The sequence below is a fragment of the Halorubrum sp. SD612 genome, from assembly GCF_002135005.1.
The window spans coordinates 1-54,467 of sequence record NZ_NEWI01000003.1; the positions used below are offsets into that span (position 1 = coordinate 1).

The window sequence follows — 54,467 nt, forward strand, 5'->3', positions numbered from 1 at the left end:
GGGACCGGCCCAACGCCGGGAGGCGGCCGGGCCGCCGGCGGCGAGGTGGCGACGACGCCCGCGGCCGTCTCGCGCGTCGTCCCGTCCGCGAGTTCCACGGTCGCACCGCCCGCGTCGGCCGCTCCGGTTCGGAAGGGAATCCGGCCCCCTCCGGCGATCCGGACCGCCTCCACGTCCCCGCCGGTCTCGATCTCGACGCCCGCCTCGCGGGCGCGGTCGGCGAGCGCGGCGGGGAGCGCGGCCATCCCCTCGGCGGGGACGCCGATCGACCCACGGCCCATCGCGCGGAACGTGTACTCGAAGACGTGCTTCGAGGTCGAGAGGCTCCGGTCTAAGGTGATCCCGCCGTAGAACGGCTCGACGAAGTTCTCGACGTAGTCGTCGGCGAACCCCCAGTCGCGGAGGTACTCGCGGATCGGGGCGTCGCGCCCGGCGAAGAACTCGCCCTCGTCGCGGTTTCCGAGGTCGTACCGCAGCGCGAGCGTCCGGAGCTTGTCGGAGAAGGAGACCTCGTCGTTCAAAAGCGAGGGAATCGCGGACAGCGGGTCGCGGAGGGGGTCGCCGAGCGTCGAGCGCGAGCCCGGCCGGCAGATCGTCGCACCGGGCGCGAACGTCCGGAGGTCGAGGTCGTCGAGCCCGTCGGCGCCCAGTTCGCGCTCGACGGCGGGGTAGCTCGAGAAGAGGACTTGGAAGCCGCGGTCGACGGTGAACCCGTCGACCGTCTCCGTCCGCACGCGCCCGCCGACCTCGGGGCGTCGCTCGTACAGCGTCACGTCCGCGCCCGCCTCCGCGAGTCGGGTCGCCGCGACGAGCCCCGCGAGCCCGCCGCCGACGACCGTGGCGTTTCCGTTCATATGTGCTGTATCGGGTCGCGGGTTTATAAGCGGCGGCGGGTCGAGGCGATTCGATTGGCGAAGCCACAGCCGCTCGGCCGCGTTGCTTCTGATAAATCGCTGATCGACACAGTCCACTCCGAAGCCCCGCCCGACGGCGACCGCACAGCGCCTCGCGCCACCGCGGTTCGGGGTCTCGTCGAGACGGTCATCCGCACCCGAGTGCGAAGCGATTAGTCGCCGCCGCCGCAAGGTTCGGTATGGCAGACTTCGAGACCACGCCGGCGTTTCGCGGGCTGGAGAGTCGGGCGTCGGGACGCGTCCACGAGACCGCCGACGCGGCGGCCATCGACGACGACGAGCGGGCGCGCGGACTCGACCCGGTCTACGACTACGACGCCGTCGACCCCGACGACCTCTTCGACCCGGCGGCCCGCGGCGCGAGCGGCGACGCGCGGACCGCGCCCGCGACCGCGCGCGGCCACTGGCGCTTCGACGCCCTGCTCCCGTTCCCGGCCGAGGGCGCGCTCACCGCGGGGGAGGGCGGGACGCCGCTCGTGGCCACCGACCGGCTCGCGGACGAGCTCGACGTCGACGCGGTGTACGTCAAAGACGAGGGGCGCAACCCGACGGGGACCGTCCTCGACCGCGGCCTCTCGCTCGCGACGACCGCGGTGGCGGCCCGGGCCGCCGCCGGCGGCGACGTGGAGCCGCTCGTCTGCGCGAGCCCGGGGAACGCCGGGCAATCGATGGCGGCGTACGCGGGCCGGGCGGACCTGCGGTCGTACGCGTTCGTCCCCTCGCGGTGCGCCTTCTCGAACAAGTCGATGACGAACGTCCACGGCGGCGAGATGCGTGTCGTCGGCGGGCGCTTCCCCGACGCGGCCGACGCGGTCGACGAGCAGCTCGCGACCGACTACACCGACCTCGGCGAGTTCGCCACGCCGTACCGCCACGAGGGCACGAAGACGATCGCGTTCGAGCTCGTCGCCGACCTCGGTGACACCCCCGACGTGGTCGTCGTCCCGACCGGATCCGGCGAGGTCGTTGCCGGCGTCAACAAGGGGTTCGCCGAGCTGGCCCGGATCGGCGCGGTCGATGACACCCCGAAGGTCGTCGCCGCGCAGGCGTCCGGCTGCGCGCCGATCGCGGCCGCCGTCGAGCGCGGCCTCGACGAGCCCGAACCGTGGTCGACGCCCGACACAATCTGCGGCGAACTGGAGATTCCGGACCCCGCGGGCGGCGCCGCGGCAGTCGAGGCGGTCACCGAGAGCGGCGGGACCGCGGCCGGCGTCGACGACGACGACATCCTCGCGAGCGCGGTCGCCGTGGCGCAGAACGAGGTCGTCGAGATGGGCGCGACGGGCGGCGCGGCCCCCGCCGGCGCGTGGGCGCTCGCCGAGGAGGGGTTCTTCGACGGCGACGAGACCGTCGTGCTCCTCAACAGCGACGCCGGGCTGAAGACGCCCGACGTCCTCCGCAGCCACCTGATGGGACAAGGGATTTAGAAACGGAACCGGCGGTCAGCGACCGATTCGATTCAATCGCGCCGCGCGAGCAGGCCAGTGGCGAGCAGCGCGATCGCGGCCGCGACGACACCAAATCCGGGGACTTCCGCGCCTGTGTCGCCGTCGCTGCCGCCCGCGTCCGTCTCGTTTCCGTCCATGCCGTCGGTCGAGGAGTCGCCGCCGTCCGACGTATCATCGCTCCCGGACGAGTCGCCGTCGGAGGAGCCGTCGTCCGACGACTCGCCGCTCTCGGTGCCGTCCGTCGACTCGCTGCCCTCCTCCTGTAGCTCGACCACCGCGTTCGACAGCGTCGTCGTCGACCGGATCACGCTGCGCGGCGCGGGCTGGTTGAGGTAGTCCACGTTCATCACGACGTAGTTCTCCTCGACGCCAGCGGTCGTGCTGGCGTACGGCTCCTCCGCCAAGATCGCGGCCTCGGGGTCGGTGACCAGGATTAGCTCGGGGTCCGTCTGGAGGATCACCTCGTCGGAGAGCTGCGGGTACGCCTCGTACTCCGCGGCGACGTTGTCGGCGCCCCCGACGTTCATGATCGCGTCGATGAAGGTGTTGTTCGCGGCGACGTAGCCGCCGCCGAGCGGGTAGAGCGCGGCCGGACGGTCGACGCCGGCGGTCCGGTTCTCCGCGGCGTCGACCGCGTCGTACATCTCCTCGTTCGTCTCGCTCGCGGCGTCGCACGCGCCGACGAGCCGACCGATCGTCTCCGTCTTCTCGGCGATGTCGTCGATCGAGGTCGCGGCCGGGAAGTGGTACACTTTGAGCCCCTGCTCGCGGAGCGGCCCCACGTCGGCGGCCGAGGAGTTCGGCGCCAGCACGAGGTCGGGCTCGGTGTCGACGACGCGCTCGACGCTCGCGCCGAACTCGGCCGAGACGTTCGCACGCTCCTTGGCGCCGTCGAGGTAGAGCGCGAACCGGCTCACGCCGACGACGCGGTCCTGTTCGCCGAGCTCCCACAGCGTCTGCGCGGCCGACGGGTTGAGCGTCGTGATCCGCTCGGGACGCTCCTCCAGCGTTATCGTGGTCCCGGTCGCGTCGGTCGCGTTGAGCGGGAAGCCGCAGGCGCCGTCGGTCTGTGCGGGGGCGGCCCCCGCCCCGGCCGCGGACCCGACCGCCGGCTGTGTGCCCGCAGCCGATTGCGCGCCCGCAGCCGGTTGCGCGCCCGCAGCCGGTTGCGCGCCCCCGGTCAACTGCGCGCTCGCGCTCGGTCTGTCCGTCGCTATTGTCGGCTGTGCGCCCGCGGCGGTCCCGGCGACGCCGCCGATCAGGGCGGTCGCCACCAACGCGGCCATCGCGATTGCGAAGCTATTTCGCATCGAATTGAGGACCGGACTCGTCCAATAAGTATTTATTTACTACAAGTTGTGTTGGAGAACGCATGCGACCCTGGGCCCGCTCGGCGGCGTGGTCGGCGGCGATAGCCGCGCTGCTGGCGGTCGTCGTCGTCGTCAGCGCCGCGATCGGTCCCGTCCGTATCCCGCCTGAGACGGTGGTGAAGTCGGTGTTGAACGCGCTCGCGGTGCCCTCCGGAATCGAAGCGAGCGCGAGCGGTGTCGGCCCGTTGCCGGTCCCCGGCGTCGGTCCCCTCACGCTCCCCGGCGTCGACCTCGCGTTCGCGTCGCCGTTCGCGTTCCCCGTCGACTCCGTCCACCAGCGGATCGTCGTGGGCGTGCGGCTCCCGCGGATCCTGCTCGCCGCGCTCGTCGGCTTCGCGCTCGCGGCCGCCGGCACGGTGATGCAGGGGTTCTTCCGAAACCCGATGGCCGACCCGTCGATCATCGGCGTCTCGTCGGGCGCGGCGGTCGGCGCGGTGGCGTTCATCGTCTTCCCCGCCGCGCTCTCCGCGACCGTCGCGCTCCCGCTCGTCGGCCCCGTCGAGGTCGCGCTCTCGCGGGGCGCGGGGACGAGCCTCTTCGCGTTCGTCGGCGCGCTGGTCGCCGCCTTCGGCGTGTACGCCATCGCGACCCGGAACGGCCGGACTCCCGTCGCTACCCTCCTGCTCGCCGGCGTCGCGGTCCAGACGTTCCTCGGCGCGGTCGTCTCCTACCTCCAGCTCCAAGCGGGGGAGTCGCTCCGGCAGATCGTCGCGTGGCTGATGGGCCACCTCTCGGGCGCGGCGTGGAGCGAGGTGGCCGTCACCGCCGCCGTCGTGCCGCCGCTGTTCCTCCTGCTGCTCGCGTACGCCCGTGACCTCAACGTCCTCCTGCTCGGCGAGGAGGAGGCACGGGGGCTGGGGATCGCGGTCGAGCGCACGAAGCGGGTGTTGCTCGCCGCCTCGGCGCTCGTCACGGCCGCCGGGGTCGCGTTCGCCGGCGTGATCGGGTTCGTCGGTCTCATCGTCCCCCACATGCTCCGGCTCGTCGTCGGGCCCGACCACCGGACGCTGCTCCCGACCGCGGCACTCGCGGGCGGCACGTTCCTCGTCGCGGCCGACACCGTCGCGCGCTCCGCGGCCGCGGAGTACCCGGTCGGGATCATCACCGCCGCGGTCGGCGCGCCATTCTTCGTCTACCTGCTCGTGACCCGGGAGGTGACGGAGCTGTGAGTGCGGATCCCACCGTCGACGCCGAGACGACGGGCGCGGCCGACGCGGCGGAGTCGGCCGCGGGCGGCGGCGACGGTTCCGAGGCCCTCCCCGACACGGCGCTCTCGTTCGGCGACGCGCCGCTGCTGTCGGCCGCGGACGTGGCCGTCTCGTTCGGCGACCTCGACGTCGTCTCCGGCGTCGACCTCCGGGTCGAGCCCGGCTCGCTCGTCGGCCTCGTCGGGCCCAACGGCGCCGGGAAGACCACCGTGCTGCGCGCGGTGACCGGCGCGGTCGAGCCGGACGCCGGGACCGTGCGCCTCGGCGGCGACCCGGCGTCGTCGCTGTCGGCCCGTGAGGTCGGTCGGCGCGTCGCGAGCGTCCCGCAGACGACGAACCTCTCGTTCGACTTCCGGGTGCGCCACGTCGTCGAGATGGGTCGGACGCCCCACCTCGGGCGCTTCGACGCGCACGGGACCGAGGACGACGCCGCGGTCGACGCCGCGATGGCGGCCGCCGGCGTCGAGCGCTTCGCCGACCGGTCGATCACCGAGGTCTCGGGCGGCGAGCGCCAGCGCGTGCTGCTCGCGCGGGCGCTGGCGCAGGCGGCGCCGCTCCTCCTCCTCGACGAGCCGACCGCCAGCCTCGACGTACACCACGCAGTCGAGACGCTCGAACTGGTCCGCGAGTTCGTCGACGGCGGCGACCGGGGAGCGATCGCCGCGATCCACGACCTCGACGCCGCGGCCCGCGACTGCGACGAGGTGGTCGTCATCGCGAACGGCGGGGTTCAGGCCGCCGGGCCGCCGGAGTCGGTGCTATCGGCGTCCGCCGTCGGCGCGGCCTTCGACGCCGAGGCGTTCGTCGGTCGCAACCCGGCCACCGGGACGCCCGCGGTCACTGCGTTCCCGGAGAGCGACGCCGACCCGCGCAGCGTCCACGTGATCGGCTCGGGGCGGTCGGGCGCGCGCGTCGTCGCCCGGCTGGCCGCCGCGGGCCACGAGCCCTCCGTCGGCGTAGTCCCCGAGGGAGACACGGCCGCCGGCGCCGCCGCGGACGCGGGCGCGACAGCGGTGACGGCGCCCCCATTCGAGGACCCTTCCCCGGAGGCGCTCGCTGCGGCGCGCGACCTCGCGGCCGACGCCGACGCGACGCTCGTGGTCGCGGCGGACGGCGACGTCGCCCCGACAGCGAACGGCCCGAACGCCGAGGTCGCGGCGGCCGCGGACCGCGTCGTCGACGTCGCCGACGACGTCGACGACGCGGAGCTGCTCGACGCCGTCGCGGCCGCGAGCGGTGCCGAGCCGGCGGAGTGACTCCGGCCGCTCGGGTCCCCGCCGTCCGGCCCGCGAAGCGTCACCGTTTATTCGCTTGACCGCGTCCCTCCGACGATGAGCGTCCCCTGCGTCGCCGTCGCCCGCGAGCGCGGCGAGACCGTCCGGAGCCGGCTCGCCGACGCCGACGCCCTCGACGGCGACCACCAGATCGCCGTCGACGGCGAGACGATCTACATCCCCGTCGCGGACCGCGAACTAGTGCCCGCTGCGTTCGCCGATCGGATCGTCGAGCGCGACGCCGAGCGACGGGACCGCCCCACGACGCCCGCCGACATCCTGGGATACGAGCCCTCTATCGAGCGGCTCGGTGACATCGTCATCGTCGACGAGGACGACGACGAGCGCGCCCGCGAGATCGCCGACGCCGTCGCGGCCTCCGACGTGCCTTGCGAGACGGTCCTCAACCGCGCGTCGCCGATCGAGGGCGAGTTGCGGGTCCGCTCTTGGGACGTGCTGGTCGGCGACGACACGGAGACGGTCCACCGCGAGTACGGCCACGAGTTCGCGCTCGACGTCGCCGCGGTGTACTTCTCCCCGCGGCTCGCGACCGAGCGTCACCGCGTGGCCGAGCAGGTCGACCCCGGAGAGTCGGCGATCGATATGTTCGCCGGCGTGGGCCCGTACGCGGTACCTATGGCGTCCCGCGGCGCCGACGTGGTCGCCTGCGATCTCAACGAGCGCGCGGTCGAGTACCTCCGCGAGAACGCCGCACGCAACGGGGTCACCGACCGGGTGACCGCGATCAGCGGCGACGTGCGCGACCTCGCCGACTCCCACGCGGACACCGCCGAACGCCTCGTGATGAACCTCCCCCACTCCGCGGACGAGTTCTTGGACACCGCCGTCGCGCTCGCCGGCGACGACTGCGTGATCCACTACTACGACATCCAACACGAGGACGACCCCTTCGGCCCGGGGCAGCGCGCGATCGAGGCGGCCGCGGGCGACGACTACGCGGTCACCGTCGAGACCGAGCGGGTCGTCCGGTCGTACGCCCCCCACGAGCACAACGTCTGTCTCGACGCTCGCCTGACGCGCGACGCCGACTGATCCGGCCGCTCCGCGCGCCCGACGAACCGAGGCAGACACGTCAGGGAATATACTTATGAGTGTAACTATCTAACATGTCTTCGTATGAGCGACGCCGCAGACCCCGAAGAGCGAATCGACGAGACGACCACGTGGCCGGAGCTGGCGATGGGGCTCTACGACCGCTTGACCGGTCGAAACGCCGAGATACACTACCAGTTCGAGGACATGACCGTCGAGGTGCCGAGCGGGACGGGAGACGACGTCGAACACGCCGAGTGGCGCGTCGACGGCGGCGTCCGCGTCACGACCCGTGAGCGGGACTGAGTCTCACGCCGCCCTCGCAGTCGAGACCGACGACCTGACGCTCTCCGTCGACGGGGTCGATGTGTCGGTCCACGCTACCGAGCGGCGCCTGTTCCTCGAAGTAGAGAGCGTCGGTGACGCCCTCCGCGTCGCCCGCCGCCTCCCGGGCGACGCTGCCTCGGACCTCGCGGTCAGGGAACTGCGACTGGGGGACCTCACCGCTGAGGTCAGGGTCCGCGGACGAACGGTCGCGATCGCGGGCGCCGACGCGCGCCCCGGTCCGGTCTCACACCGCCTCGGCGTCGCGCCCGCCGAGGTGCGCCTCGCGGGGGTCGTCGGCGCCGGATACGGCGGCCTTTCCGCCGCGGTGCGCCGCGCGCGGCGGCTGTTCGCGTAGCGTCGAACGGGACGGAGAGCGGCGGCGCCGCTCGCGATCCGTCGTCGAGACAGCGAAAACGCCGCGCCGCCCCGAGGGGGGTCGGGGCGGAGCGGCCGGGGCCCGTCACATGACAAGCGGCCGCGGCGACGGTCGGCGGACCAGAGGCGATTTTGCGCTTGGCGCGTCGGTGACGCGTTTCACACGGTAGCCGCGGCGGAACGCTACTGGGGATGACGGCCGCGCCGAGTCGCGGTTGGGGAGACGACCGACGAGACCATTGCCGCCCGGTACGGGCTCCGACCGGGCACGCACCGCCGAGGGATTCGATCCCCGCCGTCTCGGCACGCGGACGGTGTCAACACATTCAAATTGAAGTCCGAACGAGTATTTAGTCTTTTTCCTTATACAATTGTATTGTGTTCTGGTTTCCTGTGTGTTTATAGATGTAATATGGGAACGATTGTGACGTTCGTCTTATTCGTATCGGGCGCGCGCGTCGCTTCCAGCGCGCGGCTCGGCTCCCGCCGCGTCCCCGTTGCGTCCCCGTTTCGGAACCCTTATTTTTCCGTCCGGGAATTGTGTGATGAGCGCCGGGGTAGCTCAGCTGGCAGAGCGATTCCTTCGTAAGGAATAGGTCGAGGGTTCAAATCCCTCCTCCGGCTCTTCTACCGAATCGTCTTCCGACCGAGAGCCGCGGCCGTGCGCGCCGTCGTCCTCCGTGATCGGCCTCTTTCTGATCGTTCCGTCACCGCTGTGCGATATCAGATTTATATTATCAAAAGAATATTAGGTGTGGGTCTATGTACCATGGAGCCGTATGCGCAGATATGCGACCAGAATACGAGCATCACGGCGAAGAAGTGTACGAGTGTTTCAAATGCGGTCGGCGAACGGACTCGCCGGGCGAGTGCGAGTGTGGCGGTGAACTGTGTCATATCGGCCGTTCCCGGGATCTGTAGCCAGATCTGTCACCGCCCGGTCTCGGCCCGTCGTCGATCCGATCAGTCGCTCCCGGCGGCGTCGTTCCCGTCGCCTCCGTCGGCGTCGCTTCCCCCGGCGTCGTCGCCAACCTCGCTCTCCGCGTCCTCGTCGCTCGCATCCCCGTCCGGCTCGAACTCCGGCAGCGAGAGGACGTTCTCCCGCCCCAGCCGGAAGCCGTCGAGGTCGCCCTCGTCGCGGAGCCCCGTCACCACCTGACTCGTCTTCGCGGCGGTCCAGTCCAGCTCCTCGGCCACCTGCTTCTGTTTCATCCGACCGCCCTGTGACTCGATGAGGCGAAGCACCTGCTCCTCGTTGCTCAACAGGTCGCTGTCGACGGTCGGCGCCGCGTCCGCCTCGTCGTCGCTCTCACCGGAGGTGTCCGCGTCGCCGTCTCCGCCGAGTCCCGACTCGTCGCTTGCGGCAGTCCCGTCACTCGCGGCAGTCTCGTCACTCGCGGCAGTCTCGCTCCCGGCGGTCTCGCTTCCGACCGCCGTGTCGGTCGCGACGACTCCCTTTCCGCCGTCGTCCCCGGCGTTGCGCCGCCGATAGGCGGTTGTTCCGGCGACGACGAGCACGGCGAAGAGAGCGACGAGCCCGGCGGTCGGCACCCCCGAGAGCGGCCCGGCGGGTGCGACCGCGATCCGCGGTTGGCCGGCCGAGAAGTCGACCGGACCGTTCCAGACGACGGACCCCTCCCGGACCTCGCTCGGCTCCGGCGTCGTCTCTCCGAGGCGATACCCGTCCGGCCACGAGACGATGAGCGGCGAGGAGCCGTCGAGGAACAGCCCGTCGACCGCGTCGCCGACGCGCAGCCGGTCGCCGTCGACGGCGGCGAAGTTCGTCCACTCGAACCGGTAGGTCAACACGCCGTACGCCTGCGGGAGTTCGCGCCGCTCGGCGGTGACGGTCGCGTTCGACACGGTCATGTTGCGCCCTGTCGCCGACTCGGCTGTCGCCGCGGTCGAGGCCATCCGATCGCGGAACCGGGTCGTGTACGCCTCCGTGTCGTTCTCCACGTCGGCGCGAAGCTGCTCGAACGCCCGCTCCTCCTCGTCGGTGCCGAGCCGGATCCGGTACTCGACGGTCCATTGCGCGTCGCCGTCCGGTTGGACGGCGACCGCCATCGACACGTCGTCCGGTTCGACGTCCATCTGTGCGAAGCCGCCCTCGAACGGGACCGCGCCCGCGCCGCCGGCGGCGAGGGCGAGACCGACGGCCCCGAGGAGTGCGACGACGGCGAGGAGGACCGGCGCTCGCTTCACGTCCTACGCCACACGGAGAGCCGGTAAATTCCTTCCCATGCGGAACGGTTACGCGGTGCCGCCGCCAGCGGGGCGGCGGGTGTGTGCGGGTTCACGGCGCCACCGACTTCACGCATCGAGGCGAGACGGACTGCCGACGGTCGTCGGCGGGGCGCCCGCGCCGCCGCTCGAACTGTTTCCGTCGGGGCCGCCGCTCGGACCGTTTCCGTCGGAGGCGCCGCTCGAACTGCCTCCGTCAGAGCTATCGTTGCTCGAACTGTCTCCGTCGGAGGCGTCATCGCTTGAACAGTTTCCGTCGGAGGCGTCATCGCTTGAACCGTTTCCGTCGGAGGCGCCATCGCTTGAACCGTTTCCGTCGGAGGCGTCATCGCTCGGCCCGCTTTCACTCCCGGGTTCGCTCCCCGGGTCAGTCGGACCGCCGGTCGACGCGTTGCCGGCTCCGCCGCCGGTCGCGGTGCCGGATCCCGGGGGGTCGGACCGGTTCGGGCCGTCCGCGGCGACGGCTCCGGTCCCGTTCGCGCTCCCCGACGCCGGCGGTCCGACGGACCCGTTACCGGGCTCACCGCCCGGACCCTTTCCCGAACCGGCCCCGGGCGTTCCCATCGATCCGTTCCCCGAGCTCGCTCCCGGCGGCCCGGCCGATCGATTTCCCGAATCTCTTCCGGGCCGCCCCATCCCGGGTGAGCCGGCGTCGACGGGCGGGCCGCGTGCGGTCCCGTTGCCCGGCGGGCCGCGCCGCCCGGGGGCGACCGGTCCGCCGACGTCTTTGCCCGCCACGCCGCGGGCGATGGCGGCGACCTCGGGGCCGCTGAGTTCGTTCGCGCGCTCGCGCAGCGTCGCCAGCCGCTCGTTGTCGACGCCCGTCTCGTTCCGGACGGCGGCGGGGAGTTCGGCGGCCGCGCTCGCGCTCCGGTTCAGCCCCCGCGAGAGCGTCTCGATCCGAGCGGTCGTCGTCGCCATCCGCGCGGCGTACGCGCCCTGACTCAGCTCCCCGGCCTCGCGGCGCTCGCGGAGCTCGTCCTGTCGCTGTTCCAGCTCCGCGAGGCGCTCCGCGGTCCGGTTCAGCCGCTCCGCGACGACGGCGGCGCGGCTCTCGTTGGTCTCGGACTCCCGGAGCGCGACCTCGAACGCTCGCGATTCGACCTCGCCCTCGATCTCCGCGCCCTGAACGCCGACGACGCCGGCGAGCCGCTCGCCGGGACTGAGGTCGCCCGTCGCGTTCGCGCCGCTCGCGCTCTCGGCGCCCGAGTCCGCACCGCTCCCGTTCCCCGGGTCGGTCTGTGCGGTCACCATGCCCGCCGGCGCGGCGGCGGCGGCTCCGACGATCAGGGCCGCGGCGACGGCCGCGACGACGAGACTCGCAATCCAGCGGTTCATTACCAGCGTCTACGCCCTCCGATCGTATATATCCGGAACTCCGTTAAGCCGGATCAACGCGGATTAATCGCCCGACGAGACCGGGACGGCTCGATTCCTCAAAAACGAGTGACAACTGCGGGTCGCCTCCGCGGAGGACGCGCCGTCGCGACTCAGTACGTCTTCGCGAAGTACGCCGTCCGCTCGGCGGCGTCGTCGCACATCGCGCACGTCTCCTCGTGGTCCCCGTCGGCGAGGGGGTCCTCGTCGTCGAACGGGACCATCACGATCTCCGCGGCCATCGGTTCCTTGATCGGCTCCTCGCAGGCCTCGTCGCCGCACCACGGCGCCTTCACGTAGCCGCCGTGCTGGCCGAGCGTGCCGAGGATCTCGGCGCGGTCGTCGGCCTCGCGCACGCCGTCGTCGAGGGTCTCCTCCGCGGTCGCGTACAGCTTGGCGTATATCTCGTCGAACTGGTCGCGGACGGTCTCGGCGACGGCCTCGCGGTCGACCTCGACGCTCTCGCCGTCGGGCCGGTGGACCAGCGTGAGCTCCTCGTCGTCGACCTCGGGGGGACCGATCTCGATCCGGAGAGGGATCCCGTTGAGCTCGTGTTCGTTGAACTTGAACCCGGGGTTGCGCTCGTCGCGGTCGTCGAGCTCGACCCGGATCCCGGCGTCGTCGAGGTCGTCGGCCACGCCCTCGGCGTAGTCGAGGACGTCTTCTTTCGTGTCCTCCTGCCAGATCGGGACGACGACGACCTGCGTGGGCGCGACGGTGTGGGGCAAGACGAGCCCCTGCTCGTCGGAGTGCGTCATGATCAGCGCGCCCAGCGCGCGCCACGAGAGCCCCCACGAGGTGGTGTGGGCGGCGCGCTCCTCCTCGTCCTCGTCCGAGTAGGTGATGTCGAACGCCTCGGCGAACGACTGCCCGAGGTGGTGGGAGGTGCCCGCCTGGACCGACTTCCCGTCGGGCATCAGCGCCTCGACGGTCGTCGTCGTGTCCGCGCCGGGGAACTTGTCGTGGTCCGGCTTCTGCCCCTTCAGGACGGGCAGCGCGAGCAGGTCCTCGTAGACGGACTCGTACTGGTCGAGCCGCGTCATCGTCTCCGCCCACGCGTCCTCGCTCGTCGCGTGCGCGGTGTGGCCCTCCTGCCAGAGGAACTCCTTCGTGCGGAAGAACGGCTTCGTCTCGGTCGCCTCCCAGCGCACGACCGAACACCACTGGTTCACGCGCAGCGGGAGGTCGCGGTGGCTACGGACCCACTGCGAGATGTACGGCGTGATGATCGACTCGGAGGTGGGCCGGACGGCGAGGCGCTCTTCGAGCTCCTTGTTCCCGGCCTCGTCGACCCACGCGACCTCGGGGTCGAACCCCTCGACGATGTCCTTCTCCCGTTCGAGGTACGACTCGGGGATGAACAGCGGGAAGTAGGCGTTCTGGACGCCCGTCTCCTTGAACTTCGCGTCGAGGAACCCCTGAAGGCGCTCCCAGACCGCGTACGCCCGCGGTCGGGTGACGATGAAGCCGCTCATCCCTTCCGGGCCGTAGTCGGCGAGGCCCGCCTTCCGGACGACCTCGGCGTACCACTCGCCCGTGTTGTGCGTCTTGGACTCGGTGATCCCGAGCTCTTGGTCGTCGTCGCTCATTACTCTCGAAAGCGGGTGTCGCGGGCTTAAAAGGTCCGAACCCGACCGCAGCGCCGCGTCCGCCCCGAACGTGTACCCCGGTCACGTCCCGCACAGATGGAATCCGGGGAAACGTTAACCGCCTCGCGTCGCCTACGTCGCCCATGGACCTGTCGGGGGTGCGCCGCCACGCGCCGCAGTCGCTCGCCGGGCGGCGCGAGGCGGCCGTGTTGGCGCCGGTGATCGCGCGCGACGGCGACGCCCACCTGCTGTTCACCAAGCGCGCCGCGCACCTCGGCGAGCACCCCGGACAGATGAGCTTCCCCGGGGGCGGCCGCGAGCCGATCGACCGGACGCTGACGGACACCGCGCTGCGCGAGGCCGACGAGGAGGTCGGGATGCGGTCGTCGGAGGTCGACGTGATCGGCCGGCTCGACGACACACGCACCTCGTCGCAGTACGCGGTCCGGCCGTTCGTCGGCGTCGCACCCGACCGCGAGTACGTCCCGGATGAGTCGGAGGTCGCGGAGGTGGCGGTCCTCCCGGTCGACGCGCTCACCGACCCCGCGAACTACGAGTCGGAACGCCGCGTCGACCACCCGGAGTACGGCGACCACCGCGTCCACTACTTCCACGTCGGCGGCTACACCGTCTGGGGCGTGACGGGCCGGATGGTCGTCCAGCTGCTGGAGCGGACGACCGACTGGCGCGCACCGTCGGAACCCGATCGCGTGGTGGGGGCGGACGCCGAACTGCCGATCTGACTGTTGATGCTTTCGGTGCCTCGGTCCCAATCGCTCGCTCATTTATACAGCCACAGTGAACTCCTCAGCAGCTGCTAGGGACTACCTGCCGGACACGGACGATGTGGTCAGCACAAGTGCCGTATTATGCTCTCTGTTTAAATTATAAAACCCGTTAGAATGAGTTGTAGGTCCACTTCCTCGGTTAGAAATCAAATCTCCATCCGTGTGTTATCGTCTCAGCGCTGCCTTTATGTTGTAAAGGTTGTAAGGATAGACAACAAGGCTCTGACAACGACCAGTTGCGCGGGTAGGTGGACTGAGCCTCGTAATGCACCGTATTCAGCGTCAGACGGACGTAGGGGGCCTAGGAAACCCCTGTGGGACAGCCCGGAGACTTCGACCATGACGAACGCAACAAAAAGAATACCAGTAACCGAAGAACGATGGAAGGAACTAAACGAGCTAAAGACCGCAGGGAAGACCTACGACGATCTGCTGGAGGAATTAATCCAAGATCACCGGCGGTGTCAGCTTGCCGACAAGGTCCGCGAGGTTCGCGAGGCCGACACGGAGGAACTGACGCCGCTTGATGAGCTATAACGTCCTGCTCGCAGACGACGCACGCGAGTACGTTTCCGCGCTCGACGAGAAGAGTACACGGATCATCAAGGAGAACCTCCGGAAACTGGCCGAGGAGCCGTATCCGCGCCCCGCGGCCAGCTCTGGTGACCGTGAGAAGCTAACTGTCGACGGTGAAGAGATCTACCGGCTCCACATCGGCCGTACTCACACCGCCTTCTACGACGTGCTGGAAGAGCTGGAAGAAGTCCGGGTGGTGGAGGTCGTCGACATCGACGAAGCGCACAAACGCTACGGCTAATCGGTACTCGCAGAACATCTGCGCCCTGTATTCAGCACACACGCGAGAGGGTATCATCACTGGCGAATTTCAACGAAGCCGTTTATCCACAAATCGACGTTAAGAGGAGTGACATCCGAACACACAACGGCGTAATCGTCCATCAATGACATCGCGACGACCCATCCCGTCGCCTCACTCCGCGGGCTCGACTTCGAACCGCAGCGTCAGGTCGGCCCCGTCCGCCAGCGCGGCGACGAGGTCGCGGTCGAGGTCGGCGGCCGCGCCGTCGCCGTCGACGAGGATCGTCCGCTCGTCGTCGGTGTAGTCGCTGGTGCGGCCGACCATCGAACGGTCGTCGAGGAGGGACAGGTCGGGGTCGCCGCGGCCCGCGATCGTCTCCTCGAACGTCTCGTCGCCCGGTTCGACGACGAGCGTCGCCTCGATGGTCGCGTCCGCGTCTCGACACGCCTCGCGGAACTCGGCCGAAAAGTCTCGGGGGGTCCGGTCGGCCTCGAGGCCGACGATACAGTCGCCGGCGGGCGTGAGCCAGTCGTCGGTCGTGAGTTCGAACGTGCTCGCGTGCTCGGCGGAGACGTGCTCGTGGCCCGTCGCGCGGACGACTTCGACGCGGGTGTCGTCGACGTCGCGCTCGCCGTCGTCGAGGGCGTCGCCCGCGGCGGGCTCGCTCGGGGCGTCTGCGTCGCTCATGCTCGCCGGTCGGCCGCGGCGCGACAAGTGGCCGTCGCTTCGGCGGCGAAGGCGGAGCCCGGGACTCCCGCCTCAGACGTCGGCGCCCTCGGCGAGGGCCGGGACGAGCCGGGCGGGGTTCTTCGCCAGCACGCGACGCATCAGGTCCTCGGAGACGTCGAGCGTGAGCACCTCCATCACGCCGACGTTCGGGTGGACGTCGGGCGCCCCGGAGCCGAAGAGGACGCGGTCGGGGTGTTCCAACACGCCGCGCTCGAGCACCTCTCGGTAGCGCACGGCGCTCGTGTCGACGTACACCCGGTCGTACTCGTCGAGCAGGTCCAGCGTCTCGTTCATCAGGTCGGCGTCCAGCGGGTAGCCGCCGAAGCTCCCCAGCACGACCGGCAGGTCGTAGTCCAGCAGCTCCGTCTCGACCGCCTCGGGCGGGAATTTCCGGCCGGCGTGGACGAAGAGTGGGAGGTCGGCGTCCTCCAGCCGCGTCAGCACGTCCTCGTTCGGCAGCCCGTCGACGTGGGGGGCCAGCGTGAAGCCGTGGAAGCGGTCGTCGTAGGAGTACTGCTCGACGTCGTCCGGCCGGGCGTGGTGGTCGCCGCGCTCGGCGCGGAGGTTCCGGACCACCGACACGGGCCCGGTCCCCGGGTCGCGGGGGCCGTTGAGCCGGGCGAACGCGACGAACGGGCGGTCGATCGACAGGCGCGCGACCGCGTTGTTCGCGCGGAGGTAGCTCCGCCCGGCGGCGCGCTGGCCGGGGCTCGCGACCGCGCGGACGATCCCGGCCTGGAGCATTTCCCGTTCCAGTCGCTCCGGCGAGATGTCCCGCCCGTGGGTGGCGACCGACGACTCGTCGGGGTCGAGGGTCGCGCGGGTGTCGACGATCCGGAAGTCGTGTTCGAGCCCGAGCATGGCCGCTCTCTACCCGTCCGTCCCGGGCGATCCGGATGTGCCTGTCGGTCGCACGACGGCGGGCGACGGGGGCCGAGGCACGCGACGCCGTCGCACGCGGAGCCAAGGCTGAAGACTCCTCGCCACGCCGAGCCGACATGGAACTCGTCGAAGCCGACGAGGGTGACCTCGGCGCGCTCGCTGACAGGTGGTACGACCTCGCGACGGCGATGGAGGCGTACTCGTCGCTGAACGAGATACGCCACAAGGACGCCGGGTCGGTCGCGGACGACGGCTTCCGCGCGCACCTCGACGACCCGTCGGTGACCGACTACCTCGTCGCCGTCGACGGCGAGACGGTCGGGTTCACCACCCTCGAAACGGGCACCCGGCCCGCCCGAGAGCGGGGCCGGTACCTCGATATCGTGAACCTCGAAATCGACGCGGAACACCGGAATGAGGGGTACGGCACCGCGGTCGTCGATCGGGTCGAGGAGTTGGCCCGCGAGGCGGACCGCGACTACCTCACCGTCTCCTGCGAGTGGGGCAACGACGGCGCGCGGCGCTTCTACCGGGACGCGGGCTTCGAGCCCAAGCAGGTGACGTACGCGCGGTCGGTGGAGTGAAGCGAGGGGGCGATGCGCCCACCGACGCCCGCCGCGGTCCCGATTAGGGTCCGGCGGTCGAGACGATCTTCACCACGTCGCCCTCGGTCAGCTCGTGGTCCTCGCCGATCCGGCGCGAAGCGCGCGCGTCGACCGCGTGGAGGTACCCTTCGCCGATGTCCGAGTGGACCGCGTACGCGAGGTCCCGCGGAGTCGACCCCGCGGGCAGGAGGAACGCGTCCGGGAGGACGTTGCCCGTGCCGTCCGTCCACTTGCCGGCGTCCTGGACCGGGTAGGCCGTGATCCGGTCGAGCAGGTCGTAGACGGCCGCGTTCAGCGCCGACTGAACGCCCGTTCCGTCGTGGGCCGTCATCGACTCGCGGAGGGCGTCGAGGCCGGCGCGCTGGTCGTCGGAGACGTCGCCGACGATCTCGAACGACTCGTCGCCCGGGTCGTAGTCGACGACGCCGGCGTCGGCGGCGCGGCGCAGTGCCAGTTCTCCGTCGGCGGTCGCCGGGACCACGGGCTTGTCCGTCCCCTCGCGGATCCGCTCGACCGCGTCGTCGGGGGCCGCGTCGACCTTGTTCGCGACGACGACGATGGGCTTGGTGCGCCGGCGGACCGCCCGCGCGAGCGCCTCGCGGTCGTCGTCGGTCCACGCCTTCGGATCGTCGGGGTACTCCAAGCCGCGCAGCACCGCGGTCACGTCCCGCTCGGTCGCGCCGAAGCCGGTGAGCATGTCCGAGAGCGCGGCTTCGAGGTCGAAGTCCGGCGAGCGCGACTTCCGCTCGACGCTCTCCCAGTTGCGGTCGACGATGCCGGCGAGCCACAGGTCCATCTCCTCCTCGACGAAGTCCACGTCGTCGAGGGGGTCGTGGCTCCCGACCTCGACCGGTTCGCCTTCGGCGTTCGTGGCCCCCGAGGCGTCGACGACGTTCAGGACGACGTCCGCGTTCGTCAGTTCGTCGAGGAACTGGTTGCCGAGGCCCTTCCCCTCGTGCGCGCCGGGGACCAGTCCCGCCACGTCGAGCAGTTCGATCGGGACGTAGCGCTTCCCGTCGCGACAGTTCTCGTTCTCGCAGCGCTCGTCGCGGTCGAGACACGGGCAGCGCGTCCGGACGTGGGTCACCCCGCGGTTGGCGTCGATGGTCGTGAACGGGTAGTTCGCGACGTCGACGTCGGCCATCGTGGCGGCGGTGTAGAAGGTGGACTTGCCGGCGTTCGGCTTGCCCGCGAGCGCGACCGTGAGCATACCCGACGGTCGCGGCCCCGCGAAAAGCGCCTTTCGGTCGGGCGCGGAGACGTATCGAATATGAGCCGGTCCGATGGTGCGGTGGCGCGCGCCTCCGAGCGCCAATGGGGCGCGAGGAGCGCGTGCGAGGTCGCCGGCGCTACGCGCCGGCTGCCAGAGGGACCGACGGTCCCTCGCTGGTGTCGGGCGGCCGGAGCGAAGCGGCGGCCGGAGCGAAGCGGCGGCCGGCCGACGCGGCTGGGGCTTTGGCGGCAGTCCCCGTCGACTCGCTGGCCGCGTCTCACGAAGGATAGAATTTCAAGCGGCTTTACTGCCGCCGTCAGGTCGAAAATCTACTTCCGCGCGACTATCCGCAGCACGTCCTCGTCCGCCAGCTCGTGGCTCTTCCCGACCTGCTGGTCGTCGTGCTTGGCGCTCTCGCCCGAGACGCGCGCGAACTTGAACCGCTCGTCGAGTTCGCCGCCCAGCTTCGTACAGGCGTCGCCGACGGTGTCGCCCTCGAAGAGGATGAGCGGCTCCTCGTAGTCCACGCCGCGCCCCGGCTTGTCCATATAAATCCGAATAACCCCGAGTTCCTCCCAGAGCCGCTCTTTGAGCCCGTCGAGGCCGAGCTCCTTCTCGGCCGAGATGAAGAGCACGTCGTCGGGGTCGAGGTCGCGGTCGCGGAGTTCCTCCTTCACGGTCGGCAGGTAGCTCTTTTCGATGAGGTCCGCCTTGTTGACGGTAACCATCGAGGGGAGGTACTCGCGGTTGTCCATCACGGCGTCGACGAGCTCGTCGATCGTGAGGTCGTGGGGGATGGTGACCTTCGCGTTGACGTAGCCGTACTCGCGGAGGACCTGCTTGATCGTCTCCTCGTCGAGGCTCACGTCGTCGCTCATCGTCACGCCGAGCCCGTCCTTGTGGGTCTTCCGGATGTTGATGTTCGGCGGGTCGGTGTCGAGGCGGATGTTCGTCGCGTACAGCTCCTCGCGCAGGCGGTCGTACTGCTCGATCTCGAAGACCGAGAGCATGAACACGACCAGGTCCGCGGTCCGGACGACCGAGAGGACCTCCTTCCCGCCGCCGCGGCCGCCCGCCGCGCCCTCGATCAGCCCCGGCACGTCGAGGATCTGGATGTTCGCGCCGCGGTACTGCAGCATGCCCGGATTGACGTCGAGGGTCGTGAACTCGTAGGAGCCGACCTCGCTGTCGGCGTTGGTGAGGGCGTTGATGAGGGTCGACTTGCCGACGCTCGGGAACCCGACCAAGGCCACCGTGGCGTCGCCGTGCTTCTCGACCGCGTAGCCGTGGCCGCCGCCGGCGGAGGACTGGTTCTCCAGCTTCTCCTTTTTCTCCGCGAGCTTCGCCTTCAGGCGCCCGATGTGGGCCTCCGTGGCCTTGTTGTAGGGCGTGTTGGCGATCTCCTCGCGGAGGTCTTCGATTTCCTCCTCCAGTCCCATTACCCGTCTCTCGGCCGCTCGGCTCGTTAAAGGTGTTCCTTCGGATCGCCGGGCCGTCGTCGGGTCGCCGCCGCGAATCGAATCCCCCGACAGCGGTCCGCGAACGGGGGCGTCGCCGCCGAACGAGTGGTTGGCGCGCCGATACTTCGACACGGTTATATCGACGACGAATAATCACTCGGCACGCCGAATGCCAGATCCGTCGAGCCTCCGCGACAGTACGCAGATCGTCCTCCCGCGCCACGCGCTCGACGGCCACCGGGAGTGCCTCGAAGACCGGTTCACGGTCACCGTCGTCGAGACGGCGGAACGGTACCGGATCATCGGCAGCCCGGTCGAAATCAAGGCCGCGAGCGACTACCTCACGCGCAACGGCGTCGCCGTCGCGTGACGCGCTCCCGACGACGCCCCTCTCCCCTCCTTCTGCCCCGTCCGGAGCGTTGAAGTCGCCGCTCTCCGAGACCCCGGACGATGGTCACCCGTCGGACGGTCCTCGCCTCCGGCGTCGCCGGAGTCAGCGCGGTCGCCGGCTGTGCGGGGGGCTCCTCGCCCGCGAACGCTGACGACCGCGGCGGAGCCGACGCGGGCGGCACCGACGGCGACGCCGGAAACGGAACCGCCGCCCGAATCGGCCTCGTCGGCGACCTGATGCTCGGACGGAGCGTCGCCGACCGCTGGGCGGATGCCGACGATCCGACGGCGGTTTGGGCGTCGACGCTCCCGCGGCTCCGCGACCTCGACGCGCTCGTCGGCAACTTGGAGTGTTGCGTCTCCGACCGCGGCGACCGCTGGCCGGACAAGACGTACTACTTCCGGTCGCCGCCGTCGTTCGCGGTGCCCACGCTGGAGGCGGCGGGGGCGTCGTTCGTCTCGCTCGCCAACAACCACGTCCTCGACTACCGGGAGCCGGCCCTCCGCGACACTCGGCGGCACCTCGCCGACGCCGGAATCGCCCGTGCGGGCGCCGGCGAAAACGCCGCCGGAGCGCTCGCCCCAGCGACGTTCGAGGCGGGCGACCTCACCGTGGCCGCGTTCGGCCTCACCGACCAGTCCGCGGCGTTCGCGGCGACCGACGCCGACCCGGGTACGGCGTTCGCGCGGCTCGACCCCGGCGTGCGCGAGACGCGCGCTCTCGTCGGCGACGCACTCGACCGCGTCGCCGAGGCGGACCCGGACCTCGTCGTTGCCTCGCTCCACTGGGGCGCGAACTGGGAGACCGAACCGCGCGCGGTCCACGAGCGATTCGGGCGCTGGCTCGTCGAACTCGGCGTCGACGTCGTCCACGGCCACAGCGCGCACGTCCTCCAGGGCGTCGAGGTACATGATGGGTCTCCGATCGTCTACGACGCCGGCGACTTCGTCGACGACTACGTCAGCTATCGCGACCGGGAGGGGGTGTACAACAAGCGGAGCGCGCTCTTCGAACTCGTCGTCCGCGACGGGGACCTCGTCGCCCTCGACGTCGTCCCGACCAAAATCGCCGACGAGGCCGCGGCGCTGGCGGACGACGAGGTCGCCGAGTGGGTCCGAGAGACGGTCGCCGAGCGCTCCGCGGCGTTCGGGACCGTGGTCGAGGGGCTCGGCGGCGAACTGCTCGACGGCCGCCTGCGGATCCCGCTGGGCGACGGGTAGCCGGCCCCTCTCCGGACCGCTGGACCGCTACACCCCCGGACCGCTACATCACCGGACCGCCAATCGCCGCGCCTCCGACGGCTTCCGGATCCCCACGACGGCTGCTGGGGTCCAAACCCTATTCGGTCCGATACCCCAATGGGAGCCGTGACGAACACCAACCGCGAGTGGCTTCTCGCCGAGCGGCCGACCGGCGAGCCCGATCAGGACAGCTTCGAACTGCGCGAGACGGACGTTCCCTCGCCCGCACCGGGCGAACTGCTCGTCCGCGTCCGGTACCTCTCGGTCGACCCGTACATGCGCGGCCGGATGCGCGACGCCGAGTCGTATGCCGAGCCGTGGGACGTGGGCGACGCGCTCAGAGGCGGCGTCGTCGGCGAGGTGGTCGAGAGCGAGAGCGACGCGTACGAGGCGGGCGACCTCGTGACGGGCGAGGGGCGCTGGGCCGACTACGCGACGCTCGACGCCGACGACGTCGCCCCGGTCGACCCGGCGATCGCCGACCCCGAGGCGTACCTCGGCGTCCTCGGCATGCCCGGGCGGACCGCCTACTTCGGCCTCCTCGAAGTCGGCGAGCCGAAGCCCGGCGACACGGTCGTCGTCTCCGGCGCGGCGGGCGCGGTCGGCTCGGTCGTCGGACAGATCGCGAAGCGCAACGGCTGCCGCGTGGTCGGGTTCGCCGGCAGCAACGAGAAGACCGCGTGGCTCACCGACGACTTGGGCTTCGACGCCGCGATCAACTATAAGACGACGGACGACTACCGCGCCGCGCTCGACGAGGCTGCGCCCGACGGGGTCGACGTCTACTTCGACAACGTCGGCGGACCGATCACCGACGCGGTGTTCACGAGACTGAACATCGACGCGCGGGTCGCGGTCTGCGGGCAGATCGCCCATTACAACGACGAGTCGGTCCCGACCGGACCACGGAAGCTCCCGCAACTGATCCCGGTGCGAGCGAAGGTCGAGGGCCTGCTCGTCGGCGACTTCGCGACGCGGTTCGGCGAGGCGAGCGAGCGACTCGCCCGCTGGGTCGCGAGCGGCGACCTCGAACACCGCGAGAGCGTCGTGGACGGGCTGGGGAACGCCCCGGACGCGTTCCTCGGACTGTTCTCCGGCGACAACATCGGCAAGCAGGTCGTGCGGGTGTCGTCGCCGGACGACGAGTAGCGACCGCACCGAGGCCGTCAGAGCCGGTCGAGGGCCTCGTCCAGGTCGAACTGCTCCGTCGATTCGCTGAACTCCTTCTGTTCTCCGTCGCTCTCCGACGCCGGCGTCACGAGGCGCACGAGGTCGTGGTCTATCGAGTCCGCGGTCACGGTCGCGTCGAAGCGCTCGCGCTCGGTCGCCGGTCCCGAGAACGGTTCGACGCGCTCGACGCCGTCGACCGAACACGCCACGGCGCGACACACCGCCTCGCGGAGGCGGTCGGTCGTCCCCCACCCCGACGGCGGCACGCGCGGCAGCGCTCGGTCCCGGAACCGCCACGTCTCGATCGCCAACTCCGCGTCGTGAGGGGCCATTACCGCTGGTACGCGTACCGCGGACAAGTGGGTTTTGCCGGGTCGGACCGACGGTGTCGACGCGTGACCCGTCTCCCAAACCGCGACGGGGCCGCGGCCGTCCGGATCCGTGGACTCACTCCTCGAACGCCGTCGGGTCGAAGGGGTCGGACGCCTTCCAGTACCCCGAGAAAGCCTGGTCCGCCCACTCGCGCACCGCCGGATCGTCGGTGTGGAGGGACGCCCGGAGGATGCCCCCGTCGTCGCGGACGAGCAGGTACACGGTGTCATCGGCGACGGTGACCGCGACGGGGACCTCCTCGCGACGGACGCGGATCTCCGCGTCGTCGCTCTCCGCCAGCGTTCGAAGCCGCCTCCAGAGGACGTCGTCTGCCGCGAGCGCCTCGATGGCGCCGGCCGAGAGCACCGCCTCGAACGTCTGCTCGCCCGCGGCCACCCGGTCCCGGGCCGTCGCGAGGCTCTGTTCGTTGAGCGTGTGTGAGAACGCGCGCAGCGTCGTCGCCCCCGCCATCGCGTCGAGGACGCGCTGGAGCGGCGCGCTCGGTCGCGTCCGCGTCGGAACGGTCACGGTCGCGTCGGCGAGACGGCGGAGGTCGAACCCGAGTTCGGCCGTCGGCAGGTACGCGACCACGTCCCGCAGTTTGGCCTCCGTCTCGAGGAGGGCGACGAGCTCTTCGACGCCCTCGGCCACCAACTCCCCGGTCGCGGTGGCGACGTACTCTTCACCGTCGCGGCTGACCCACGACCGGTCGGCGAAGTCCTCGAGGATCCGACCGAGGGTCGCTTGCGACGCCCCCGTGGCGGTCGCGAGGTCCGCCCGCGTCTGCGGCGCCGACGCCAACAGCTGTAACACCTCGACGCGGTTCGTCGAGCGGGCGAGGAACTCGATCTCCTCGAGCGGGGCCTCCATACGCGATCAAGCGTCCACCGGAATAAACCGGCTTCGCTCACCGTTGAGGTTTCACGCCGTGAGCGATCGGCACGACGTGTTGCGCGTTTCCCGTCGTGGAATATTTTCCGGATTTCGTTATAGGTCTCCGACTGTTACATCTGTTTGTGCCGAGAAGCTCGTTCCAATCCGATCGTTCGTTCGACAATTTAACGCGGGTGTCGCAGTAACGTGTTCACCAGACGCACCGGCGCCCTGCTCTCCGTCTCGGCCCTCCTCTTCGGTGGCACCTTCGTCGCGGCGAAGGCCGGGTTGGCACACCTCCCGCCGCTGTTCTTCGTCGCCGTCCGGTTCGACATCGGCGCAGTCGTCCTCGCGGCGTTCGCAGCGACGCGACTCTCGCGGGCGGAACTGCGCCCCCGAACCGTCGGCGACGTCGCCGGTATCGTCGCGACGGGCGTGCTCGTCATCGGGCTGACGAACGCCCTGCTGTTCGTCGGACAACAGTACGTGACGAGCGGCGTGGCCGCCGTCGTCTTCAGCCTGAATCCGATCCTGACGCCGGTGTTCGCCGCGGTCCTGCTCGGCGAGGACGGCCTCTCGGTCCGCGGGTTCGTCGGGATGGGCCTCGGACTGTTCGGCGTCGCCCTCGTCGCCGATCCCGACCCTTCGGCGCTGCTCGCCGGCGGCCTCGGCGTCCCGCTGCTCTTCGCGGCCGCCGTGACGAGCGCGCTCGGCGCCGTGCTGATCCGCCGGGCCGACGCGACGCTGTCAAGCACTGCCCGCACCGTCTGGGGAGTCCCTCTGGCGGCCGCCCTCTCGCACGCGCTAAGCATCGGCGCCGAGGAGTCCGTCTCCGGGCTGTCGGTGCCGCCCGTCGCGATCGCGGCGCTGCTGTACGTCGGCGTCTTCTCCGGGGCGATCGCGTACCTCGCGTACTTCGCGCTGATCGACGAGACCGACGCGACGCGCGCGAACCTCCTGTTCTACTTCGTCCCCGTCGTCTCCGCGGTGGGTGGCTGGGCGCTGCTCGGCGAGACGCTCTCGGTGCGGTCGCTCGTCGGATTCGGCGTCATCTTCGCCGGCTTCCTCCTCGTTAGCGGGCTCTCCGCGGGCCCGTCGCGGCTCCTCCGTCAGCTGGTCCCGGCGCGATTCGTCGACGACGGCCCGCTGTGAGCGGCGGCGGACCGTTGTAAACGGCGATAGCGGTTCACCGGAAACGACGGTACAGCTATCTCCTCGCGGAACGTATCAGTAGTGTGAACAAATTGCGACCGGTCGCCGTCGCCGTCGTCGGGACCGTCGTCGCGGTCGCCGCCGCGTACGCGGTCTTCGCCGGGGTGCTGGTCGGGTCCGACGTGGCGTCGTACACCTCGGACGGCGTGACCGTCCCCGACCTCGCTTACGAGCTCAGCTTTGAACGTTGTCTTGTTGACACTATTGGGCCAGAAATCGGAGGAAAAGACGTTCTACGAGGAGTGTACGGTATCGGTGGAACAGGAGAGTGATTCACAGAGGATAATGAAGGCAGCGTTCACGGCGTTTGAACCTCCAGTGGAGAGCGGAGCGTCTGCGGCTGAACTCTCTTTTCCATGCTCATACCGTCTCAGCCGCCATTTTCGCTCGATTAAGTGTTAGATACTCAACGTTCAAAGCTGAGTTACGAGGATACGCTGGAGCGAGCCGACGCGGCCGGCTACGCGGTCGAACGCGTCGGATCGAGCGGGTTCCACCCGACCGGGATCGACGACCTCGACGCCGACCTCGGCCCGGAGTACGAGGCGTTCAGAGTCACGTACGACCACGCGTCGGCGGCCCGACTGTGGGCGACGTTCCACGCCGAGGAGGGGATCACCGTCGTGACGCTGTTCCCGGACGACGCCGACGGCGACCTCACCGTCGACGACTTGCCGCCCGAGGAGTGGCTCGTCGACCGGCTCGCGCTGCTGTTCGAGATGGACGAGGCGACCGCCGCGGCGTACGTCGAGGAGATCGAAACGGCGGTCAGCACGGGCGACCCGACCGAGCCCGGCGCGAGCACGCCGAGCGTCGAGGTCGACGAGCCGGTCGCCTTCCGGGCCGCCTACGACGACCTGACGGCGCGCGCGACGACCGTCAATGCGACCTCCACGCCCGGGTCGGGCTGGCACGAGCGCGTCTATCACGCTGGCGACGAGCGGCTCGGCAGCGCCGAGTTCGTCCTCTCCCGCGCGACCGTGACGCGCGAGGTCGACGGCTACACCTACCGCGTTCACGTCGACTACCACGGCGGCGTGGCGGTCGACGCGCAGACGCGCGCAACCCGGACGTTCGAGGAAGACGCCGTCCGCGCCGCCTTCCGAGAAATGTTCGTTGAGATGGGGGTCCCGCCCGAGGCGGCCGACCACCTCCAGTTCTTGTATCGGGGAAGCGTGTGGTGAGCGCCGCCGCTTCGCTCGGTATCAAGTAAAACTACGTCGGACTGCTCTCCTCGCGAAGTGCTCGGAGACGAATGCGCGGGACCGGATTCGAACCGGCGGACCCCTACGGGATAGCGTCCTAAGCGCTACGCCTTTGGCCTGGCTCGGCAACCCGCGCGCGGTAACTCGTAGACCGGCTACGTCAAAAATACCTGTCGTTACGGGTTCGAGGGATGCGACCGCCGCGGGAAGACGGCGACCGGTCAGAACGACGGCTCGTCCCGCGGGTGTCGCAGGTCGATCTCGTTCGCGTGAACCGTCCCCGGCGTCGTCGCAATATCGTGGATTCGCTCGGCGATCTGGTCGGGGTCCATCCAACGGTCGTGGTCCGGATACCGATCGCGGAGCGACGGCTTGTCGATCCAGCCGTCGACGATCAGGTGAACCGCCTGTACGTCGGCCTCTCCGAGCCCCGGGTCGGCGGCGAGAGAGCGAACGAGCCCGCGGGTCCCGTGGCGCGCCGCCGCGTAGGCGACGTCCTCGGACGGGCGCCGAGACTGGCCGGAGCTGGTCACGACGACGGTTCCACCCCCTCCGTCGACCATGTCGTCGACCGCCTCGCGAAGGCACCGGAACGCGCCGCGCAGACGCGTGTCGATCACGTCGCGGAACCCGGCCGGATCCACGTCTACGATCCCGCCGCCGGCGGACGGGGACCCGCTGGTGAACACCAAGCGGTCGACCGGCGAGAAGGCGTCTCGAACGGTTTCGAATGCCGATGCGACCGCCGTCGGGTCGGCGATGTCCGTCTCGACCAGCAGGGTAGTGCCGGGCGTCTCCGCCTGAATCTCGTCGGCGGTCGACGAGAGGTAGTCGCTCGACCTAGCGAACAGCGCGACATCGTCGCCGTCGGCGGCGAACCGGCGGGCCACGGAGGATCCCAGCCCCGGACCGACTCCCGCGACGACGGTCGTGGGTGTCATACACACGCTTCGTCCGGGAGCCGCTAATGGTTTGTCTCGCGCACCGCGGGCAGCGTCCCGCGTCCGCGGGACGCCGCGGGGGCCAGCTATCGCGTCGACGCGGCTACCGACGCGACGCGGCCAAGCGACGGCGGGGCGGACCGCGGCCTCACTCGCAGAACTCGCAGTCGCAGTACGCCTCGCAGACGGGGTTGTCGCAGTCGGCGTTGCGGGCCGAGCAGTGTGCCCGGCCGTGCCGGATCAGGAGGACGTGGAGCGGGTAGATCAGCTCGTCGGGAACGCGTTCGTCCAACACGTCGTGGGCGCGCTCGTTCGACGCCGACTCCGGGACGAGCCCGAACCGCTTCGAGACGCGCTCGACGTGGGTGTCGACCGCCATCGTCGGCTTCCCGAAGTGGAAGTTCAACACGACGCTGGCGGTCTTCGGCCCGACGCCCTTGATCTCGGTGAGCCACGCCTTCGCCTCCTCGGTCGGCAGCGCGTCGAGGAACGCCAGCGAGTACGCCCCGCCTGTCTCCTCGCGGATCGCGGTCAGCGCGCGCTGGATGCGCGCGGCCTTCTGGTCCGGGAGGCCCGCGACGCGGATCGTTTCCCGCAGCTCCTCGTGGTCGGCGGCCTCGATCGCCGCGAAGTCGTCGTACCGGTCGAACAGCGCCTCCGACGCGCGCCGCGTGTTCTCGTCGGCGACGTTCTGCGAGAGGATCGTCGTCACCAGCTGTCGGACGCCCTCGCCCGGCTCGGCGGTGGGGTCCGCGCCGTGTTCGGCGACTCGGTCGACCGGCTCGTACAGCGCCACGAGGTCGTCGTGGAGCGCTCGGACCCGCATCTCGTCCCACGTCTGCGTCGACATACGCGCGCTACGTGTGCGGGCGACTTCAGGGCGGCGGCCGCGCTCGGGAGTGGCCGCCCCCGGTCCGGGGCACGCGATCGCCGTCGGCTCCGCGGAGCGGCGCCGGTACCGGTGCGGCGACCGCGGCCGTTTATGTTCCTCGCTCGACTACCCCGGGGCGTGTACCGGGCGAGCGACCGAGTCGACAACGAAGCGTGGATCGAACTGGTCGAGGAGGCGTGCGACTCGCTCGATTTGGACGCGGAGACGCGCTCGACCGCGGTCGACCTCTTCCTCTCGCGAGCGCCCGACGACGACCGGGGGAAGCGCGTCGCGGCCGCCGCCAGCCTCTACGCCGCCAGTCTGATCCGCGGCGAGGAGCGCTCGCAGTCCGCCGTCGCCGACGCGATGGACGTCTCGCGGCTCTCGGTTCAAAAGCGATGGAAGCCGATCCTCGAAGACGCCGGCTTCTCGCCGCCGTCGTGGTGACCCCTCAAAAAGCACTCCTGACGTCGCTGTCGCGGAATGTCTGCGGACTGATCGCCAGCGACAGATTTATTTTCTAACGTAAAGTCCCCTTTACTGTAAAGCGAGCTTTACACCGACGCCCGCTCGCTTTACCTCCACCCATGAGCGAACACACGACCTCCGCGACGACCCGGCCCTCCTCACGGAAACGCTACAAACGCATCGCGTACGGTCTGCTCGGCGCCGGTATCCTCGCCCTGTGGATCGGTATCGCGGTCGACCGCTTCGTCCTCGGCGTGGCCCTGTATTGGGCCGGCGGCCTCGGCATGGGGCTCGTCCAGCGGTTCAGCCCCGTCGAACTGTACGACGAGCGCGACGGCACCATCAGCCGCAAGGCCAGCCAGACAACGATGAACGGCTTCGCATACGTCTTCGTCCTCGGGACGCCCGGCGGACTCGCATTACAGGAGAGCGGCCTCGTCACGCTCCCGGGCGAGTTCTACGGCGCGACCTGGATCCTCTTCGGGGTCTTCGTCGTGTTCGGCGCGTCCCATCTCTACTACAAGCGGCGCACATGAGAAACGACATCCCTGACAAACGCACCGAGACCGACGAGAGCCAGGCCGACCTCGCCGCCGCCGTCGGGGTCACCCGCCAGACGATCAACGCGATCGAACGCGAGCGCTACGACCCGTCGCTGGAGCTGGCGTTCGCGCTCGCGGATCACTTCGACTGCCGGATCGAGGACGTCTTCGAGCCGGACGACTGATCACTTCGGCGTCGCCACGACGCCGAGGTGGTCCTCGTGGAACCGGTCGAGCCGCCGCGTCTCGACGATCTCGTACGCCTCCCGGAGCCGGTCGAGCGCCCCCTCGAACACCGCCTCCGGCGCCGCAGTCACGTCCTCGCTGCGCGCCTTGATCGCGAGCAGCAGCCGCCCGTCGTCGGCGAGGAACCGAGCGTTGCGGGCAGCCACCTCGGCCTGCCCGCGCGTGGCCACGTCCTGAACGACGGCGTCGACGTCGCGCTCGACGACGTGCGCGTACGTCTCCGGCTTCCGCGCGTCCTTGAGCAGCGGGAACAGTCGGTCGCGCGGCGCGGCGGCGTCGAGCAGGTCCCGCGCCGGGCGCGGCGCGAACTCGACCGCGTAGGTGGGGCCCGCGAAGTCGGCGACGTGGCTCACCGTGGTGCCGCTCGCGGCGCCGAGGTAGAGGACGGTCTCGCCGCCAGTCAGGCCGGTCTCCAGCCCGAGTTCGAGCATCCCCCCGAGCTTCGACCGTTTTGGGTCCCACGCGCGCCAGCCGTCGGCGGTCGGCTCGCCGTACACCGGCTCGCCGCGGGTCGCCAACCGCTCCTCGCCGGCTATCTCACGCCGTTCGACGCCGTCAGGGAGGGTCGGCTCACTCATCGCCGGCCTCCGCGGCATCCGGCTCGTCGGTGTCCGCCCGCGCTCGGATCGTCGCCATCCGCTCGCGGAGGTCGGCGTGGAGCTGCGACCGCCGCTCTCCGGCGTAGTGGTCGGCGCGCGCCGCGAGCGTCAGCTTCCCGGCGAGTGCCCGCGCGGCCGAGCCGCGGTCAGCGGGTCGGGTGCCGCGGACGTACTCGTGCGTGTAGATGATCCCGTGCTTCGGGGACGGCGCCCGCCCCGAGAGGTGCGCGAACAGCGCGTCCTCGGCGCCGAGGACCTGGACCGTGCCGGACGGCTTCTTCGCGAGCGACTCTAACCCGCCGGCGAGCGCGATCAGCCGCGCGGCCAGCTCCGGGCCGGCCATCTCGGAGAGGTTTGGGGCGACGGCGGGCGCAATCCGACCGATCGTCTCCGCGAGCTCGGCCCGCTCGTCGTCGAGTTCGGCGGCGCGCGCCGCGAGCGAGACGGCCCGCCGCTCGACTTCGCTCTCGGGTTCGCGCGCCGCGACCGCTCGCGCTCCCTCGATCCCCGGCTCGACCTCGTCGAAGAGGCTCCCCGCCCACTCAACGGCGCGCTCGGCGAGCTCGTTCGCGGTGCGCTCGGCGTCGTCCATGGCCCGGACCGCGTGAATCAGCTGCGCGTCGTCGGCGCGCTCCCGCTCGCGGACCGCCTCGCGGGTCGCGCGCGTCGCCGCGGCCTTGAGCCGGTCGTAGTACTCGTCGGTCGAGTCGGCGGCCCCGGACTCGACGGCGCGTACGGGCCAGTCGGCGGGCGACGCGGCCGTCCCCTCGCGCACCCGCGCCGCGGCTCTCGCCGCGGCGTCGCTCTCGGTATCGGTATCTTCGGTCGCGCCCGACGGTAGCGCTTCGAACCAGCCCTCCGCGCCGTCGGACGCCGCGCTCGCGTCCGGTCCGGCGTCGGTGTCGCTCATTGCCGGCGGCTACTCGCCCCGACGGTATAGACGTTCCCGATGCGACCCGCAGGTTACGCCGCCGCGTCGACCTCGGCGCCATCGCCGAGATCGTCGGCGTCGCCTCCGTCGTCACCGTCGTCGGCGAACAGCCCGCCCGCGCCGGACTTCAGTTCCGCGAGCGTCGCGCCCGCCAGCCCGCCGAGCGCGCCGCCGGTGCTGGCCGCGTTCCGGCTCCACAGTCCGCCGACCGCGGCGCCCACCGCGGCGCCGACGGCCGCGTACTTCGCCCTGCTCAACGCCGTTCGGATTCGTGATCCCATACCTCTCCTTTCTTGTCGGCTCATAAAAGTGTGTCTGGGAAAGCCACGGATTGGTCCCACTGATACGGTTCTGCGCGGTCGACCGGGTCCGGTACGGTCAACGAAGTGCGATTCGGCGCTTCGCGGTCGGGGCGCGGCGAGAAGTCGCTTCGGTGGTTCGGCCGGAAAGGGGCCGTGCCCCTGCTGGTCACTGAAGCCGCTTCGTCGTCTCCACGAGGGGGTGGCGCGCGTAGTCGACGATCTCGATGTCGTCGACGACGCGGAGGCCCTCCTTCTCGGCGGTCTTCGCCATCCCCAGGTCGACCGGCGTTCGCGGCACGATCACGTACGCGTCCATCGACTCGATGCCCGCTTCACGGGCGGCCATGGCCCGGTGATGCCCGTCGGCGAGGTAGAGCGTCCCGTCGTTGTCGATGACGACGAGCGGCTCCGCGAGCCCGTGTTCGAGCTCGTACTGCCGGCCCTCCAGCTCGTCGGCGTACACGCGGGCCTGCGTCGGCGTCAGGTCCGCGATCGCCACCTCGCGGCGCTCCTCGTCGAGGTCGACGCCGTGGATCTGCGAGAGGGTGCGCATCAGCTTCCCGACCTTGCCGGGCGTCGCGCGCTCGATCTGCGAGCGGACCACGTCCGTGTTCGAGATGATCCCGACGAGGTTGTCCGCGTCGTCGACGACCGGGAGCCGCTGGATCCCCGAGCGCAAGATCACGCGGGCGGCGTCGGTCACCTTCATATCGGGGTGCGCGACGATCAGGTCCTCCGTCATCACCGTGAAAACGGGTGCGTCGTCCTCGGCGAGCAGCAGGTCCCCCGCCGCGACGAACCCCTCGACGGTGCGGCCCTGCGTGACGGGGAACCCGTTGTGCCCGTCGCTGTCGGCCATGCGGCGCGCGACGGTTGCCACCGTCTCGTCCGGGCTGACCGTCTCCACCTCCCGGGTCATGTACTCGCCGACCGTCGGTTTCCCGCTCATCGTCCGCCGTACACGCTCGCGGAATAAAAGAGGGCGGGGGTGACGGCGTCCCGAGCGGCTATCACTCTTCGCCCGACCGGCACTCGCCGTTCGGCCGTCCCTCCCCGCCCGATCGTCTCTCTGCCCGCCCGGCACTACCAGCCCGACCGTCACTCGCCGTCCGGCCGCCACGTCACCGTCTCGTCGGGGTTCCCGGCCGGGCGCTCGACTCGGGTCCCGAGCCGCCCGTCCTCGTCGACGGTGATCGTGACGCGGCGCACGTTGCGCTCGTACAGCCGATACCGGCCCCTCTCGGCGTCGACCGCGACGTGTTCCGTCACCAGGTCCATGTCCTCGAGCGTGTCCAAGCGCCGGTACACCGTCGACATCGGGATGTCGCACTCCTCGACGAGCTCGGCGACCGAGGTTGGTTCGTCGAGCTCCGACAGGATCGTCCGGTTCGTTTCCTCGCTCAGCGCGTCGAGGAGCCGCCGGACGGGGCCGGACTCGCCCCGCTTCGACCCGGCGTCACTCATCGCCACCGACCGGCGATGCGGGTTCGCTTCGCCGGTCTCCGCCCCGGCCTCCTGTGCGCTTCGCCCTCCGCTCGGCGTGAGAACCGCTCATTACCGACGTTTGCGCGCACAGCGGCTAATGTAACCGTTTGGCGCAGGACAACGACCGGTCTCGACGGCCGAGAGCGGCGGCTAGCCCCGATTCGAAGGCAGTACCCAGCCGCCGCCGAGACAACAGCGGGCCGTCGTCGTCGGGAGTAGCTAGCCGCCGTCGGGCTCGCCCACTTCGATCGGGACGCCGATCATGTTCCCCCACTCGGTCCAGGAGCCGTCGTAGTGCCGCACGTGTTCGTAGCCGAGCAGCTCCTCGAGGACGAACCACGTCACCGACGACCGCTCCCCGATCCGGCAGTAGACGATGATGTCGTCCTCGGGGGTGATCCCCCGAGACTCGTACACGGCCGCCAGCTCCTCGGGCGACTTGAACAGGCCGTTGGGCCGGACGTTCTCCGCCCAGAACACGTTCGTCGCCCCGGGGATGTGGCCGCCCCGCATCGCGCCCTCGTTGCTGCCGGGGGGCTTCGTGATCTCCCCCCGGAACTCCTCGGGCAGGCGCACGTCGACGAACTTCGTGTCCGTGTCGAGCGCCGCCCGCACGTCCGTGCGCGCGGCCCGCACCGCCGGTCTGGCCGGCGCGTCGGGCGCGTCGCCGTACGCTACGGCTGGCGGGTCGACCGGGTCCGTCGTGGTCGGGTAGTCGTGTTCCGTCCAGTACTCTCGGCCGCCGTCCATGATCCGGACGTCCGGGTGGCCGTAGTAGGCGAGCTGCCAGTACAGGTGGGCCGCGAACCAGTTCCGGTTGTCGCCGTAGATGACGACGGTCGTCTCCTCGGTGATCCCGCTCGATTCGAGGAAGGCGGTCATCTCTTCCGGAGAGAGGATGTCGTGTACCTCCGTCGACCGGAGTTCGGTGCGCCAGTCGACGCCGACGGCGCCGGGCGCGTGCCCCTCCTCGTAGAACGAGGCGTTGACGTCGACCTCGAGCAGGCGCAGGTTGGGGTCGGCGGCGTCGAACCGGTCGAGGCGGGCGTCGACCCAGTCGGGGCTGACGAGCACATCCGTCGGGTACCGCCCCGCTAGCGACGCGCTTGTGGGCTTCCGCTGATCGTCGTCGGGTGGGGTTTCTGCGGTCATGACTGTTGGTCGGCGAACCGTTTCGCCAGCTCCGCGGTCGCGCGTCGAAGCCGGTACGACACCGTCGAGCGCGGCTCGTCGAGCCCCGCCGCGAGCTCGTCGAGCGTCACGTCTCGCGGCGTCTCGAAGTACCCACGTTCGACGGCGAGCAACAGGGTCTCGCGCTGCTCGGCCGGCACGTCGGGCCGGGAGAGCAGCTCGCTCTCCCAGTGGTCGACCTCGGTCAGGTGTTCGAAGGAGAACGACAGCCCGTCGCCGAGCTTCGCGGACAGCGTGTCGTACAACATTCCGATCTTCGAGTCGTCCTGGACCAGCACGCGCCAGCGGACCGTGTCGCCGGACAGCGTCTGCTCGAAGAGGACGCCCCCGTCGACGTACTTCGCCGTGATGAGCGGGACGGACTCGCAGTAGTCCACGTCAGAGACGTACGTGTACGCCACCCGCCGCCGCTGCTCTTCGGTCAACAGGCTCGTCGCGCGGGCCGAGCGACACGCCCGGCCGCTGATCGACTCGCGGTCGACCGACTCGTCTAAGAGCAGCTCGTCCACGGCGTCGAGGTCGGCCGCGTCGCCGGTCACCGACTCGAGCTTCCACAGCTCCGTGGGGTCCAGACACGAGTAGGTCGCCTCCGACTGGAGGGAGCCGCGGTCGATGAACAGGTCGACGTACTCGTCGGCGCCGGGCTCGTACGTTATCTCGAAGCTGAAGTCGTACATCTGGCGGTGACTGGTCCGGTCGTGCGGTCTCGGTTCGCGGCGGTGACGGTGACCTCGCCGGCGTCGGGCCGCGTCCCGGCGGGAAGTTGTCCCTCGACAACGCGTGTGATATGGGCCCGACGCACTTACGTTGTCTCGTATGGAGCTTTCACCCTCGGGTCGCGAGACGCCGACCGCGCTCCGGAGCCGTCTCCTCATCCCGGCCCTCCTCGCGCTCGCCGCCGGGATCGGGGGATTCGCTCTCGGACTGACCCACGACGACACCGTCACCGCGCTGGGCGCGCTGCTCTTCATCCCCAGCGCCGCGCTGCTGTTCGGCATCGTCGCCAAGCGCCACGGCGTCGGTCCGTTCAGGCGGTCGAGCCGTCGGTCGGACTGACGCTCGGCGCGGCGCACTCCGGTCACGTCGCCTCTCGCATGCGGGCGGCGACGAGCCGGTCGACGTTGAACATGAACACGGCGACCGCGGCGAGGACCGTCGCGAAGTAGACGACGAGCTGCGGCGGGCCGGACGCGGCGCCGCCCGCGACCGCCCCGCCGAACCCGACGACGAGGAGCTCCGCCCACGTGATGAACACGCGCGAGAGCAGCAGCGTTCCGACCGACGACCGCCGGGTCGGCGCGTGCGCCTCCGAGCCGTCGCTCATCTCAGTACGCCTCCTCGGCCGTGATCGGGCCGCTGAACGCCGAGTACAGGACGGCGAAGTACACGGCGACCAGCGGTAACAGCAGGGCCGCGCCGATCGACATGAGGTTCAGCGGCAGCGTCGAGACGACGGCCTCCCCGACCGTCGCCCCGGTCGCCGGGTCGATGCGCGGGTACATGAGGACCGCGACGACCGCGGTCAGCCCGTACGTCAGTCCCGCGGCCGCCGCGAGCGCGGCGAGGTCCGCCCCGCGTCGAAGCGCGACGCCGTAGCCGACACCGAGCCCGACGGAGGCGGCGACCAGCGCGAGCACCGGGGGCGATAGCAGCGCGTCGACGCCGGCGGGGAGCCGAGTCGCCAGGGCGCCGAGGGTCGCGACGACCGCGAAGAGGTACGCCGCGACGGCCCCGACGCCGATCTCAGTCACCGTCTCGGGGAGCGCGTCTCGGGCCTTCAAGCGGAGGAACGCGGCGCCGGAAACGACGGTCAGCGCCGTGACGGCGACCCCGGTGACGACGCCGACGAACGTGAGCGACCGGGGGCTCCCGGCGAGCCAGTTCCCCGCGAACGCGCCGAGGAGGAACGGCGCGAGGACGCTGCCGGCGACGAACGACCGCCCCCACCACCGCTGCCACCGCGCGTCGTGGCGCTGTTCGTACATCTCCGGCGCCAGTCCCCGGAGAATGAGGGCGCCGAGGATGCCGAACATCAGCAGGTAGTGTCTGCTGAACAGCCCCGCGTACACCGACGGGAAGGCGGCGAACAGCGCGCCGCCGAAGACGACGAGCCACACCTCGTTCCCGTCCCAGAACGGCCCGATCGCCGACAGCACCGCCTCGCGCGCCTCGTCTTCGCGAAGCGTCGCGAAGATCGCGCCGGCGCCGAAGTCGAAGCCGTCGAGGAACAGGAACGTTCCGAGGATCGCGAACACGAGCGCGAACCACAGCTCCGGGAGCGGCAGGCCGAGCACCGGGCCCGCCGCGAGCGCGTCGACGGCGCTAGTCATCGCCGGGCACCTCCCCCGGCGCGGCGTCGCGCTCGGCGGTGGACCGCAGCTCGCGCACGCTCGGGGGCCCATCACGGATCACCCGCGCGACGACGTACGTGTACAGCGCGAGGATGCCGGCGTAGACGCCGACGAACCCGGCGAGCGTGACCATCGCTTCCGTCCCGGTGAGACCGGGAGAGACCCCCTCGCTCGTCTTCAACACGCCCTGGATCACCCAGGGCTGACGGCCGACCTCGGTGACGACCCACCCGAGCTCGACCGCGACGATGCCGAGCAGGCTGGACGCCATCAGCGCCTTGTGGAGCAGCCCGTCCTCGAACAGCTCGCCCGTGTACCACCGGTAGCCGCCCCAGAACGCGAGCAGGATGAACCAGAAGCCCATCCCGACCATCGCGCGGAACGACCAGAACACGACGGCGACCGGCGGCGCCTCCGTCTCGAACGTGTTCAGTCCGCGGATCTCCGCGGTCGCGTCGCCCCCGCTGGCGAGCCACGACGCCCCGCCCGGGATGCCGAGACCGAACAGCTCCTTCGCGCGGGGGTCCGTGAACTGGCTCAGGTCCGTCGGGATCGCGAAGATGTACTCCGGGACGTACGCCTCGGTGTCCCAGACCGCCTCCATGGCGGCGAACTTCTGCGGCTGCGTCTCGTAGACGTGCCGCGCGTACAGGTCGCCCTGAAGCACCTGTAGCGGGGCCGTGATCAGCAGCGCGACCAGCGCGATCTTGAGCGTCTTCTGCCAGAAGGCGATGTTCTCCGTCTGGTGTCCCCAGACGTGGTGTCGGTAGACGAAGTACGCGGAGACGCCCGCCATGAACAGCGCCACCGACTCGACGGCGGCGTTTTGCATGTGGACGTACATGTAGCCGAAGCGGGGGGTCAGGTACGCCGCGAGCGGGTCGACGAGGTGGACCACCTCCTGCCCGTTCTCGGTCACGAGCTCGTAGCCGCGCGGCATCTACATCCATGAGTTCGCGATGAGGATCCAGACGGCGGACAGCCACGTGCCGACCCCGACGGCGAGGCTGGACACCAGGTACAACCGGTCGGAGACGCGCTCGCAACCGAACACGAAGACGCCGAGGAACGTCGCCTCCAGCATGAACGCCATCATCCCCTCGACGGCGAGCGGGCCGCCGAACAGCTCGCCGGCGGTCGTCGAGAACGCCGCGAAGTTGGTCCCGAACTCGAACTCTAAGACGATCCCGGTGACCGTCCCGACGACGAACGAGACGGCGAATATCTTCGTCCAGAAGCGACGCAGCTGTTCGTACACCGGGTCGCCGCCCCGCACGTCCTTCCAGGTGAAGTATATCAGGAACGGGGCCAGTCCCATGCTCATCACCGGGAAGATGATGTGGACGATCGTCGTCAGGGCGAACTGGAATCGGCTTGCGAGTACTGGATCGATCATGTCGTGGTGGGTCCGGGTTGGAAAGTTCACTCCGGCGCGCGACGCGGCGGTCTCCTCGCGTAACACTGCGCATTCCTCGTCCATAACCCCGGAGTTGGCACAGGACAACCGGCCGCGGAGCGCCCGCCGCCGCCCTCTCGGCGGCGACGCGGCGGCTCGCCCGCTGGTCCGACGTTGTCCTGCGCCAAGCCATCGTTTTGGGTGGCGAGGCGACTGCGTTCACGCATGGAAACACGGCACGCCGTGCTGGCGCTCGTCGCGCTCGTCACGGTGGTGATGACCGTCAGAGCGGTCGTCGCCGGCCTCGACGGCGACTTCGGGACGGTCGGCCGGCAGGTCGGGGTCGGCGGGATCGTCCTCGCGTTCGGCGTGGCGCTGTACCGGAACTGGGAGTCGGTCGGCTGACCCGGACGCCCGCTCCGCGACGGCCCGGCCGAGCGTCCGGCGCGAGCGACGGGGGCTTCTCAGAGCGCCCGACCGCGACCCGCGCCGTCTCGCACCGGCGTTCGTCAGGACTCGCTCGCGGGGTCGTCCCCGGAGGAGTCCTGGTCGCGACGGGGCTCGCCTGCGAGTCGCTCCGCGAGCCGTCGGCGGAGTCGCTCGAAGGGCGACGAACACGCGCCGCACTCGGCGCAGGAGACGCCCGAACATGACGCGGGCGCACCGCAGCGCGGACACGAGAGCCCGTTCGCCGGATCGAACTCGTACTCGCAGCGGGGACAGATCACGCGATCACCTCCAAGGCGGCCGCGACGCCGCCGCCGACGGCGAACGCCGTGACCCAAGAGCCGACCCACACGAGGAGCGCGCTCCGCGCGTCGCGCTCCCTGAGGATCATCGCCATCGTGAGGATACACGGGACGAACAGGGTGACGACGACCAGTCCGACGAAGGTCTGTGACGCCGACAGCGTCAGGCCCGTCATCCCTGCGGCGGCGAAGTCGCGGCGGATCAGTCCCAACACGAGCACCTCGCCGAACGACGCGGGTAAGCCCAGCGCCGCGGTCAGCGGCCGGAGCGCGCCGACTATCGCGTCGAGCGCGCCGAGGTACTCGAGCGTCGACACCGCCGCCGCGGTGACCCCGAACAGCGGGGCCGCCTCCCCGAGGAACGCGGCAGCCCGGTTCGCCGTCTTCCGGGCGACGTTCGTCGGGCGGGGGAGGCGTAGCCGCGGGAGCTGCTCGATCAGCGCGTCCTGTCGGCCGGGGAGCGTCCGGTCGAGAACGACGCCGGCGGCCCCGAGGACCCCGAGTAGCACCGCCACGTAGCCGCCCCACCAGACCACCCCGAGTTCCGCGAGCAACCCCGCGACGACGCCGATCTGCGCCGAGCAGGGGATCGCGAGGCCCAGCAGCGCCGTCGTGATGAGCCGCTCCCGGCGCGACCCGACCATTCGGGTGGAGACGACCGCCATCGTCACGCATCCCACGCCGACGATCAGCGGGACGACCGCGCGGCCGTTGAGCCCGATCCTGTCGAGCCCTCTGTCCGTCACCACGGCGAGTCGCGGCAGGACGCCGGCGTCTTCGAGCGTCCCGATCACGAGGTAGAACGCGACCACGAGCGGGAGCAGGACCCCGAGGGTGTACCGAACGGTGACCGTCAGCAGCCCTAGGTTATCGTTGACGAGCAGGAACTCGACGGGCGCGGCCCACCCACGCGCCGGGAGCAGATCCGCGACGGCCGCCTCGACCGCCGGCGTGTAGTATCGCCCGAAGACCACGGTCTCCGCGTAGCCGACGACGCGCTGCGCGACGAGCACCCCCATGACGTAGAACACCGCGAGGAGGAGCGCGAGCGCGATCGGGATCCCCGTCACCGGCCGCAGCAACAGGTCTCCGAGCCGTCCCCCGCGACTCCGTCCGGGAGCGGGACCCCGTTCGACCGCCTCGACGACCGACCGGACGCGCGTCCGGCGCTCGCGATACACCGCCTCCCGCTCTCCGAGGCCGGCGAGCGGCGCGTCGCCCCCGTCGGCCGCGAGGCCGCCGGCACCGACGCGGCGAGCCGTCGGTTCGTCGCCCTCGACGAGGAGTGTCTTCTCCGCCCGCCCGGCCTCGATCCCGTCGGGGAGCGCGTCGTAGTACGCGTCGACGGGCGTCGACTCGGGGGCGGTCGCTTCCGGGAGCCGATCGCGCAACTCGTCGACGCCGGCGCCGGTGACGGCGACGGTCGGGACGACGGGGACGCCGAGGGTCGCCTCCAGCGCGCCGACGTCGATCTCGACGCCGTCGGCCTCGACCTCGTCCATCATGTTCAGCGCGACGACGGTCGGCACGCCCATGTCCAACAGCTGTAGCGTCACGAACAGGTCACGGTCGAGCCGCGTGGCGTCGACAACGTTCACGACCGCGTCCGCCTCCAAGACGACCGCCCTCGTGGCCCGCTCCTCCTCAGAGAACGACGATATCCCGTGGACCCCGGGCGTATCGATCAGGCGGGTCGACCCGAGGGTCGCCGCGGTCGTTTCGACCGTGGTGCCGGGGTAGTTCGAGACGTCGGCGTACTCGGCCGTGAGCCGTCCGAACAGCACGCTCTTGCCCGCGTTGGGCGCGCCGACCAGCGCCGCGGACGCCTCGGCGTCGCCGGATGTGGGCCCGCGGTCCGCGTCCCCGCTCGCGGTCATCGCGGTGCGTCGTCGGGGGCCGCTCGCTCGACGGTTATCTCCCGGGCCAGCGACCGGCCGAGCGCCACCTCCGTCCCGCGACGCCTGACGACGATCGGACCGTTGCGGATCCGGCGGCGACACTCGACGCGGCCGTCCAGCAGGCCGAGTCGCAGTAACCGAGCGCGGCGCTCGCCGTCCGGCACGTCGACCAGTTCCACCCACTCGCCCGACGGGATGTCGGCCAGCGCGACCACCATTTAGGCCTACCTAAAACGACGGGCGTGTTGTGCGGCACGGCACATTATGGAGTCTTATATAAACCGCTCTGGACCCGCGAGCCCGGACCCGCGCGCCGCCTTCGCGCTTCGCGCGCGTCAGCGGTCGGACCGGTCAGGCCGGCTGCGAGTCCAGCTTCTTGTAATCGATGTAGTCCGCCCCGCGGAGCTCCTCGAGCAGATTGATGGCCGCTCGGGCTCCCTCTCCGACGGAGGTCGCGATCTGTTGGTGGCCGCCGGTAACGTCGCCCGCGGCGTACACCCGGTCCACCGGCGTCGACTGCGCCTCGTCGGTGACGATGTCGTCTCCCTCGACGGGGACGCCGAGCATCTCCGCGAGGTCGGTGCCGCCGGCGGTGCCCAGCGCGACGAACAGCCCGTCGACCGGGATCTCGTCGCCCTCTCGGGTGACGACGGCTTCGAGGACCTCCTCGCCGGCGAGCCGATCGAGGTCGTCGGTGACCACCGGGATCCCCGCGTCGGCGACCCGGTCCCGCAAGCCGTCGTCCGCCTCGAACGCCGACCCGTTGGTGAGGATCCGGACGTCGTCGGTGTAGTCGAGCAGCATCAACGCCTCGGTCGCGGCGTAGTTGTCGTCGCCGACGACAGCGATGGGGCTGTCGCGGTAAAAGTACGCGTCGCATTCGACGCAGTAGGAGACGCCGTGGCCCTCGTACGCCTCGACGCCCGCGATGGCCGGCCGTTCGTAGTCCGCGCCCGTCGCGATGATAACCCCGTCGACGACGTACTCGTCGACGGTCGTCTCGACTCGGTAGCGGTCGCCGTCCGGCTCGATCCGGACGACCTCCTCCTCGACAATCTCGGCGCCGTACTTCCGCGCGTGCTCTCGCCCCAGATCGACGAGCTCCGGGCCCGTGACCCCGTCCGGGAACCCGTAGACGTTCTCCATCGTGTCCACGTCACGGGTGGTCCCGCCCCCGTCGTCGAACACGAGCGTTCGCCTGTCCGCCCGAGCGGTGTAGATGGCGGCGTTCAGTCCGGTCGGTCCCCCGCCGACGATCGCGATCCCTGACATCTGTATTGCGTAGTATGTACTATACTAACTTATTAATTCCGCCCGCTGACTCACTCGGAGTGGTCGGCGTCCCCTCCGAGATATCGACTGAAACGCGCTCCTGTGGCTATAGCCGGGTTGAAATCGTATCGATCGCCGCGAAATACGTCTTGTCCCCGTCGGTGAGTCGTTTGTTTGGCGCATCAGTATTGTGTATATTCTACAAAATACTGGCGGCGGAGACAACCTCGCTCGATAAGCAACCGAGACCGGACTCGGCGGGCGGCACTCGAACCGCGGGCGAAGACCGCGGTGCGGCGGCTCGCCGGAACGAAAGCGAGGACAGAAGAAATCGGACCGCGAGGCGTGGAGCCGCCTACTGCGGGCTCGGGTTGGACGGGCCGGAGACGTTGCCGTCCTTCAGCGCGGATCCCGTGATCGACTTCAGCCGGGAGACGAGCGAATCCTTCTCGGCCTCGCCTTCGAGGGCGATGTCGAGGACCTCGCTGATGTGCGAGACCGGGATGACCTCGATCATCTCCTCGTACTCGTCTTCGATCATCACGTCCTGCTCGTTGGCTGCGGGGATGATCACTCGGTCGCAGCCGGCTTTCGCGGCCGCCTCGATCTTGTGGGTGACCCCGCCGACGGGGAGCACGTCGCCGCGGACCGACAGCGAGCCGGTCATCGCGAGGCTCTGGTCCACGCCGACGTTCTCCAGCGCGGAGATGACGGCGGTCGCGACCGTGATGGACGCGGAGTCGCCGTCGACCCCCTGCTGGCCCGTCTGGATGAACTGGATGTGGATGTCCTTCTCCGAGATGTTCTCGTCGGAGAACTTCTTGATGATCGCCGAGACGTTCTGGACCGACTCCTCGGCCATCTCCTTGAGCTGGCCGGTGGCGATCACCTGCCCGCCGCCCTGGGTCGGCGTCACCTCGGCCATCACCGGGAGCATGATCCCGGAGTCTTCGCCCATCACCGCGAGGCCGTTGACGCGGCCGGCGACGTAGCCGTCGGAGACCTGGAGCTCGTAGTCCTTGCGGCGCTCGATGTAGTCGTCGGCGAGCTGCTGCTCGATGGAGCGCGAGCGCCCCTTCGCCTGAAGGACGTGTTCGCGGGTGGTCATCTCGGCGTCCTCGCCCCGGGCGATGTCGCCCGCGACGCGGACCATCCCGCCGAGGTTCCGCATCTTCAGCGTGAGGTGGCCCTTGCGGCCGGAACGGCGCTTGGCCTCGAGGATGATCTCCTCGACGGCCTCCGCCGAGAACTCGGGCAGGCGGCCGTCCTTCGCGACCTCTTGGGCGATGAACCGGACGTACTTCCGGCGCATCTCCGGGGTGTCCTCGATGGTGTCCTCCATGTACACCTCGTAACCGTACCCCTTGATCCGGGAGCGCAGCGCCGGGTGCATGTTCTCCATCGCGTCGAGGTTCCCGGCCGCGATCATGACGAAGTCGGTCGGGACGGGCTCGGTCTGGACCATCGCGCCCGAGGAGCGCTCGGACTGGCCCGTGATCGAGAACTCGCCCTCCTGGATCGCCGTCATGAGGTGCTGCTGGCTGCGGATGTCGAGCGTGTTGATCTCGTCGATGAACAGCACACCCTTGTTCGCCTTGTGGATGGCGCCCGCCTCGACGCGGTCGTGGCTGGGCGTCTCCATCCCGCCGGACTGGAACGGGTCGTGTCGCACGTCGCCGAGCAGCGCGCCGGCGTGCGCGCCGGTCGCGTCGCGGAACGGCGCGGTCTTCGTGTCGCCGTTGTTCACCAGCAGGTTCGGGATCATCGCATCCGAACCGCGGTTGAGGTAGCGGAAGACGAGGTACACCACGCCGGCCGCGATGATGCCGACGAGGATCTGGCCGACGATGATGAGCGCGTAGCCCAGCACGACGGCGATGATGATCCACATCAGGAGCGACCGCATCTGGTTGCGCTTGCGCGCCTCCTCGCGGTGCGCCTCGACGATCTGGTCGCCCTTACCGGCCGGCACCGTCCGGACCTTCGGCTTGTTGCCGTCCTCGGGGTTGTGGTACACCAGCACGTCCTGAAGCTCCTCTTTGGGGAGGAGCTCGGACATCGCCTTCGCGAGCATCGACTTCCCCGTCCCGGGGGAGCCGATCATCATCACGTGGCGCCGCTGCTTCGCCGCCTTGATGATCACGTCGCGGGCGTGTTCCTGCCCGATGACCTGGTCGACGAGCCGGTCCGGGATCTCCAGTTCGGCCGTCGTGTCTATCTTGAGCCCGCCGAGGAGGTCGTCCTCGTCGGGGTCCTCTTCGATCTCGGCGCCCTCGACCTCGACGGTGCTGCCGAGCTCGTCGATCCCGCCGTCGTCGGCCGGATCGGCGGCGTCGCCGTTCCGACCCTCGTCGAACCCGTCGTCGTCCACGATGACCCCGTCGTCCCAGGGGTCGTCGTCGGAGTCCGCGGCCGGGTCCTCGTCGACGCCGGACTCGTTCGCCGGGCCGTCGTCGGGCTCGGGGTCGCCGGGCGTGGCGTCCTCGCCGTTCCCCGCCGGACTCGAGTCGTCGACGCCGCCGTGGGGCGGTTCGTCGGGGTCGTCGGCCGTCGGGTCGTTCGTGTCCTTCTCGTTGCTCATAGAATCGGGTGTCGCTATCGAAAAAGACGGGTCGGTTACTGATATACTTTCTCCCCCCGGAGGGGTAGCCCCGGGGGCAGTAAACACCGCTTTCAAGCCGTATATCGACCGATCACGCCCCGCGAGCGTTCCCACGGGGTTTATAAATGACGCCGACGGTACGTAGACTCATGCGGGGGTTCTACATCGGCCGGTATCAGCCGTTCCACCACGGCCACCGGCACATGGTGGAAGAGATCGCGGCGGAGGTCGACGAGCTCGTCTTGGGGATCGGCTCCGCCGGCGACTCTCACACCACGCGGAACCCATTCACCGCCGGCGAGCGCGTGATGATGGTGACGAAGGCGGTTGAGGAGCTCGACGCCACCACCTACGTCGTCCCGATCGAGGACCTCGACCGGAACTCCGTGTGGGTGAGCCACGTCCAGAGCATGACCCCGCGCTTCGACGTGGCTTACTCGAACAACCCGCTCGTGGTCCGCCTGTTCGAGGAGGCGGGCGTCGAGGTGCGCCAGTCGCCGATGTTCCGCCGCGACGTGCTGGAGGGGACCGAACTCCGCGAGCGCATGATCCGCGGCCGGGAGTGGGCCGACCTCGTCCCCGACCCCGTCGTCGACGTGATCCGCGAAGTCGACGGCGTCGAGCGCATCCGCCGGATCGCGGAGACGGACTCGAACGGCGGCGAGCCGTCCGACCTGTAGCGCGGCGATCCGTGTAAAGAGGGCTGATCGCCTCGGACCGCCGATCGCGGACCGACCGCCGATCGCTTCGAAGCCTCGGCGCCGACTCCGACGCTCCGGCCGCCTGCTCGTGGACAGATACGGAGACCGGCGACGACGACGCCCGTTCCATTTAACCCCGCGCCGCACGCGGGTTCCGGTATGATCACGCTCACCTCGGACTTTGGGTCGCCGTACCCCGCCGCGATGAAGGGAGTGATTCGCCGGCACACTGACGCCGAGCTGATCGATGTTGCGCACGATCTGCCGCGCGGGGACCCCCGGGCCGCCGCGTTCTGGCTCCGGTTCGTCCTCCCGGAGTTCCCGCCGGCGGTCCACTGCGCCGTCGTCGATCCCGGCGTCGGCACCGACCGGGACGCCCTCGTCGTCCGGGCCGGCGCGCACGTCATCGTCGCGCCCGACAACGGGCTCGCGATGCCGCCGGCCCGCGCGCTGGCGGCCGACGAGTCGGATGTCGAGGTCTGGTCCATCGCGGTCGACGACCCCGCGAGCGAGACGTTCCACGGCCGCGACGTGTTCGCGCCGACCGCGGCCCGCGTCCGGACGGCGCTCGACGACGAACTGACGGCGTCGGACGGGGAGCCCGCGGTCGACGCGGTCGCCGAAGCGCTCGCGGGGATCGACGACCTCGCGCCCGCGAACGACCCCGTGGACGTCCACTTTCCCGAGCCGTCGGTCGAACGCGACGCGGGCGAGGCCGAGAAGGACACCGACGCCGAGGACGGCACCGACAGCGAGGACGGTACCGACGACGAGGCCGACACCGGCGACGTGGTCGCCGTTGACGGCGAAGTGCTCGCGATCGACCGGTTCGGCAACGTGATCACCAACGTCCCCGGCGAGCTTGTCCGCGGCCGGGACTGGGTCCGCGTGAACGGCGACCTCACGCCGGTCGCGGAGACGTTCGGCGCCGTCGACCCCGGCGAGCGTCTCGTCACGGTCGGGAGCCACGGCTACGCGGAGTGTGACGTGAACGACGGCCGGGGCGACGGCGCGTTCGACCTCCGACCGGGCGACGCGGTCCGGTTCGTTCCCGACAGCGTCAGCCTCTGAGTCCAAAAAACCGGTCTACAGCTCGACGCCGGAGGGAATCAGGCTCTCGCTGCGGAGCAGGTTCCCCTCCTGGTCGTACACGAGGAAGGTGTCCTTGTCGTAGGCGACGAGGCGCTCGCCGTCGACATCGATCTCGACGCGGTACCGCGCGTCGCCGTCGTCGGTCGCGTCGCGCGCGGCGTGGATGAACGGGAGTACGTCCGTCGCCGTCTCGTTGAGTTCGAGGATGAAGTCGCCCGTGTATCGGTTGGTGACGCCGACGACGCCCTCCGGCTCGTCCGCCTCGTCCAGCGGCTCGCGGAGCCGGAAGGCGACGTCGATCTGGTCGGCCGCGAGCAGGTCGTCGTCCGTCTCGACGATGATGTCCTCGCTTTCGCCCCCCGAGAGTCGCTCGCGGAGGAGATCCTCCGGACCGTGGAAGTCGATCCGCACCAGCGGGGGCGACTGGGAGCCGGCGTCGTTTCCGACGCCCTCGACGGTCAACTCGAAGTAGTCACGCCGCATTTCCTATCAGATGCTTTGCGGTCCGGCCGTATCAACGTAACGGGCGGAGCGGCGGCGCGGAACCGACGATACTCGGGCGTCCGCGCCGCGCCGGGACCGGATCGGCACTCGGTCGGGACCGCGGCGGCGGACCTCGATGTCGGTCCTGATAATCGTCGGGGGTAGTTTAACTTCCCCCCGCCTCTAGGGCACCGTATCCATGGCGAGCGAGGCCGGCGAGAGCGACCTCGGCGACCGGATCGAGGCCCTCCAGCGGCGGCTCTCCCGGACGTGGGAGCTGCTTCAGGGGTCGACGCTCGACGTCCGGCCGTTTCGCCCGGGCGAGGACGGCCCGCTCGCGTCGTTCGTCGTTCCGGAAGACGAGACCGAAGTCGACCGGTACTGGGTGAACGCGCCGTACGCGTACGTCGTGATCACCTACGACGACGCCGAGAGCGAACACCGCTACTACGCGGTCGAGCCCGAGCTCGACGCGTTCGAGCGCGAGCTCCTCGACCGCGTCGTCGACGACATCCGCGATCCGCTCCTCTACCGCGAGGGGAGCGGCAAGACCGACGAGGAGACGCTCAGGACCGAACTCGAGACGCTGCTGGAGGGGTACGGCGTCGAGGCCGAGATGGACACGTTCCACGCGCTGGTGTACTACCTCTACCGCGACTTCCGCGGCTTCGGGAAGGTCGACCCCCTGCTGAACGACCGCCACATCGAGGACGTCTCCTGTGACGGCTACGACCTCCCGATCTTCGTCTACCACGACGAGTACACCGACATCGAGACGAACGTCTCCTTCGGACAGGAGGCGCTCGACAGCTACGTGATCCGGCTCGCGCAGCAGTCCGGCCGCCACGTCTCGGTCGGCGACCCCATCGTCGAGACGACGCTCCCCGACGGCTCACGCGCGGAGCTGGCGCTCGGCGAGGAGGTGACCCCGCGCGGCTCGGCGTTCACGATCCGCCAGTACGCCGAGGACCCGTTCACCCCCGTCGACCTCGTGGAGTACGGCACGTTCTCCGTCGAGCAGATGGCGTACTTCTGGCTCTGTATCGAGCACAACAAGAGCCTCATCTTCGCGGGCGGCACCGCCTCCGGGAAGACCACCTCGATGAACGCGGTGTCGATGTTCGTCCCGCCGCGGGCGAAGGTGCTCACCATCGAGGACACCCGCGAGCTCTCGCTGTACCACGACAACTGGCTCTCGGCGGTCACCCGCGAGCGCCGGTACGAGGGGACCGACATCGACATGTACGACCTTCTGCGGTCGGCGCTGCGCCACCGCCCCGAGTACATCGTCGTCGGCGAGGTGCGCGGCGAGGAGGCGATCACGCTCTTCCAGGCGATGAACACCGGTCACACCACGTTCTCGACGATGCACGCCGACTCGATCGAGACCGTGATCAACCGGCTGGAGAACGAGCCGATCAACGTGCCGCGCGCGATGGTTCAGTCGCTCGACATGCTGTCGGTCCAGACGCTCACCCGCGCCGACGACGAGCGCGTCCGCCGCGCGAAGACGATCGGCGAGATCGGCGGTATCGACCAGCGCACCGGGGAGCTCGACTACTCCTCGGCGTTCGAGTGGCGGCCGGACTCCGACACGTTCCGGCGCAACGACTCGTCGCTGCTGGAGGAGATCGCCGACGAGCGCGGCTGGTCCCGGTCGGAGCTGCTCCGCGAGGTCCGGCGCCGCGAGCGATTCCTCGAACTCCTCTCCGCGCTCGGCATCGACGACTACCGCACGTTCACCGCCCTCGTCAACGAGTACTACGCCGACGCCGACCGCGTGATGGAGAAGCTCGACGAGCGCGCCGCCGCGGCCGACGGCGTCGACCCCGACGAGTTCGCGGCCGAAGACGCCTCGCCGGGCGGCGGCACCGACCGCGGCCCCGACGCCTCCGACGGCGACGGCGCGCGCGCCGGAGACGCGGGATCCGACGCCACGGACCGATGATCGAGTACCTCCCCCTCGTCGCCGCGGTCGCGGTCTGTCTCGCGCTCGCGCTGCCGCTCGTCGACGACCGGGCCGACCTGTTCGTCACCCGCGTCGCCCTGTCGGCGTTCGGCGACTACGTCGGCGAGAACGAGGCGCGGCGGCAGGCTCAGCGCGACCGAATGCGCGCGGCCCACGTCGCCGGCACGACGCACCGCGTGTACGCCTCGCGGACCCTGTTGTACGCCGCGGTCCTCGGGGTCGCCGGCAGCGTCATCGGCGTGTACGCGGCCGGCGCGCTGCTCGCCGCGCTTGACGTCGGCGAGGCCGCGATCCGCGCGGCGCTCCCGGGGTCGGTCGAGTTCGTCGCGGTCGTCGCGCGGCTCGCCGACCTCGGGCTCGGTCGGCTGTTCGTCCTGCTCGCGGTCGTCTCCGCGACGGTCGGCTCCGGCCTCGCGCTCGGCGCCTACCTCGCTCGGTGGCAGTTGCTCGACCAGCGCGCCGCCGCGCGGGCGGCGGAGATCGACGCCACGCTGCCGCGGACGGTCGCGTTCATGTACGCGCTCTCGCGCTCCGGGATGGCGTTTCCCCGGGTGATGGACACGCTCGCGGAGAACGAGGAGGTGTACGGCGAGGCCGCCGCCGAGCTGTCGGTCGCGGTCCGCGACATGAACGCCTTCGGAACCGACGCGCTCACCGCGCTCCAGCGCATCTCCCGGCGGACGCCGAGCGACGACCTGGCCGACTTCTCGGAGAACCTCGCGTCCGTCCTCGGCACCGGGCAGTCGGTGTCGGAGTTCCTCAACGACCAGTACGAGCGCTATCAGGCGGAGGCGGAGGCGAAACAGGAGCAGTACCTCGAACTGCTCTCGACGTTCGCCGAGGCGTACGTGACGGCGCTGGTCGCGGGCCCGCTGTTTTTCATTACCATCCTCGTCGTCATCGGGCTCGTCTTACAGGACACCCTCCCGCTCCTCCGCGTCGTCGTCTACCTCGGCGTGCCGCTCGCCACCTTCGGCTTCGTCGTCTACGTCGACAGCGTGACGCAGGGCGTCGGCGGCACCGAGACCGTCGCGGAGTCGTCGCTCGCGGACCCGGACACCCCCTCGGTCACGGGCGTGCGCCACGCCACGGACGAGCCCGGCGACCGGGGCGACTCGCCGCGGTTCGACGGGGGAGCGGCCGCCGAGAGCGGCGCGGGCGGTTCCGGGGCGGACGGCGCCGGCGCGGGCGGTACCGGAGCGGACCGCTGGGCGGCGAGCCGGGAGCGGCTCCGCGTGTACGACCGCCTCCGGAGCGTGCGGCGGCTGGTCGCGTCGCCGGTCGAGACGGTGCTCGCCTCGCCGCGAACGGTGCTCCTCGCCGTCGTCCCGGCCGCGGTCGTCGGGCTGCTCGTCTTCGCGTTCCCGGTCACGCTCGGGACGCCCATGGAGATGATCGACCAGGTCGACGGCCCGCTCGTCGTCGCGACCGCCCTCGTCCTCGCGGCGTACGCGGTCGCCTACGAGTTCGGCAAGCGCCGCGTCCGCCGCGTCGAGTCCGCGGTGCCGGACTTCCTCGACCGGCTCGCCAGCGTCAACGAGGCGGGCACCGACGTGGTCGGCAGCGTCCGCCGCGTCGCCGACTCGAACCTGGAAGCCCTGACGGAGGACCTCCGCCGGACGCGCCGAGACATCGACTGGGGGGCGGACGTCTCCACGGCGCTGCGCCGGCTGGAGCGACGGGTCCGGTCGCCGATGACCTCCCGGGCGGTCGCGCTCGTCACCAACGCGATTCAGGCGAGCGGGGACGTGGGTCCCGTCCTCCGGATCGCGGCCGACGAATCGCGCGCGACGTGGGCGCTCCGGCGCGAACGCCGACAAGTGATGTTAACGTATCTCATCGTCATCTACATCTCCTTCCTCGTCTTCCTCGGGATCATCGCGGCGCTGTCGGTGTCGTTCATCCCGGCCATCGAGGCGGCGGGCGTCCCGGGGACGGGCGGCGGACTCCCCGACACCGGGAGCGGGGTCTCCGGCGGACCCGGCGGGATCACGGACGGGATCGGCGACATCGACGTGGCGGTCTACGAGCAGCTGTTCTTCCACGCCGCGTCGATCCAGGCGGTCTGCTCCGGGTTCGTCGCCGGACAGCTCGGAGAGGGGTCGGTCCGCGACGGCGTGAAACACGTCGTGGTGTTGCTTGCGCTCACGCTCGTCGCGTTCGCCGCGATCGGGGCGGTGTGAGGCGTCCGGTCGACATATCCCCGTCGCGGCCGAGAAGCCGGTATGGACCCGCAGCCGACCGGCGATCCGCAGTCGACGTACGACCGCATCGCGACCCACTTCTCGAAGACGCGGCAGTACGCGTGGCCCGAGGTGGAGTCGTTCTTAGAGGGTCGGTCGGGGGGGCTCGCGCTCGACGTCGGCTGCGGCAACGGCCGCCACACGGAGGCGCTCGCGGCGCGCACCGAGACCGCGGTCGGCCTCGACCTCAGCCGCGGGCTGCTCGCCGAGGCGACGGCCCGCGCCCGCGACCGGGGGTTCGCCGACGCGACCGCGTTCGTCCACGGCGACGCGACGGCGCTCCCGGTCCGCGACGGCGCGGTCGACCTCGCCGTCTACGTCGCCACGCTCCACCACCTCTCGCCGCGGAGCGCCCGCGTCGAGAGCCTGAACGAGCTGGCGCGCGTCCTCGCGCCCGGCGGCGTCGCGCTCGTCAGCGCGTGGAGCACGGCCCACGACCGGTTCGACCGCGACGAGGGGTTCGACACGACCGTCGACTGGACGCTGCCGGGCGGCGAGACGGTGCCTCGGTACTATCACATCTACTCGCCCGCGGAGTTCGAGACGGATCTCGGCGAGAGCGCTCTCGAAACGCGTCGAACGGAGCTATCCAGCGGGAACTGTTACGCGGAAGTCGAGCCGGAACGCCCCTGATTATCACAGACAATATCGACGGGGGTGGATTAAAGGGTCCCTGCCGACCGCCTGCTGGTAATGGCCGACACCTTCCTCGAACGGGTCCTGCGTCGGGTCGCGCCCGACGCGGTGGCTCGGAGTTACCTCGCGAAGTTCCTCGTCGCCCTCGTCGTCGTTGTCCTCGCGATCGGCGCCGTCGGGGCCGTCACGTACGCGGAGACGACCGAGCAGCTCGAGTCGAGCGCCCAGAGCGACTACACGGCCGTCGCGGAGCTGAGCGCCACCGAAGCCGGCGGCTGGACCGCCGACCGGCGCGGGACCGTCGCGGAGGCCGCTGACAACGACATCTACAGCGAGGACTCGGCCGCCGTCGCGGCGTATCTCTCCTCGCATCTGTCTCGGGCGAGCGACGGCGTGCTTGCGTTCCACTACATCGACCCCGAGGACGGCGCGGTACTCGCGTCGACCGACGAGGCGGGCGGGAACGGTGACCGAGCGGAGACGCTCACGAGCCAGCAGTGGTTCGACGACGGGCTCCTGCTCGGCGACACCGTCACCACGACGGCGACGTACGAGGTCGACGGCGAGCGCCGGGTCGCCTACGTGGCCGGGACGCCGAAACGAAAATACGTGGTCATGGAGGTCTCGCTCGGCTCGCTCGTCGGCGACTTCCGGCAACCGACGGACGGCACGTTCACGTCGATCGTCGAGACCGACGGCGAGATCGGCGCGAGCGATCGCGACGGCGTCGCGGGCGAGCGGTACGACGAACCGGTCCGGTCGCAGCTCTTCGACCGACAGAACCCGATCGGGTCCGTCCCGTCGGCGACGCTCGAACTCGCCGACGGCGAGCGGTACTTCGTCGCCTACGCCCCGGTTCCAACCGAGGCCTGGTACGTCGCGGTCCACGTCCCCCTCTCAGAGGCGTACGCGCTCTCGGGGATGATCGGGCGGAACCTGCTCCTCATCGTCGGCGTCGCGGTCGTCGGGCTCGGGCTCATCGGCGTGACGCTCGGCCGGGGGACCGTCGTCGAGCTGAACCAGCTCCGGGCCCGGGCGTCGGCGCTGGCCGACGGCGACCTCGACGTCGACTTCGACACGGCGCGGCGCGACGAGTTCGGCGACCTCGCCGGGGCGTTCGCGACCATGCGGGACTCCCTGCGCGAGCAGATCGAGTCGGCGGAGACGCAGCGCGAGCGCGCCGAGGCGGCGAAGGCGGAGAGCGAGGCGTTCGCCGACCGCCTGGAGTCGCGGGCGGGCGACTTCGGCGAGACATTGGCCTCCTGCGCCGACGGCGACCTCACGGCTCGGCTCGACGCAGAGCCGGACGACCCCGAGGCGCTCCGCGCGATCGCCGCGGAGTTCAACGACGCGATGGACGAGCTGGAGGCCACGATCGCGGAGGTCGACGCGTTCGCGGTCGAAGTGGCCGACCGGAGCGACGCGGTCACCGACGGCACCGACGAGGCCGCCGCCGCCGGCCGGGAGACGAGCGACGCGGTCGACGAGATATCGGCCGGGGCGGAGCGGCAGAGCCGTCAGCTGGCCGAGGTCGCCGGCGAGATGGAGGACATGTCGGCGACCGTCGAGGAGGTCGCCGCCTCCGCGGACGAGGTCGCGAGCACCTCCCGGCAGGCCGATGCGCTCACCGAGGAGGGGCGCGAGGCGGCCGCCGACGCCGTCGACGAGCTCCACGCGATCGAGTCCCGCTCGGAGTCCGCCGCGGAGACGGTCGAGCGGCTCGAGGCCGAGATGGCGGAGGTCGACGCGATCGTCGAGACGATTTCGGAGATCGCCGACCAGACGAACCTGCTCGCGCTCAACGCCTCGATCGAGGCCGCCCGCGCGGGCGAGGCCGGCTCCGGCTTCGCGGTCGTGGCCGAGGAGGTCAAGTCGCTCGCCGAGGAGACCCAGGCGTCCGCCGCGGAGGTGGAGTCGCTGATCGAGAGCCTCCGCGAGCGTACCGACGAGAGCGTCGACGAGATGGCCGCGATCCGCGAGGGCGTCGACGACGGGGTCGACGTCGTGGAGGACGCGGAGGACGCGCTCGCCGAGGTCGCCGACCGCGTGAGCGAGGCCGACGACGGCGTTCAGGAGATCTCCGGCGCGATGGACGCGCAGGCGCAGTCGGTCAACGAGGTGACCGGCGCGGTCGACGACCTCGCGGGCGTGAGCGAACAGACCACCGCCGAGGCGACCACCGTCGCCTCCGCCGCCGAGGAGCAGGCCGCCACGCTCGGCGAGGTGTCCGAACAGGCGCACGACCTCCACGAGCGCGCCAGCGACCTGCGGGAGATGACAGAGGGCTTCGAGGTCGACGCCGAGGCCGGGGACGACGTTGTCGGGGGCGCGGACGGCGATTCGGTCGGCGAACCCGCCGCCGGCAGATCGGGCGAGACGGGCGAGACGGCGTTCACGTTCGGCGCGGACGAGGAGCCGTCCGACGCCGCCCCCGCCAGCACCGACGGCGGCACCGCTCACGGAACTGGAGAGCTAGGCGAGCCGCACGCCGACGACTCGGCGTAGCCGGAGACGGCTCTCAGCGAACGTTAGAACGAAGGAAAGTGGTCGTCGTCGCCCGCGGCGACGAGCACTACCGGTGACGTCGCGGCCGGGTGCCTCGCTTCTCAGTCAGCCATCGTCTCGTGGCTGACGCCCCGGTCCTCGGGGAGCGGCGCCACGAACCGGTAGGCCGCGTACAGCCCGAGCACCACGAGGCCGGCCAGCACGAAGCCGGTCCGGATCTCCGGGCTGATCAGCGGCATCGCGGTCACCTCGCCCGCCTCGTTCGTTATCGGGGCCGGTGCGAACGGTTTGCCGGTGAACGTCTCGACTAGTCCGAGGACCACGATGCCGAACAGCATCAGTCCCGCGCTCAACGCCCGTGCCGTCTTGTCAATGGTGTCTGTCATAGTGAATCACCTCTTAACCGAGCAGGTACCGCAGCTTGGGGTTCTGCTTGACGAGCGCCGTCTGTTCGAGGAGCGCGTCGAGCCCGTAGTACCGACCGGCCGCGAGCACGATCACGGTCATGAACAGGAACAGGCCCATCAGGTCGCTGTTGACGACGCCGTGACCGAAGCCGGCGTTCCCGACCCAGAACAGGACCATGAAGATGACCCCGCCGAACGCGGCCAACCGGGTGAACGCCCCCGCGATCAGCGCGAGGCCGATGAGCGTCTCGAACAGCGGCACGCCGGGCTCGATGAGCCACGCGAGGTTGTTCCCCATCCAGACGGGGATGCCGCCCAGCGCGGTGCCGGTCATGCCCTTCATGTACGACGGCCCGTAGGTGAACGCGAACCCGTTCTCGATGATCTTGGTGACCCCGGCGTGGAAGAACCACCACCCGGTCACGACGCGCAGGAACGCGATCCAGT

At 70.3% G+C, this 54,467-nt stretch carries 57 protein-coding genes, 2 tRNA genes and 1 pseudogene (1 of these 60 running past the window's edge); 28 read left to right on the forward strand and 32 right to left on the reverse strand.

Annotation, left to right across the window (positions count from 1 at the left end):
- The coding region (locus B9G38_RS00675) for an NAD(P)/FAD-dependent oxidoreductase (protein ID WP_143415337.1) at positions 1–854 on the reverse strand (854 nt) is incomplete at its 3' end.
- Positions 855–1,093: 239 nt separating this feature from the next.
- Between B9G38_RS00675 and B9G38_RS00680 the strand changes: the two genes are divergently transcribed.
- The gene (locus B9G38_RS00680) at positions 1,094–2,341 is read left to right on the forward strand and encodes a pyridoxal-phosphate dependent enzyme (RefSeq protein ID WP_086219145.1); all 1,248 of its coding nucleotides are present in this window, start codon (positions 1,094–1,096) and stop codon (positions 2,339–2,341) included.
- Between the two features lie 32 nt (positions 2,342–2,373).
- On the opposite strand, the gene B9G38_RS00685 is transcribed toward B9G38_RS00680, so the two are convergent.
- On the reverse strand, positions 2,374–3,672 hold the full coding sequence (locus B9G38_RS00685) for a PGF-CTERM-anchored ABC transporter substrate-binding protein (RefSeq protein WP_086219146.1): 1,299 nt from the start codon (positions 3,670–3,672) through the stop codon (positions 2,374–2,376).
- Between the two features lie 62 nt (positions 3,673–3,734).
- On the opposite strand from B9G38_RS00685, the gene btuC reads away from it, so the two are divergent.
- The 6 genes from btuC (at position 3,735) to B9G38_RS00715 (ending at position 8,593) form a co-directional block, all read left to right on the forward strand.
- A complete protein-coding gene (gene btuC, locus B9G38_RS00690) occupies positions 3,735–4,901 on the forward strand; it encodes a vitamin B12 ABC transporter permease BtuC (RefSeq protein WP_049932834.1) in 1,167 nt (388 codons plus the stop codon).
- Positions 4,902–5,023: 122 nt separating this feature from the next.
- The gene (locus B9G38_RS00695) at positions 5,024–6,196 is read left to right on the forward strand and encodes an ATP-binding cassette domain-containing protein (RefSeq protein WP_394334904.1); all 1,173 of its coding nucleotides are present in this window, start codon (positions 5,024–5,026) and stop codon (positions 6,194–6,196) included.
- Between the two features lie 75 nt (positions 6,197–6,271).
- Positions 6,272–7,267, forward strand: coding sequence for a class I SAM-dependent methyltransferase family protein (locus tag B9G38_RS00700; RefSeq protein ID WP_086219148.1), 996 nt, complete (start codon positions 6,272–6,274; stop codon positions 7,265–7,267).
- An 84-nt stretch (positions 7,268–7,351) separates the two neighbouring features.
- Positions 7,352–7,573, forward strand: coding sequence for a hypothetical protein (locus tag B9G38_RS00705; protein ID WP_049932832.1), 222 nt, complete (start codon positions 7,352–7,354; stop codon positions 7,571–7,573).
- A complete protein-coding gene (locus B9G38_RS00710) occupies positions 7,560–7,949 on the forward strand; it encodes a peptide ABC transporter ATP-binding protein (protein WP_086216236.1) in 390 nt (129 codons plus the stop codon). Before B9G38_RS00705 ends, B9G38_RS00710 begins: the two co-directional genes overlap by 14 nt.
- 571 nt (positions 7,950–8,520) lie before the next feature.
- Positions 8,521–8,593 (forward strand) — tRNA-Thr (locus B9G38_RS00715).
- Positions 8,594–8,932: 339 nt separating this feature from the next.
- On the opposite strand, the gene B9G38_RS00720 is transcribed toward B9G38_RS00715, so the two are convergent.
- The 3 genes from B9G38_RS00720 to proS form a co-directional block, all read right to left on the reverse strand.
- Entirely contained in the window at positions 8,933–10,174 is a 1,242-nt protein-coding gene (locus B9G38_RS00720; protein ID WP_086219149.1) for a hypothetical protein, read from the reverse strand.
- 108 nt (positions 10,175–10,282) lie between these two features.
- Positions 10,283–11,551 carry a hypothetical protein gene (locus B9G38_RS00725; RefSeq protein ID WP_086219150.1) on the reverse strand — a complete coding sequence of 423 codons (1,269 nt, stop codon included), beginning with the start codon at positions 11,549–11,551 and terminating at the stop codon, positions 10,283–10,285.
- Positions 11,552–11,703: 152 nt separating this feature from the next.
- Positions 11,704–13,179, reverse strand: coding sequence for a proline--tRNA ligase (proS, locus tag B9G38_RS00730; RefSeq protein ID WP_086219151.1), 1,476 nt, complete (start codon positions 13,177–13,179; stop codon positions 11,704–11,706).
- Positions 13,180–13,322: 143 nt separating this feature from the next.
- Between proS and B9G38_RS00735 the strand changes: the two genes are divergently transcribed.
- The 3 genes from B9G38_RS00735 (at position 13,323) to B9G38_RS00745 (ending at position 14,784) form a co-directional block, all read left to right on the forward strand.
- Positions 13,323–13,922, forward strand: coding sequence for a CoA pyrophosphatase (locus B9G38_RS00735; protein WP_086219152.1), 600 nt, complete (start codon positions 13,323–13,325; stop codon positions 13,920–13,922).
- 384 nt (positions 13,923–14,306) lie between these two features.
- Positions 14,307–14,504 (forward strand): hypothetical protein, encoded by a 198-nt coding sequence (locus B9G38_RS00740; protein WP_086219153.1) that lies wholly within the window; start codon positions 14,307–14,309, stop codon positions 14,502–14,504.
- Complete coding sequence (locus B9G38_RS00745) at positions 14,494–14,784, forward strand: type II toxin-antitoxin system RelE/ParE family toxin (protein WP_086219154.1); 291 nt, start codon at positions 14,494–14,496, stop codon at positions 14,782–14,784. Before B9G38_RS00740 ends, B9G38_RS00745 begins: the two co-directional genes overlap by 11 nt.
- 174 nt (positions 14,785–14,958) lie before the next feature.
- On the opposite strand, the gene B9G38_RS00750 is transcribed toward B9G38_RS00745, so the two are convergent.
- Both B9G38_RS00750 and B9G38_RS00755 read right to left on the reverse strand, forming a co-directional pair.
- Positions 14,959–15,474: a DUF371 domain-containing protein gene (locus B9G38_RS00750; protein ID WP_086219155.1), complete on the reverse strand. Its 516-nt coding sequence runs from the start codon at positions 15,472–15,474 to the stop codon at positions 14,959–14,961.
- Between the two features lie 72 nt (positions 15,475–15,546).
- Positions 15,547–16,377, reverse strand: a complete 831-nt coding sequence (locus tag B9G38_RS00755) for an amidohydrolase family protein (RefSeq protein WP_049932825.1) — start codon at positions 16,375–16,377, stop codon at positions 15,547–15,549.
- 137 nt (positions 16,378–16,514) lie between these two features.
- On the opposite strand from B9G38_RS00755, the gene B9G38_RS00760 reads away from it, so the two are divergent.
- Entirely contained in the window at positions 16,515–16,982 is a 468-nt protein-coding gene (locus B9G38_RS00760) for a GNAT family N-acetyltransferase (RefSeq protein ID WP_086219156.1), read from the forward strand.
- A gap of 43 nt (positions 16,983–17,025) precedes the next feature.
- On the opposite strand, the gene B9G38_RS00765 is transcribed toward B9G38_RS00760, so the two are convergent.
- Both B9G38_RS00765 and B9G38_RS00770 read right to left on the reverse strand, forming a co-directional pair.
- Positions 17,026–18,213, reverse strand: coding sequence for a redox-regulated ATPase YchF (locus tag B9G38_RS00765; RefSeq protein WP_086216636.1), 1,188 nt, complete (start codon positions 18,211–18,213; stop codon positions 17,026–17,028).
- A 332-nt stretch (positions 18,214–18,545) separates the two neighbouring features.
- On the reverse strand, positions 18,546–19,655 hold the full coding sequence (locus B9G38_RS00770) for a GTP-binding protein (RefSeq protein WP_049932822.1): 1,110 nt from the start codon (positions 19,653–19,655) through the stop codon (positions 18,546–18,548).
- Positions 19,656–19,845: 190 nt separating this feature from the next.
- On the opposite strand from B9G38_RS00770, the gene B9G38_RS00775 reads away from it, so the two are divergent.
- From B9G38_RS00775 to B9G38_RS00785, 3 genes are all read left to right on the forward strand, one after another.
- Entirely contained in the window at positions 19,846–20,046 is a 201-nt protein-coding gene (locus B9G38_RS00775) for a hypothetical protein (RefSeq protein ID WP_049932821.1), read from the forward strand.
- An 80-nt stretch (positions 20,047–20,126) separates the two neighbouring features.
- Entirely contained in the window at positions 20,127–21,287 is a 1,161-nt protein-coding gene (locus B9G38_RS00780) for a CapA family protein (RefSeq protein ID WP_086219157.1), read from the forward strand.
- Between the two features lie 147 nt (positions 21,288–21,434).
- Complete coding sequence (locus B9G38_RS00785) at positions 21,435–22,457, forward strand: NADP-dependent oxidoreductase (RefSeq protein WP_086219158.1); 1,023 nt, start codon at positions 21,435–21,437, stop codon at positions 22,455–22,457.
- A 17-nt stretch (positions 22,458–22,474) separates the two neighbouring features.
- Here B9G38_RS00785 and B9G38_RS00790 read toward each other — a convergent pair whose 3' ends face one another.
- Positions 22,475–22,810 carry a hypothetical protein gene (locus tag B9G38_RS00790; protein WP_049932818.1) on the reverse strand — a complete coding sequence of 112 codons (336 nt, stop codon included), beginning with the start codon at positions 22,808–22,810 and terminating at the stop codon, positions 22,475–22,477.
- A gap of 115 nt (positions 22,811–22,925) precedes the next feature.
- On the reverse strand, positions 22,926–23,720 hold the full coding sequence (locus B9G38_RS00795) for a winged helix-turn-helix domain-containing protein (RefSeq protein ID WP_086216633.1): 795 nt from the start codon (positions 23,718–23,720) through the stop codon (positions 22,926–22,928).
- A gap of 210 nt (positions 23,721–23,930) precedes the next feature.
- Here B9G38_RS00795 and B9G38_RS00800 point away from each other — a divergent pair, with 210 nt between their 5' ends.
- From B9G38_RS00800 to B9G38_RS00805, 3 genes are all read left to right on the forward strand, one after another.
- Positions 23,931–24,875 carry a DMT family transporter gene (locus B9G38_RS00800; protein ID WP_086219159.1) on the forward strand — a complete coding sequence of 315 codons (945 nt, stop codon included), beginning with the start codon at positions 23,931–23,933 and terminating at the stop codon, positions 24,873–24,875.
- Positions 24,876–24,958: 83 nt separating this feature from the next.
- Positions 24,959–25,207 carry a hypothetical protein gene (locus tag B9G38_RS17720; protein WP_143415339.1) on the forward strand — a complete coding sequence of 83 codons (249 nt, stop codon included), beginning with the start codon at positions 24,959–24,961 and terminating at the stop codon, positions 25,205–25,207.
- 123 nt (positions 25,208–25,330) lie between these two features.
- A complete protein-coding gene (locus B9G38_RS00805; RefSeq protein WP_233127142.1) occupies positions 25,331–26,119 on the forward strand; it encodes a hypothetical protein in 789 nt (262 codons plus the stop codon).
- Positions 26,120–26,191: 72 nt separating this feature from the next.
- Here B9G38_RS00805 and B9G38_RS00810 read toward each other — a convergent pair.
- The 3 genes from B9G38_RS00810 to nth form a co-directional block, all read right to left on the reverse strand.
- Positions 26,192–26,276 (reverse strand) — tRNA-Leu (locus B9G38_RS00810).
- Between the two features lie 85 nt (positions 26,277–26,361).
- Complete coding sequence (locus B9G38_RS00815; protein ID WP_086219160.1) at positions 26,362–27,081, reverse strand: SDR family NAD(P)-dependent oxidoreductase; 720 nt, start codon at positions 27,079–27,081, stop codon at positions 26,362–26,364.
- Positions 27,082–27,229: 148 nt separating this feature from the next.
- Positions 27,230–27,931 carry an endonuclease III gene (gene nth / locus B9G38_RS00820; protein WP_049932813.1) on the reverse strand — a complete coding sequence of 234 codons (702 nt, stop codon included), beginning with the start codon at positions 27,929–27,931 and terminating at the stop codon, positions 27,230–27,232.
- A gap of 159 nt (positions 27,932–28,090) precedes the next feature.
- On the opposite strand from nth, the gene B9G38_RS00825 reads away from it, so the two are divergent.
- From B9G38_RS00825 to B9G38_RS00835, 3 genes are all read left to right on the forward strand, one after another.
- Positions 28,091–28,399, forward strand: a complete 309-nt coding sequence (locus B9G38_RS00825) for a cyclin (RefSeq protein WP_049932812.1) — start codon at positions 28,091–28,093, stop codon at positions 28,397–28,399.
- A 140-nt stretch (positions 28,400–28,539) separates the two neighbouring features.
- On the forward strand, positions 28,540–28,956 hold the full coding sequence (locus B9G38_RS00830) for a DUF2178 domain-containing protein (protein WP_086217006.1): 417 nt from the start codon (positions 28,540–28,542) through the stop codon (positions 28,954–28,956).
- Entirely contained in the window at positions 28,953–29,147 is a 195-nt protein-coding gene (locus B9G38_RS00835; protein ID WP_086217005.1) for a helix-turn-helix transcriptional regulator, read from the forward strand. Before B9G38_RS00830 ends, B9G38_RS00835 begins: the two co-directional genes overlap by 4 nt.
- On the opposite strand, the gene B9G38_RS00840 is transcribed toward B9G38_RS00835, so the two are convergent.
- The 7 genes from B9G38_RS00840 to B9G38_RS00870 all read right to left on the reverse strand — a co-directional run bounded on the left by B9G38_RS00840 (position 29,148) and on the right by B9G38_RS00870 (position 34,393).
- The gene (locus B9G38_RS00840; protein WP_086219161.1) at positions 29,148–29,786 is read right to left on the reverse strand and encodes a fibrillarin-like rRNA/tRNA 2'-O-methyltransferase; all 639 of its coding nucleotides are present in this window, start codon (positions 29,784–29,786) and stop codon (positions 29,148–29,150) included.
- The gene (locus B9G38_RS00845; RefSeq protein ID WP_086219162.1) at positions 29,779–30,717 is read right to left on the reverse strand and encodes an NOP5/NOP56 family protein; all 939 of its coding nucleotides are present in this window, start codon (positions 30,715–30,717) and stop codon (positions 29,779–29,781) included. Before B9G38_RS00845 ends, B9G38_RS00840 begins: the two co-directional genes overlap by 8 nt.
- 53 nt (positions 30,718–30,770) lie before the next feature.
- Positions 30,771–31,019 carry a glycine zipper domain-containing protein gene (locus tag B9G38_RS00850; RefSeq protein WP_086217003.1) on the reverse strand — a complete coding sequence of 83 codons (249 nt, stop codon included), beginning with the start codon at positions 31,017–31,019 and terminating at the stop codon, positions 30,771–30,773.
- Positions 31,020–31,206: 187 nt separating this feature from the next.
- Positions 31,207–31,989, reverse strand: a complete 783-nt coding sequence (locus B9G38_RS00855) for a CBS domain-containing protein (protein WP_049932802.1) — start codon at positions 31,987–31,989, stop codon at positions 31,207–31,209.
- 149 nt (positions 31,990–32,138) lie between these two features.
- Complete coding sequence (locus B9G38_RS00860; protein WP_086219163.1) at positions 32,139–32,504, reverse strand: helix-turn-helix domain-containing protein; 366 nt, start codon at positions 32,502–32,504, stop codon at positions 32,139–32,141.
- Positions 32,505–32,744: 240 nt separating this feature from the next.
- On the reverse strand, positions 32,745–33,677 hold the full coding sequence (locus tag B9G38_RS00865) for a sulfurtransferase (protein ID WP_086219164.1): 933 nt from the start codon (positions 33,675–33,677) through the stop codon (positions 32,745–32,747).
- Entirely contained in the window at positions 33,674–34,393 is a 720-nt protein-coding gene (locus B9G38_RS00870; RefSeq protein WP_086219165.1) for a helix-turn-helix domain-containing protein, read from the reverse strand. Before B9G38_RS00870 ends, B9G38_RS00865 begins: the two co-directional genes overlap by 4 nt.
- Before the next feature lie 139 nt (positions 34,394–34,532).
- Here B9G38_RS00870 and B9G38_RS00875 point away from each other — a divergent pair, with 139 nt between their 5' ends.
- A complete protein-coding gene (locus B9G38_RS00875; RefSeq protein WP_086219166.1) occupies positions 34,533–34,772 on the forward strand; it encodes a hypothetical protein in 240 nt (79 codons plus the stop codon).
- Positions 34,773–34,794: 22 nt separating this feature from the next.
- Here B9G38_RS00875 and B9G38_RS00880 read toward each other — a convergent pair whose 3' ends face one another.
- From B9G38_RS00880 to B9G38_RS00890, 3 genes and pseudogenes are all read right to left on the reverse strand, one after another.
- On the reverse strand, positions 34,795–35,040 hold the full coding sequence (locus tag B9G38_RS00880; protein ID WP_086219167.1) for a hypothetical protein: 246 nt from the start codon (positions 35,038–35,040) through the stop codon (positions 34,795–34,797).
- Position 35,041: 1 nt separating this feature from the next.
- Positions 35,042–36,046 (reverse strand): cytochrome d ubiquinol oxidase subunit II, encoded by a 1,005-nt coding sequence (locus B9G38_RS00885; RefSeq protein WP_086219168.1) that lies wholly within the window; start codon positions 36,044–36,046, stop codon positions 35,042–35,044.
- Positions 36,039–37,463, reverse strand: a pseudogene (locus B9G38_RS00890) (cytochrome ubiquinol oxidase subunit I). Before B9G38_RS00890 ends, B9G38_RS00885 begins: the two are co-directional and overlap by 8 nt.
- A gap of 225 nt (positions 37,464–37,688) precedes the next feature.
- On the opposite strand from B9G38_RS00890, the gene B9G38_RS00895 reads away from it, so the two are divergent.
- Positions 37,689–37,868, forward strand: a complete 180-nt coding sequence (locus B9G38_RS00895) for a hypothetical protein (protein ID WP_049932795.1) — start codon at positions 37,689–37,691, stop codon at positions 37,866–37,868.
- A gap of 104 nt (positions 37,869–37,972) precedes the next feature.
- Here B9G38_RS00895 and B9G38_RS00900 read toward each other — a convergent pair whose 3' ends face one another.
- The 5 genes from B9G38_RS00900 to lonB form a co-directional block, all read right to left on the reverse strand.
- Positions 37,973–38,191 (reverse strand): hypothetical protein, encoded by a 219-nt coding sequence (locus tag B9G38_RS00900; RefSeq protein ID WP_049932794.1) that lies wholly within the window; start codon positions 38,189–38,191, stop codon positions 37,973–37,975.
- Positions 38,188–40,089 (reverse strand): ferrous iron transport protein B, encoded by a 1,902-nt coding sequence (feoB, locus tag B9G38_RS00905; RefSeq protein ID WP_086219169.1) that lies wholly within the window; start codon positions 40,087–40,089, stop codon positions 38,188–38,190. Before feoB ends, B9G38_RS00900 begins: the two co-directional genes overlap by 4 nt.
- Entirely contained in the window at positions 40,086–40,328 is a 243-nt protein-coding gene (locus tag B9G38_RS00910; RefSeq protein ID WP_086219170.1) for a FeoA domain-containing protein, read from the reverse strand. The genes feoB and B9G38_RS00910 overlap by 4 nt, the downstream gene beginning before the upstream one ends.
- A 133-nt stretch (positions 40,329–40,461) precedes the next feature.
- Complete coding sequence (locus B9G38_RS00915; RefSeq protein ID WP_086219171.1) at positions 40,462–41,382, reverse strand: NAD(P)/FAD-dependent oxidoreductase; 921 nt, start codon at positions 41,380–41,382, stop codon at positions 40,462–40,464.
- Positions 41,383–41,737: 355 nt separating this feature from the next.
- Complete coding sequence (gene lonB / locus B9G38_RS00920; protein ID WP_049932787.1) at positions 41,738–43,963, reverse strand: ATP-dependent protease LonB; 2,226 nt, start codon at positions 43,961–43,963, stop codon at positions 41,738–41,740.
- Between the two features lie 170 nt (positions 43,964–44,133).
- Between lonB and B9G38_RS00925 the strand changes: the two genes are divergently transcribed.
- Together B9G38_RS00925 and B9G38_RS00930 are read left to right on the forward strand one after the other, a co-directional pair.
- Positions 44,134–44,664 (forward strand): nicotinamide-nucleotide adenylyltransferase, encoded by a 531-nt coding sequence (locus tag B9G38_RS00925; RefSeq protein ID WP_086216397.1) that lies wholly within the window; start codon positions 44,134–44,136, stop codon positions 44,662–44,664.
- Between the two features lie 180 nt (positions 44,665–44,844).
- Positions 44,845–45,756 (forward strand): S-adenosyl-l-methionine hydroxide adenosyltransferase family protein, encoded by a 912-nt coding sequence (locus tag B9G38_RS00930; protein ID WP_086219172.1) that lies wholly within the window; start codon positions 44,845–44,847, stop codon positions 45,754–45,756.
- Between the two features lie 15 nt (positions 45,757–45,771).
- Here the strand turns inward: B9G38_RS00930 and B9G38_RS00935 are convergent, their stop codons facing one another.
- Positions 45,772–46,260 (reverse strand): DUF5793 family protein, encoded by a 489-nt coding sequence (locus tag B9G38_RS00935; protein ID WP_049932784.1) that lies wholly within the window; start codon positions 46,258–46,260, stop codon positions 45,772–45,774.
- A 199-nt stretch (positions 46,261–46,459) separates the two neighbouring features.
- Here B9G38_RS00935 and B9G38_RS00940 point away from each other — a divergent pair, with 199 nt between their 5' ends.
- From B9G38_RS00940 to B9G38_RS00955, 4 genes are read left to right on the forward strand one after another with little or no spacing between them, the layout of a single operon-like run.
- Positions 46,460–48,208, forward strand: a complete 1,749-nt coding sequence (locus B9G38_RS00940; protein WP_086219173.1) for a type II/IV secretion system ATPase subunit — start codon at positions 46,460–46,462, stop codon at positions 48,206–48,208.
- Positions 48,205–50,412, forward strand: a complete 2,208-nt coding sequence (locus B9G38_RS00945) for a type II secretion system F family protein (RefSeq protein ID WP_086219174.1) — start codon at positions 48,205–48,207, stop codon at positions 50,410–50,412. Before B9G38_RS00940 ends, B9G38_RS00945 begins: the two co-directional genes overlap by 4 nt.
- A 42-nt stretch (positions 50,413–50,454) precedes the next feature.
- Entirely contained in the window at positions 50,455–51,105 is a 651-nt protein-coding gene (locus B9G38_RS00950; protein ID WP_049932778.1) for a class I SAM-dependent methyltransferase, read from the forward strand.
- Positions 51,106–51,165: 60 nt separating this feature from the next.
- Positions 51,166–53,613 carry a methyl-accepting chemotaxis protein gene (locus B9G38_RS00955; protein WP_086219175.1) on the forward strand — a complete coding sequence of 816 codons (2,448 nt, stop codon included), beginning with the start codon at positions 51,166–51,168 and terminating at the stop codon, positions 53,611–53,613.
- Between the two features lie 101 nt (positions 53,614–53,714).
- Here the strand turns inward: B9G38_RS00955 and B9G38_RS00960 are convergent, their stop codons facing one another.
- Positions 53,715–53,999, reverse strand: a complete 285-nt coding sequence (locus B9G38_RS00960) for a hypothetical protein (RefSeq protein WP_086219176.1) — start codon at positions 53,997–53,999, stop codon at positions 53,715–53,717.
- 13 nt (positions 54,000–54,012) lie between these two features.
- Positions 54,013–54,467, reverse strand: partial view of a DoxX family protein gene (locus B9G38_RS00965; RefSeq protein WP_049932775.1) — the 3' portion only. 70 nt of this gene lie beyond the right edge of the window; 455 of the gene's 525 nt are visible here — the last part of the coding sequence; the start codon falls outside the window, past its right edge; its stop codon occupies positions 54,013–54,015.

Coding starts and splice junctions, on each gene's coding strand:
- B9G38_RS00935 (WP_049932784.1), bottom strand. CDS start 46,260: ATGCGGCGTGACTACTTCGAGTTGACCGTCGAGGGCGTCGGAAACGAC.
- B9G38_RS00760 (WP_086219156.1), top strand. CDS start 16,515: ATGGAACTCGTCGAAGCCGACGAGGGTGACCTCGGCGCGCTCGCTGAC.
- B9G38_RS00840 (WP_086219161.1), bottom strand. CDS start 29,786: ATGAGTGAGCCGACCCTCCCTGACGGCGTCGAACGGCGTGAGATAGCC.
- B9G38_RS00830 (WP_086217006.1), top strand. CDS start 28,540: ATGAGCGAACACACGACCTCCGCGACGACCCGGCCCTCCTCACGGAAA.
- B9G38_RS00790 (WP_049932818.1), bottom strand. CDS start 22,810: ATGGCCCCTCACGACGCGGAGTTGGCGATCGAGACGTGGCGGTTCCGG.
- B9G38_RS00880 (WP_086219167.1), bottom strand. CDS start 35,040: ATGAGCGACGGCTCGGAGGCGCACGCGCCGACCCGGCGGTCGTCGGTC.
- B9G38_RS00885 (WP_086219168.1), bottom strand. CDS start 36,046: ATGACTAGCGCCGTCGACGCGCTCGCGGCGGGCCCGGTGCTCGGCCTG.
- B9G38_RS00705 (WP_049932832.1), top strand. CDS start 7,352: ATGAGCGACGCCGCAGACCCCGAAGAGCGAATCGACGAGACGACCACG.
- B9G38_RS00795 (WP_086216633.1), bottom strand. CDS start 23,720: ATGGAGGCCCCGCTCGAGGAGATCGAGTTCCTCGCCCGCTCGACGAAC.
- B9G38_RS00915 (WP_086219171.1), bottom strand. CDS start 41,382: ATGTCAGGGATCGCGATCGTCGGCGGGGGACCGACCGGACTGAACGCC.
- feoB (WP_086219169.1), bottom strand. CDS start 40,089: ATGACCGCGAGCGGGGACGCGGACCGCGGGCCCACATCCGGCGACGCC.
- B9G38_RS00755 (WP_049932825.1), bottom strand. CDS start 16,377: ATGCTCGGGCTCGAACACGACTTCCGGATCGTCGACACCCGCGCGACC.
- B9G38_RS00930 (WP_086219172.1), top strand. CDS start 44,845: ATGATCACGCTCACCTCGGACTTTGGGTCGCCGTACCCCGCCGCGATG.
- B9G38_RS00815 (WP_086219160.1), bottom strand. CDS start 27,081: ATGACACCCACGACCGTCGTCGCGGGAGTCGGTCCGGGGCTGGGATCC.
- B9G38_RS00860 (WP_086219163.1), bottom strand. CDS start 32,504: ATGAGTGACGCCGGGTCGAAGCGGGGCGAGTCCGGCCCCGTCCGGCGG.
- B9G38_RS00875 (WP_086219166.1), top strand. CDS start 34,533: ATGGAGCTTTCACCCTCGGGTCGCGAGACGCCGACCGCGCTCCGGAGC.
- B9G38_RS00865 (WP_086219164.1), bottom strand. CDS start 33,677: ATGACCGCAGAAACCCCACCCGACGACGATCAGCGGAAGCCCACAAGC.
- B9G38_RS00855 (WP_049932802.1), bottom strand. CDS start 31,989: ATGAGCGGGAAACCGACGGTCGGCGAGTACATGACCCGGGAGGTGGAG.
- B9G38_RS00845 (WP_086219162.1), bottom strand. CDS start 30,717: ATGAGCGACACCGACGCCGGACCGGACGCGAGCGCGGCGTCCGACGGC.
- B9G38_RS00725 (WP_086219150.1), bottom strand. CDS start 11,551: ATGAACCGCTGGATTGCGAGTCTCGTCGTCGCGGCCGTCGCCGCGGCC.
- B9G38_RS00780 (WP_086219157.1), top strand. CDS start 20,127: ATGGTCACCCGTCGGACGGTCCTCGCCTCCGGCGTCGCCGGAGTCAGC.
- B9G38_RS00680 (WP_086219145.1), top strand. CDS start 1,094: ATGGCAGACTTCGAGACCACGCCGGCGTTTCGCGGGCTGGAGAGTCGG.
- lonB (WP_049932787.1), bottom strand. CDS start 43,963: ATGAGCAACGAGAAGGACACGAACGACCCGACGGCCGACGACCCCGAC.
- B9G38_RS00775 (WP_049932821.1), top strand. CDS start 19,846: ATGCCAGATCCGTCGAGCCTCCGCGACAGTACGCAGATCGTCCTCCCG.
- proS (WP_086219151.1), bottom strand. CDS start 13,179: ATGAGCGACGACGACCAAGAGCTCGGGATCACCGAGTCCAAGACGCAC.
- B9G38_RS00850 (WP_086217003.1), bottom strand. CDS start 31,019: ATGGGATCACGAATCCGAACGGCGTTGAGCAGGGCGAAGTACGCGGCC.
- B9G38_RS00835 (WP_086217005.1), top strand. CDS start 28,953: ATGAGAAACGACATCCCTGACAAACGCACCGAGACCGACGAGAGCCAG.
- B9G38_RS00950 (WP_049932778.1), top strand. CDS start 50,455: ATGGACCCGCAGCCGACCGGCGATCCGCAGTCGACGTACGACCGCATC.
- nth (WP_049932813.1), bottom strand. CDS start 27,931: ATGTCGACGCAGACGTGGGACGAGATGCGGGTCCGAGCGCTCCACGAC.
- B9G38_RS00765 (WP_086216636.1), bottom strand. CDS start 18,213: ATGCTCACGGTCGCGCTCGCGGGCAAGCCGAACGCCGGCAAGTCCACC.
- B9G38_RS00945 (WP_086219174.1), top strand. CDS start 48,205: ATGATCGAGTACCTCCCCCTCGTCGCCGCGGTCGCGGTCTGTCTCGCG.
- B9G38_RS00770 (WP_049932822.1), bottom strand. CDS start 19,655: ATGGGACTGGAGGAGGAAATCGAAGACCTCCGCGAGGAGATCGCCAAC.
- B9G38_RS00910 (WP_086219170.1), bottom strand. CDS start 40,328: ATGGTGGTCGCGCTGGCCGACATCCCGTCGGGCGAGTGGGTGGAACTG.
- B9G38_RS00955 (WP_086219175.1), top strand. CDS start 51,166: ATGGCCGACACCTTCCTCGAACGGGTCCTGCGTCGGGTCGCGCCCGAC.
- B9G38_RS00685 (WP_086219146.1), bottom strand. CDS start 3,672: ATGCGAAATAGCTTCGCAATCGCGATGGCCGCGTTGGTGGCGACCGCC.
- B9G38_RS00750 (WP_086219155.1), bottom strand. CDS start 15,474: ATGAGCGACGCAGACGCCCCGAGCGAGCCCGCCGCGGGCGACGCCCTC.
- B9G38_RS00895 (WP_049932795.1), top strand. CDS start 37,689: ATGGAAACACGGCACGCCGTGCTGGCGCTCGTCGCGCTCGTCACGGTG.
- btuC (WP_049932834.1), top strand. CDS start 3,735: ATGCGACCCTGGGCCCGCTCGGCGGCGTGGTCGGCGGCGATAGCCGCG.
- B9G38_RS00745 (WP_086219154.1), top strand. CDS start 14,494: ATGAGCTATAACGTCCTGCTCGCAGACGACGCACGCGAGTACGTTTCC.
- B9G38_RS00735 (WP_086219152.1), top strand. CDS start 13,323: ATGGACCTGTCGGGGGTGCGCCGCCACGCGCCGCAGTCGCTCGCCGGG.
- B9G38_RS00740 (WP_086219153.1), top strand. CDS start 14,307: ATGACGAACGCAACAAAAAGAATACCAGTAACCGAAGAACGATGGAAG.
- B9G38_RS00960 (WP_086219176.1), bottom strand. CDS start 53,999: ATGACAGACACCATTGACAAGACGGCACGGGCGTTGAGCGCGGGACTG.
- B9G38_RS00870 (WP_086219165.1), bottom strand. CDS start 34,393: ATGTACGACTTCAGCTTCGAGATAACGTACGAGCCCGGCGCCGACGAG.
- B9G38_RS00925 (WP_086216397.1), top strand. CDS start 44,134: ATGCGGGGGTTCTACATCGGCCGGTATCAGCCGTTCCACCACGGCCAC.
- B9G38_RS00940 (WP_086219173.1), top strand. CDS start 46,460: ATGGCGAGCGAGGCCGGCGAGAGCGACCTCGGCGACCGGATCGAGGCC.
- B9G38_RS00700 (WP_086219148.1), top strand. CDS start 6,272: ATGAGCGTCCCCTGCGTCGCCGTCGCCCGCGAGCGCGGCGAGACCGTC.